The sequence below is a fragment of the Nocardia sp. NPDC050413 genome (genome assembly GCF_040655475.1).
GTDB classification, from domain to species: domain Bacteria; phylum Actinomycetota; class Actinomycetes; order Mycobacteriales; family Mycobacteriaceae; genus Nocardia; species Nocardia coubleae.
On the sequence record NZ_JBFAJZ010000020.1, the window covers coordinates 1 to 47767 of the forward strand.

Here is a 47767-nt window from a genome sequence, read left to right on the forward strand (position 1 = left end):
ATGTGGCGGTCGGTGACGATCGAGGGGGAGATGATCGCGGCGATCGCCTCCTTGGGGATCTTCACCCCCGACTCGATGGTCATGTGGACCTCGACGAAGGTGCCCTTGGGCACGATCTTTCCGACCTTACCCACCGCGATACCGAGGACCATCACATCGTTGCCCTCGAAGATTCCCGCGATGTTCTCGAAATCCGCGGTGGTCTCGGTCGAGCCACCGACTGCCTGGTCGACGCCAGGTAGCGAACAGCTTGCGATCCTCGTCACCGCCGCTGCGGTGACGAGGAATCGAAACCATCTGTTGCGCAGCAGATTCACGATGCGGTCCTGCCGCCGTACACCCAGGCCATGACGGCCTCGATCACCCGGCGCGGCAACAACCGCTGAGCCAGGAACACGACAGGCGCATGGGAGCCAACGGCATAGAGCGGCAACGTCGGCTCGGCCTCGACGGCTTCGAGCACGGTGCGGGCGACGTCGTCTGCCGAGATCCCCTCGGCTTCCTTGGCATCGAGGGCGGCGATCGCCGCGGTGAACCGCGCACGGTAGGGGGAGTCCTCGCCGAGGTACTTCGTGCGGCGCCCGGACAGTCCGGTCGCGATGGAGCCGGGCTCGACGGTGGTGATGTCGATGCCGTACGGCTTCAACTCGTAGCGCGCGGCGGTCGCGAAACCTTTGAGGGCGGCTTTGGTCGCGACATAGGACGATCGGTAGGCGAGCGGGAAGCTCGCGAGCATGGACCCGATATTGACGATCTTGCCGCGACCCCGTCCCCGCATCCCCGGCAGCAGCAGTTGGATCAGTTCGATCGCACCGAAGACGTTGAGCTGGAACAACCTCCACACGGCGTCCGTCGGCAGCTCTTCGAGCGGCCCACATTGACTCTCCCCGGCGTTGTTCACCAGCACGTCGACCGCTGTGCCGTCGAGCGCGTCGACGAAACGGGCAATCGAGCCACGATCGGTGAGATCCAGATCGCGGTAGTCCACCCCCGGCACGGGATCGGCCACGGTGGAACTGTCACGGCTCGTCCCGAGGACGTGGTAGCCGCGCGCGACCAGGGCGGCGGCCACGGCCCGCCCGATTCCGGAGGACGCTCCGGTGACGATCGCTGTCTTCATGCCGACTCCTGTCCGGCCGGACGAGCGCGACCGGAAGACTCACCGGCCTGCGAATGAGGTTGTCTACGAAGTGCTTCGGTCTGCGGGCCGGTTCGGCCACGGTCTGCGGGCGCGGTCGAAAGGGTGGGGCAACTCGGTACGCGGGTATGGAGGGAAGAGACCGAGCGAGAGGCCGCCAGTACGGTTTTGTCGGGACGCACGATCGCGGCGCTCGCTCGTCCACGGCGCAGCCATTCGCCGAGTTCCGACGACGCCGATACCGCCAGTACCGCGGCACCGCGCCGGTCGAGTTCGGTCCGCTGTTCGCGGGAGATCGGGGCGGTCGCGACGAAGAGGAAACGCCCGGCAGCGATGTCGTCGACCCGCCTGCCACCCTCGACCAGGCAGTTCGGGCACAGCGATCCGGCCAGGTCGAGCGGCCGAAACGCGCGTCGCGCCACGAACATCGACCGGGTCAGGCGCGGTGTGGCGCTGTCGGTCAGCTTGGCTTCGAGGCCGGGAACCCGGCCGAGCACGGGCCATACCCACTCGTAGGCCAGGGCGCGGGTCGTCGCGCCGCACGTCATCGCCCATCCGACGGCGACGGCCAGCGCGATCATGGACCTGACGTGCGGTTCACGCTCGGTTCGATAAGAGTCGAGTGCGTCGTCGGGCAGTGCCGCGCCGAGGACGGCGACCATCTTCCAGATCAGATTCTGGGCGTCGCGCAGACCCGCGCCCATGCCCTGTCCGATGAACGGCGGGGTGAGATGCGCCGCGTCGCCGAGTAGGAAGATCCTGCGATCCCGCCACCGGTCGACCACCTGGGCGCGAAAGGTGTACCCGGCGGACCGGATCAGCGCCAGGTGGGGATCGCTCACCTCGCGTAGCCAGGGGGACAGGAGCGGCTCGATGGCGTCGAGTGTGGCGAACTGGTCCGCGGACTCGTCGTCACGCAGGCGGAACTCCCAGCGGTACCGGGAGGCACCGATGCGCATGTACGTCGCGGCCCGTTCCCGGTCGCACACCTGGTGCACGCCATCCCACTGCCCGAGGTCGGCGTCGGTGGCGATGTCGACCACCAGCCACCGCTGTTCCAGACCGAGATCGCGCATACGTGCACCGATCGACGCGCGCACGACACTGTTGGCGCCATCGCAACCGAGCACGAGATCCGCTGTGGCAGTGCGTGGTTCACCGGCTTCTGCAGCGAGGTATCGCACGCGAGCGTGCTCGGGCGTGTTCGCCACGTCCAGCACCTCACACCCGCCGCGCATCCGGACGCCCGCCGTCGATGCCAGCCGCGACCGCAGCAGGACTTCGAGATCCGGCTGGTCGAACATGTTGGCCGGCGGGAATCCGTGTGGCATCCGGGCGGGATCGCGGTCGAACTCGGCGAGCGTGGCGATGGCGGAGTCGACCAGCCGAAGGCCGCGGCCGGGCCGGGAGATCCCCGCGAACGCGTCGCCGAGACCGAGGTCGGCGAGAATGCGGTACACCTCGTCGTCGAGGTGCACCGCACGCGGCTGCGGATACACCTTCTCCCAGCGATCGAGGACCAGGCACTCGATGCCGTAGCGCGCCAACAGCAATGCGGCGGTCATGCCGGTCGGACCCGCACCGACGATCACCACTGGGTAGTGCTCGATCCGGCCTTGCTCAGTGCCCATGACGCACCCTGGTGCGCTGAACGCCGAGGTCGAGCGCGCCGTCCGGTGTCGAGACGGTCAGCTCGAGCACATCGCCGTCGTGCAGGTAGTCCGGGTTCGATGCCTGCTTGGCGAAAAAGATCTTCCACTTGAGCGCGGGCGGGATCAGCGAACCGAGAATCTCGATGGGTTTGGCGGGGGCCTTCAAGGCGGTTCCGCCCGGGGTGCCGGTGAGCAACAGGTCGCCCGGATCCATGCGCTGGAAACCGGTCAGGGCGCGCAGGGTTTCGAGGGGGCCGTAGATCATGTCGGCCACCGTGCTGTGCTGGCGCACCCGGCCATTGACGCGCAACGTCAGGCACAGATCGTGGAATCTGTCGAACTCGCCTGCTTCGAGCAGCAGCAACACCGGGCCGACCGGCGTGAAGGTGGGATAGGACTTACCCTCGTAGAACTGGGTTTTGGGCAGTTGGAGGTCGCGGGCGGAGACATCGTCGGTGATGACCAAACCGGCGATGAAGCCCCCGATATTCGACGTGTCGAGTATGGTGCCGACCGGCAGCGGCGCGCCGATGACGAGCCCGATCTCGATCTCGTAGTCCAGTAACCGCACGTGCGGCGGTTTGACGATGTCGTCCTCCGGACCGCTGATGGATCCGGACGATTTGCGGAAAAATGTCAGCGGAACCGTCTGCGGGTTCATCCCCGAATCCCGCACGTGCGACACGTAGTTGGTCATCTGCGCGACCACCCGGCACGGCGCGGTCACCGGGGAGACCAGCGCCAGGGTCTCCACCGGCGTGGTGTCGGTGCCGCGGCGCGCCGCTTCGATCGCGCCGCGGTCGGCCAGCAGTTCGCCCGTGGTCACGGCTTCGGTGTCGATTCGGGCAGCGCCGTCTGGGGTCAGCACCCACCATGCGTCGAGGGTGCGCACCACGGAAATGCTCATGAGCCGGCTACTTTCAGAAGGCCCCGCAAGCGCTGGGCGTCGAATTCGTTGTCTCGGTGGAGCGAAGAGAAGAGGGAACGCAGTTCCCGCAGCGAGTTGCGGCTCGGTGCGATACCGAGGAAGTCCTTGGTCGCCGGTGGGCCCCACTGCGCGAGCCCCGATGCCGTCATCGGTGCCCAGCCGGGTTCCAGTGAGCTGTCGAACAGGTCGCCGTCGGTGAAGTGCTCGACGAGGAAACCGTCGGGATCGCGCCAGTAGTCGAAGATCTGACTGCCCTGGATATGCCGTCCGATTCCCCAGGACCGCCGATAGCCGCGTGCGGTCAGGAACTCGCCACCGGCCGCGAGCGCGTCGAGGTCGCACACCTGATACGCCGAATGCACGTAACGATCCGAGGGACCGAGCGTCATGGCGAGGGTGTGATGGTCGGTCGGCGTGTTCCCGCGGTCGCAGCGAATAAAGGCCATCACCGGCCCGCGTGCGCGCTGCCCGTCGAAATACAGGAAATCGCTCACGATCAGGCCGAGATGCTCCAGATACCAGTTCAGGTTCTCGAGGAACCGGGCGCGCGAGACCACGACATGGCCGAGCCGCTCGACCCGGGCAGGCGCCCGCGGCGGTCGCTGCGTCGCATTGATCCGCGCGGTGGACGCACCGACGTTGAGTGGGTGCGCGGGCTGCCCCGGTAGCTCCGGCAACTGATGCGTGCCCGCCACGACCCGGATTGTCCCGCCACCCGGGTCGGGCAAGGTGACGCCCATTCCGCCGAGGCTCTCGGGTAGCCGTCGCACGTGATGACCGGTGGCCTCGGCGAGCCTGAGCAGGTCGGACTCCTCGGCGGCCTGGAACGCCGCACCCGCGAAGTGGGAGCGCACTGCCTTGCGGACGATCACGCACGGCGTGCCTGCCTGCGTGCCGCGCAGGTGTATCTCCGCTGAGCTGCGGTAGGCCACGGAGAACCCGAACGCCAGCGCGAACGCTTCGGCTTTCAGCAGGTCGGGCTTGCCGAACTCGAGCCAGGCGAGGTCGGCGACCTTGACGATCGGGTTTCCGGCGCGGCCGGAGTGCTCGCCCGGCAGCGAGCCCTGATCGACATGCAAGCCGCGATGTGTGTCGCTGTGGCCTACCGACATTTCGCCTCCTCCTCAGCACTCGCTGTTTCTGATGATATCGTCAACTATGACTATTCGTTCAGTCAATGGTTCTGAGGAATTCGTCAGATTTGATGGTGGATAAGATCGCGGCAGGCCGAACCACTGCCGGAAGGTGACCAACGACGATGCCCACCGCAGCGAACCGGCTCGAACGCCGCAAAGCTCGCACCCGCTCGGCGCTGATCGCGGCCGGGCAACGCTTTATCGCCGAGGGCAGGCTGAACGCGCCCATCCTCGAGATCACGCAGGCCGCGGACGTGGGAATGGGCTCGTTCTACAACCACTTCGCCAGCCGGGAAGAACTGTTCGTCGCGGCGGTCGACAGCGCGTTGGAGTCGCTGGGTGACTACCTCGACGCGCTGACGGCCGACCTGGCCGATCCGGCGGAGATATTCGCGAAGTCTTTCCGTATCGTCGGGCGACTGTTTCGGTTGCAGCCCGACCTCAGCCGGATCCTGATCAACTCCGCCGCCTCACTGATCGAGTCCGACCACGGCCTCGCGCCGCGCGCCGAGCGAGACATCGCCGCCGCGACACGCGCGGGACGTTTCGTTGTCGAGGACACCGACCTGGCGATGGCACTGGTGACCGGATCGCTACTCGGCCTCGGGCGCCTGCTGCTCCGACAGCCCGACCGCGACTGTGCCGTGACGGTGGACGACATGACCGTCGGAATCCTTGTCGCACTTGGCCTCTCGCGTGGCGATGCCGAGGAGTTGTGCAGTATGCCGGTGTCGTTGGACGCCGTGCCCGAGACGGACGGTGATGGCTGACCGGATGGTACGACCTCCATGCTGCCTTGTGTGGGCCCGGTGTGGTCACACGGGGACACGCGCGGTGGCGGGGAACGGCTGGTGCGCTGTGCCACGATGACCCGCATGGAGCTGCTCGCTTCCGCCGGTGCCCACGGGCCGACGCCGATCGTGTCGCTGTTCTGGATCGCGCTGGTCGCGGTGATCGCACCGGTGGTGTCGCGCCTGCTGCGCGGATATCTGCCCGATGTGGTCATCCTGCTGGTCGCGGGTGCGGTACTCGGCCCGTACGTGCTCGGGTGGGCCGACACCGGGGGCGGCGTCGACCTCGTCAGCGAGCTCGGGCTGGGAATGCTGTTCCTGCTCGCGGGCTACGAGCTCGACCCGGCCCTGCTGCGAGGGAAATCGGGGCGAACGGCCTGGCTGGTCTGGCTCGTGTGCCTGGTCTTCGCGTTCGGGATCGTCACGCTGGCCACCGACCGGTCGACGGGCACCCGCATCGCCGTGGCCATCGCGCTCACCTCCACCGCGCTCGGCACGCTTCTGCCGATTCTGAAACAGGCCGGAATCGCCGACTCGCCACTCGGTCGCGCGGTGATGACGCACGGCGCGGTGGGTGAACTCGGGCCCATCGTCGCGATGTCGGTACTGCTGAGCAGTCGCGACTCCATGTCGGCGCTCGTCACCGTGCTGATGTTCGTGATCGCGGCAATGCTCGTCGGGCTGATCCCGGTGCGCGTGCTCGACCGGATGCCCGACCTCGGATCGGCGCTCGGCCGGCTCGACGGCGGCACCTCGCAGCTCCCGGTGCGCGGAGTCGTGCTGCTACTCCTCGTCCTGATGGTGATCGCCGAGGAATTCGACCTCGACGTGGTGCTCGGCGCCTTCGCCGCGGGCATGATCCTGCGCAGACTCATCGCCGCGGGCCACCCCGATGTGGACGCCTCGCTCGAGGCCATCGGTTACGGCCTGCTGATCCCGGTGTTCTTCGTGGTCTCCGGGATGGGTATCGACGTGTCCGCCGTCGCGGGCAATCCGGCGCTGTGGGTGTGGTTCGTGCTCACCATCGCGATCGCGCGCGGTCTGCCGGTGTGGCTGAGCGAGCGTTTCGTGCCGCACGGGCTGAACCTTCCCGCCGGTCGCGAGCGGGTGCAGTTGGCCCTCTACGCGGCCACCGGTCTGCCGATCATCGTCGCGGTGACGCAGGTCGCGACCCGCACCGGCCTGCTGAGTAGCGAGGTAGCCTCGATACTGGTGGCCGCGGGCGCCACGACGGTATTGGTGTTCCCGCTGGTCGCGCGACTGATCGGGGCACGTGACGCCGAGTCCGTCACACCCGCGCATGAATGAGCTTGCATACTCGTGCATAATCATCACATGGTGGAAACGTCCGGAGGACCCGTATTACGGGTGGCGGTTGCCGGTGCCAGTGGGTACGCCGGTGGCGAGGTGTTGCGTCTGCTGCTCGGCCATCCCGAATACCGAGCCGGGCGCCTCGAGATCGGGGCGCTGACCGCCGGATCCAACGCGGGCACCGCCCTCGGCGCACTGCAGCCGCAGCTGCTGCCGCTGGCCGACCGCGTCCTGCAGGAAACCACCCCGGAGACCCTGGCCGGACACGACATCGTGTTCCTCGGCCTGCCGCACGGCCAGTCCGGCGCGATCGCCCAGGCACTGCCCGAGTCGACCGTCGTCATCGACTGCGGCGCCGACTTCCGGCTCACCGACCCCGCCGCCTGGGAGAAGTACTACGGCAGCGCCCATGCGGGCAGTTGGCCCTACGGTCTGCCCGAACTGCCCGGCGCGCGCGCCCGGCTCACCGGTGCCCGCCGCATCGCGGTGCCCGGCTGCTATCCGACGGTGTCCAGTGTCGCGCTCGCCCCGGCCGTCGCGGCGGGCATCATCGAGCCCACCGTGAACGTCGTCGCGGTGAGCGGCGCCTCGGGTGCGGGCCGCAAACTCGACATCGGCCTGCTCGGTTCCGAGGTCATGGGCAGCGTGCGCGCCTACAGCGTGGCGGGTGCGCACCGGCACACCCCGGAGATCGCGCAGAACCTGAAAGCCGCAGGCGGCGTGGATGTTTCGGTGTCCTTCACGCCCGTGCTCGCGCCGATGCCGCGCGGCATCCTAGCCACCTGCACCGCACCGGTGAAGGTGGACGCCGCCGAGGCCCGAGCGGTCTACGAAAAGGCTTACGCCGACGAACCTTTCGTGCACCTGCTGCCCGAAGGCATGCTGCCGCAGACCGGTTCGGTGCTCGGCTCCAACGCCATCACCCTGCAGGTCGCCGTCGACGCCGACGCGGGCCTGCTCGTGGTGATCGGCGCGATCGACAATCTGACCAAGGGCACCGCGGGCGCCGCGGTGCAATCTATGAATCTGGCCGTCGGTTTCGACGAGACCGCAGGACTTTCCACCGTAGGAGTGGCACCGTGACAACCCCTGATCCGCACGCGCCGGACCACGGCAAACTCATCCACACCCAGGGCGTCACGGCCCCGCTCGGCTTCCGCGCGGCGGGCATCGCGGCCGGCATCAAGGCCAGCGGCAAGCCCGACCTCGCGCTGGTGCTCAACGAGGGCCCCGAATACGCGGCGGCGGGCGTGTTCACCCGCAACCAGGTGAAGGCCGCCCCCGTGCTGTGGTCGCAGCAGGTGCTGAAGTCCGGTCACGTGCGCGCGGTCATCCTCAACTCCGGTGGCGCAAACGCCTGTACCGGCCACGGCGGTTTCCAGGACACCCACCGAACCGCCGAGGAACTCGCCGCGGCACTGAGCAATTGGGGCACCGAGACCGGCGCGGGCGAGATCGCGGTCTGTTCCACCGGCCTGATCGGTGACCGGCTGCCGATGGACAAACTCGTCCCCGCGATCACCGAGATCGTGCACGAGATGGGTGGCGGTCTCACCGGCGGCTCCGACGCGGCCCACGCCATCATGACCACCGACACGGTGCCCAAGGAATCGGCCTTCCACCACGAGGACAAGTGGAACGTCGGCGGCATGGCCAAGGGCGCGGGCATGCTCGCCCCCTCGCTGGCCACCATGCTCGTCGTGCTCACCACCGACGCGGTGGCCACCCCCGAACAGCTCGACGAGGCACTGCGCAAGGCCACAAAATACACCTTCGACCGGCTCGACGTCGACGGCTCCTGCTCCACCAACGACACCGTGCTGCTGCTGGCCAACGGCGCCAGCGGCGTCACCCCGTCCCAGGACGACCTCGACGCCGCCGTGTTCACCGTGTGCGACGACCTGGCCGCTCAGCTCATGGCCGACGCCGAGGGCGTCACCAAGCGGGTGCGGGTCACCGTCACCGGCGCGGCCACCGAGGACGAGGCGCTCACCGTCGCCCGTGCCGTCGCCCGCGACAACCTGGTCAAGACCGCGCTGTTCGGCTCCGACCCGAACTGGGGCCGGGTACTCGCCGCCGTCGGCATCGCCCCGGTGACCCTCGACCCGCATCGGATCGCGGTGTCGTTCAACGGGAATCCGGTCTGTGTCGACAGCGTCGGCGCTCCGGGCGCGCGTGAGGTCGACCTGTCCGGTGCCGATATCGACGTGCTGATCGAGCTCAATGTCGGTGAGGGCACCGCCATGGTGCGCACCACCGACCTCTCGCACGGCTACGTCGAAGAGAATTCGGCGTACAGCTCATGAACGCCGGTGTGCTGCACAGCCTTTCGGCCCTCGACAAGGCGCATGTCCTCGCCGACGCGCTGCCGTGGCTGCAGAAGTTCCGCGACAAGATCGTCGTCGTGAAGTACGGCGGCAACGCCATGATCGACGACGACCTCAAGTCCGCCTTCGCCGCCGACATGGCGTTCCTGCGCACCGTCGGCGTGCACCCCGTTGTCGTGCACGGTGGCGGCCCGCAGATCAATGCCATGCTGAAAAAGCTGGGCATGGAAGGCGAATTCCGTGGTGGTTTCCGCGTCACCACCCCCGAGGTGATGGACGTGGTGCGGATGGTGCTGTTCGGTCAGGTCGGGCGCGAGCTGGTCGGGCTGATCAACGCGCACGGGCCGTACGCGGTCGGCATCTCCGGTGAGGACGCGCACCTGTTCACCGCCACCCGGCGCACCGTCGCCGTCGACGGGGTGGCCACCGATATCGGCCTGGTCGGCGATGTCACCGAGGTCAACCCCGGCGCCGTGCTCGACCTGATCGACGCGGGCCGCATCCCGGTGGTCTCCACCATCGCCCCCGACGCCGACGGCGTGGTGCACAACATCAACGCCGACACCGCCGCGGCCGCGCTGGCCGAGGGCATCGGCGCCGAGAAGCTCGTCGTCCTCACCGATGTCGAAGGCCTCTACACCGACTGGCCCGACCGATCCTCGCTCACCAGCCGGATCGACGCCGTCGCCCTCGCCGAGTTGCTGCCGAGCCTGGACGCGGGCATGGTGCCGAAGATGGAAGCCTGCCTGCGCGCGGTGCGAGGCGGGGTGCCCAGTGCCCACGTGATCGACGGGCGCGTCCCGCATTCGGTACTACTTGAACTGTTCACCGGAGAAGGAATCGGAACCATGGTGACCCCGGGGGAGGCCGAAGATGAGTGAAGTGGCGAAACTGCAGCAGCGGTGGTCGGCCGCGATGATGAACAACTACGGCACCCCGAAGGTGGCGCTGGTGCGTGGCGCCGGGGCCGTGGTCTATGACGCCGACGGCAAGCGCTACGTCGATTTCCTCGGTGGTATCGCGGTCAACAGCCTCGGCCACGGGCATCCCGCCATCCTCGAGGCGGTCACCCAGCAGCTCGGCACCCTCGGCCACGTGTCGAACCTGTACGCCAGCGAACCCGTGATCGAACTGGCCGAGAAGCTGCTCGCCCACTTCGGTGACGGCGAGGGCAAGGCGTTCTTCTGCAACTCCGGCACCGAGGCCAACGAGGCCGCGTTCAAGATCGCGCGGCTCACCGGACGGTCCAAGATCGTCGCCGCCGAGGAGGCGTTCCACGGGCGGACCATGGGCGCGCTCGCGCTCACCGGTCAGCCGTCGAAGCGGGCGCCGTTCGAGCCGATGCCGCCCGGTGTGGTGCACGTGCCCTACGGTGACGCCGCCGCCCTGGAAGCCGTCGTCGACTCCGACACCGCCGCGGTGTTCCTCGAGCCGATGATGGGGGAGAGCGGTGTGGTCGTCCCGCCGTTCGACTACCTCGCCAAGGCGCGCGAAATCACCTCGCGGGCAGGGGCTTTGCTGATCCTGGACGAGGTGCAGACCGGAATCGGCCGGACCGGAACGTTTTTCGCGCATCAGGCGGCCGGGGTCGTGCCCGACGCGATCACCCTCGCCAAGGGGCTGGGTGGTGGCCTCCCCATCGGCGCCGTGCTGGCACAGGGGCGGGCGGCCGAACTGCTCACCCCGGGTCTGCACGGCACCACTTTCGGCGGCAATCCGGTCTGCGCCGCGGCGGCGCTGGCCGTGCTGCGCACCATCGACTCCGAGGACCTGCTGAGCCATGTGGAATGGGTCGGCAAGAAGCTCAGCGACGGCATCGCCCTGCTCGAGCACCCCGAGATCGACCATGTGCGTGGTGCTGGCCTGCTGATCGGCATCGTGCTGCGCAACGACATCTCCGCCCACGTGGACGAACGGGCCCGCGAGGCCGGGTATCTGCTGAATCCCGCCAAGCCCGACGTGATCCGGTTGGCACCGCCCCTGGTGCTCACCGAAACCCAGGCCGACAATTTCGTCGCCGATCTGCCCGAGATCCTCGACAAGGCCGCCGCCGATGCCAAGGGAGCGACCAAGTGACCCTGCGCCATTTCCTGCGCGACGACGACGTGAGCCAGGCCGAACAGGCCGAAATCCTCGCTCTCGCCGCGGAACTCAAGAAGAACCCCTTCGCGCACCGCCCGCTGGAGGGCCCGCGCGGAGTCGGAGTGATCTTCGAGAAGAACTCCACCCGCACGCGGTTCTCCTTCGAACTCGGCATCGCCCAGCTCGGTGGGCACGCCGTGGTCGTCGACGGTCGCGACACCCAGCTCGGCCGTGAGGAAACCCTCGGCGACACCGGCAGCGTGCTCTCGCGTTACGTCGATGCCATCGTGTGGCGCACCTTCGAGCAGTCGCGGCTGGACGAAATGACCGCCACCGCAACGGTTCCCGTGGTGAACGCGCTGTCCAACGAGTTCCACCCGTGCCAGGTCCTCGCCGACCTGCAGACGATCGCCGAGCGCAAGGGTTCGCTGGCCGGACTGAACCTCACCTTCTTCGGCGACGGCGCCAACAATATGGCGCACTCGCTGCTGCTCGGTGGTGTCACGGCGGGCATGAACGTGACCGTCGCCGCGCCCGCCGGTTTCGAGCCGCTGCCCTGGATCATGGAGGCCGCCGCCAAGCGTGCCGCCGAAACCGGTGCGACAGTGGCGGTTACGGGTGATCCCGTCGCCGGTGCCACCGGCGCCGACGTGCTCGTCACCGACACCTGGACCTCCATGGGTCAGGAGAACGACGGGCTCGATCGCGTCGGGCCGTTCCGCCCGTTCCAGCTCAACACCGAACTACTGGCCGCCGCCCACCCGGAAGCGATTGTGCTGCACTGCCTTCCGGCCCACCGTGGCGAGGAGATCACCGACGAAGTGCTCGACGGTTCGCACAGTGTCGTCTGGGACGAAGCCGAGAACCGGCTGCACGCTCAGAAGGCGCTGCTGGTGTGGCTGCTCGCGAAAGCCGCCGCGTGAGACCGCGATCCGGGGCCGACGCGGAGGACAGGCGATGAGCGCACCCGAGAAGGGCACACCCGCCATCGCCCGCACCCGCGCCGGCCGGCAATCACGCATCGTCGAGCTGCTCTCGGCGCATTCGGTGCGCAGCCAGACCGAACTGGCCGCGCTGCTGGCCGCCGAGGGCATCGAGACCACCCAGGCCACCCTGTCGCGTGACCTGGACGAACTCGGCGCGGTGAAGCTGCGAGCCGCCGACGGCGGCGCCGGGGTCTACATCGTCCCCGAGGACGGCAGCCCCGTCCGCGGCGTCACCGGCGGCACCGGCCGCCTGTCGAAACTGCTGGCCGACCTGCTGGTCTCCACCGATTCGAGCGGTAACCTCGCCGTCCTGCGCACCCCTCCCGGCGCCGCCCACTTCCTGGCCAGCGCCCTCGACCGAGCCGCCCTGCCCTACATCGTCGGCACCATCGCAGGCGACGACACCATCGCCGTCATCGCCCGCGAACCCCTCACCGGCGCCGAACTCGCCGCCAAGATCGAAAGCCTGGCCTGACCGTCGCCGTTCGCTTACCCCGACTTTTACCGAACAATGCGGCACTAAGGTTAGGTAGCGAACCGCGTTACTTAACCCTAGCTACATATCGTTAGGTAAGATCGGCTGATGGGTAACGCTCCGTCCGGTAGCTGGCCTGCCGTCGAGTACGAGACGTATCCGTGGACGGTGCGCGACCCGTACGTGTCACGATCCCAGCTGCGGCGGCACGCGGGCGACTACTCGGCCGCGGTGCTCACCGACATCGCCGAACAGTCGGTGGAATTGCCGGTCTCTCTGCTCACCGAGGCAGAAGAGGCCGCGCAGGAACTGGCGCGGTTCGACGCGCACCTTTCCGCCCGCCTGGGGGCCGACTGCGAGCTCGGCCCCATGAGTTCAGTCCTGCTGCGGACGGAGAGTTCCGCATCGTCACAGATCGAGAACCTCACGGTGGGGGCCAGGCAGCTCGCCCTTGCTGTGCTCGGCGAGCACAGCAATCGCAACGCACGCATCGTGACCGCCAATGTGCACGCGATGGAGGCGGCGATAAGCCTGGGCAGGGACATCGATGCCGCCTCGATCCTGGCCATGCACCGGGCACTACTCGGCGAGTCCGATCCTGCACATGCCGGACGATGGCGTGACGAACAGGTATGGATCGGTGGCAGCAATATTGGTCCGCACGTAGCGGATTTCGTTCCGCCACATCATGATCGGGTACCGGCGGCGATTGCCGACCTGATCCGCTTCACCCGTCGCGACGACTTACCCGCCCTGGTTCATCTCGCGCTCGCTCATGCGCAGTTCGAGACGATCCACCCGTTCACCGACGGCAACGGGAGAACGGGCCGCGCACTGGTGCACGCGATGTTGAGCGCCCGGCAGCTCACCGGACACATCACCGTACCGATCTCGGCGGGGTTGCTGGTGAATACGGGTAGCTATTTCGATGCGCTGACCGGATATCGCTCAGGGGATCCCGAGCCGATCGTCCGCCGATTCGTGGAGGCGACGTTCTACGCGGTCGGTGCCGGACGCCGATTGGTCGAAGACCTTCGCGCTGTGCGCACCGGTTACCGGGAACAGACGACCGCTCGCGCGGATTCCGTCGTATGGAAGGTGATCGACAGTCTCATCGCGCAGCCGGTGGTGAACAGCGCTTACGTTGCCGAAACCTTCGGCATCAGCGCGGTCGCGGCGCAGCGGGCGATCGACCGACTCGTCCAGTCCGGCGTGCTGCGCGAGGTGTCGCAGCGTGCCAGAAACCGAGTCTGGCAGGCCGACGCAATTCTTACGGCCCTCGATGATTTCGCTGCGGGGGTCCGTCGCGTCCGGGGGTGAACAAGGCGCTGCGGTTCAACTCCGCGACAACCGCTGCCAGGTCCAGCTGACGCGAATGTCGAGCGGCGAATCGGGTGTGACCATCCGAGGGTCGGTGTTCAGCCCGTTCGGTGGTCCGGATTGTGCTTCGACGGAGAGGGATTCCTCCGGCAGTGTCCACACGACCACATCGGTGACGGGGCTGGTGATCGTGAACTCGAGGAAGCCGGGCCAGGTGAGGCGGGCGTGGACGCCGTCGGGCATGGCGAAGCAGTCGTCCCACGGTGGGGGAGTGGGGGGGATGTGGCGGCCGGTCGGGAGGTAGTCGGGGCCGCGTTCGTACTGCCAGGCCGGGTGGAAGTCGAGTTCGAGTGGGCCGGTGGCGGGGGCGACCTCGCGCAGGAACCACGGGTGCCAGCCGCCCTGGGCGGGGAACGGGTCGTGGTCGGTGGTGATGCGCATCGCCAGGGTGAGGCCCGACTCGGTGAGGGTGAAGGTCTGGACGACCGTGCCCGCGAACGGCCAGGGCGCTGTCAACCGGCAACGCAGTATCGCCTCGTTCGCGGTCCTGGAAACGACTTCCCACGCCCGGTCGCGGACGGTGCCGTGAATGCTGTTCGGCGGGTTGTCGATCGGCAGCTGGTAGCTGCGATCACCCACGGTGAGCTTGCCGTAGCCGAGCCTGCCTGCCCATGGCGCCATCACGAAACATCCGGTGCCGGGGTCCTGGCGGAGCAGTTCCGTGCCCGCCACGGTGAGGCTGTGGATGGCACCCCCGTCGTCGGGGGCGATGGTGACTGTCGCGGTACCGGCGCTGAGTCGCACGTCGTCGCTCATGCCGGGGAGACTATCGGCGCGGGCCCGTCATCCGGCGCAGCCCGCGCCGATCGACATCAGTTGAACGGGTAGTCGCCGCCACCCGCGCCACCGTTGTGGCCCGGTGTGGCGACATCGATGATGTCCTGCACCAGTTCGACCACGGCGCGACCGACATCGAGCACACCGTTGCCGAGCGTCGAGAATTCCTGCGCGATGTAATGAAGCATCTTGTTCGTCCTCACTTCTGGCGGGCCGAATAGTGCTGTCCCAGAGTGCCGTACACCACGTACGGCGCACTACCCTGCGAGGGTGCTTCCCGATCTCGCGTCGTTCAAACCGTGGGCCGACCCCGGCCGCGCCGTACCGCGGGCAGGCGTTCAGACCTGCCTGGCGCGCACGGCGGCTCGCCGACTTCGCTGAGGAGTTGCGCGAGCTGAACGCGCGCTGCCCGCGCGAGCCGGTACGACCGCGTTCAGGACGCGAGGAAATTCAGGACGGCGAGGATCAGGGGCGAGCTGAGGTCGAACAGCACGCGGCCCACGTGCAGGCCGACCGCCGCGCCGGGCTCGTAGTTCTCCATGAGGAATTGCAGGATGGCGTCTTCCATGGTGTCCTCCGGTGCCGAGGGTCAGGCGAAGAAATCCTGGAGAATGGGGGTGCTCAGGTCGAACAGGGTCTTGCCGACGGTCAGGGCGAAATTCCCGACGCCGATGACGACGAGCCCGATGAGGTCGTAGTTGGCCTGAGCGAAATCACGTAATTGCTGCATGTTTACTCCTCGACCCCGACTGGATGAGTAGCTACTGTGACCAGCGTCTCACAGATGGTGTCGGCCGTCGAGGAGTCGCACCCCGGTGATGAATGAGCTTGCATCATCGTGCATAATCATTTGCAGCAACGGCGCGAGCCGTCCACAGACACCAGTTCAAGGAGCGCAACAGACATGTCCGATCGCGTCGTACTCGCCTACTCCGGTGGGCTTGACACCTCCGTCGCCATCAGCTGGATCGCGAAGGAGACCGGTTCCGAGGTCGTGGCCGTGGCCATCGACCTGGGCCAGGGCGGCGAGGACATGAACGTGGTGCGCCAACGAGCCCTGGACTGCGGCGCCGTGGAGGCCATCGTGGTCGACGCGCGCGACGAGTTCGCCGACGAGTACTGCCTGCCCACCATCCAGGCCAACGCCATGTACATGGGCCAGTACCCGCTGGTCTCGGCTATCAGCCGGCCGCTGATCGTCAAGCACCTCGTCGAGGCCGCCAAGTTCCACAACGCCACCACGGTGTCGCACGGCTGCACCGGCAAGGGCAACGACCAGGTCCGCTTCGAGGTCGGCATCGGCGCCCTCGCCCCCGACCTGGAGGTCATCGCCCCGGTCCGCGACTACGCCTGGACCCGTGAGAAGGCCATCGCCTTCGCCGAGGAGAACAAGCTCCCGATCAACGTCACCAAGAAGTCGCCGTTCTCCATCGACCAGAACGTGTGGGGCCGCGCGGTCGAGACCGGGTTCCTCGAGGACCTGTGGAACGCGCCGACCAAGGACGTCTACGACTACACCGCCGACCCGACGGTGAACTTCGAGGCGCCCGACGAGGTCATCATCACCTTCGACAAGGGTGTGCCGGTCGCCATCGACGGCAAGCCCGTCACCGTGCTGCAGGCCATCGAGGAGATGAACACCCGCGCCGGTCGCCAGGGCGTCGGCCGCCTCGACATGGTCGAGGACCGGCTCGTCGGCATCAAGAGCCGCGAGATCTACGAGGCGCCGGGCGCCATCGCGCTGATCACCGCGCACCAGGCGCTGGAGAACGTCACCGTCGAGCGTGAGCTGGGCCGGTACAAGCGTCAGGTCGAGCAGCGCTGGGCCGAGCTGGCCTACGACGGCCTGTGGTACTCCCCGCTCAAGCGGGCCCTCGACGCGTTCGTCCAGGACACCCAGCAGAACGTCTCCGGCGACATCAGGATGGTGCTGCACGGTGGTTCCGCCGTGGTCAACGGCCGCCGCTCCGAGCAGTCGCTCTACGACTTCAACCTGGCCACCTACGACGAGGGCGACACCTTCGACCAGTCCCTGGCCAAGGGCTTCGTCCAGATCCACGGCCTGTCCTCCAAGGTCGCGGCACGGCGAGACCTCAACCAGAAGTAGTTCAAGGCTCCGACTGATTTCGCGCGAACATGGGTAACTCACCGGGTACGCCCAGAACCGCTGTGGTCCATGACGTGAGCCCGGTGTAGAACCCAGCGACCTCCCCGCGACCGGCAAAAGTCGCGGGGAGGCGGACAGGAGACGGCAGACGATGACCGACGGCGGCAGCACGAACACCGGTGCCCTCTGGGGTGGGCGCTTCGCGTCCGGGCCCGCCGAGGCGATGGCGGCGCTGAGCAAGTCGACGCACTTCGACTGGGCGCTGGCTCCCTACGACATCCGCGCCTCCCAGGCGCATGCCCGGGTGCTGCACAAGGCGGGGCTGCTGTCCGACGAGGATCTGTCCGGCATGCTGGCCGGGCTGGACGCGCTGGCCGCCGACGTGGCCTCCGGGGCGTTCGGTCCCGCCGACTCCGACGAGGACGTGCACGGCGCGCTCGAGCGGGGACTGATCGAGCGGGTCGGCACCGAGCTCGGTGGCAGGTTGCGGGCGGGCCGGTCGCGGAACGACCAGGTGGCCACCCTGTTCCGCATGTGGCTGCGTGACGGTGTGCGCCGCGTGGCCGCCGGTGTGCTCGATGTGGTCGACGCGCTCGTCGCCCAGGCCGCGGCGCACCCGGACGCGGTGATGCCGGGCAAGACCCATCTGCAGGCCGCCCAGCCCGTGCTACTGGCCCACCACCTGCTCGCCCACGCGCATCCGCTGCTGCGCGACCTGGAACGCCTGCGCGACTTCGACAAGCGCGCCGCGATCTCACCCTACGGTTCGGGCGCGCTCGCCGGTTCCTCGCTCGGTCTCGATCCCGAGCAGATCGCCGCGGAACTGAATTTCACTGCCTCGGCGGCCAATTCGATCGACGCCACCTCTTCGCGTGACTTCGCCGCGGAGGCCGCGTTCGTCCTTGCCATGATCGGTGTCGATCTGAGTCGGATGGCCGAGGAGATCATCCTCTGGAGCACACCGGAATTCGGCTACGTGACCCTCGCCGACGCCTGGTCCACCGGCTCGTCGATCATGCCGCAGAAGAAGAATCCCGACGTCTCGGAACTCACCCGTGGCAAGGCGGGCCGTTTGATCGGCAACCTGACCGGCCTGCTCGCCACCTTGAAAGCCCAACCGCTGGCGTACAACCGGGATTTGCAGGAGGACAAGGAACCCCTGTTCGACTCGGTCGCCCAGCTCGAACTCCTCCTGCCCGCCATCGCCGGCCTCGTCGGCACCCTCACCTTCCACACCGACCGCATGGCCGAACTTGCCCCCGCCGGTTTCACGCTCGCCACCGACATCGCGGAATGGATGGTGCGCCAGGGTGTTCCGTTCCGGGTCGCCCACGAAGCGGCCGGTGCGTGCGTGCGCGCCGCCGAGGCACGTGGTGTCGGCCTCGACGAGCTCACCGACGAGGAATTCGCCGCCATCGACCCCTCGCTGACCGCCGGTGTGCGCGAAGTCCTCACCGTCCCCGGCTCGATCGCCTCCCGCAACGCCCGCGGCGGCACCGCGGGCGTCCGCGTCGCCGAGCAACTCGACGAGGTCCGCGAGAACGCCGACGAAGCCCGCGCCTGGCTGAACTGAACAACCCGCCGCGCCCCGCTAGTCTGCCGCCATGACCCTGCTCTTGCTGGCACTGGCCATCGCCTCCGAGGTGACCGCGACCGTTTCGCTGAAGCTGTCGGAAGGATTCACCAAACCGGTGCCGTCGGTGGTGGTCGTGCTCGGATACGGTGCGGCCTTCTACTTCCTGTCCCAGGTGCTGAAACGGGGGATGGGTATCGGCGTCGCGTACGGGATCTGGTCTGCCGTCGGGGTGGCCGCCATCGCCCTGATCGGTGTGTTGTTCCTGGGTGAGCGGCTGTCATTGGTGCAGGTCGGTGGAATCGGCTTGGTCATTCTCGGCGTGCTGGCACTGGAACTCGGTGGCGCGCACTGACTTCGGACGGCGCCGACGTGAATCCCGCTCGGCTCACAACTCGGCGCGGACCCGGAAGCCCGCGTCGCGCAAAGCGTCCAGCACATCGTCGCGGTGCGCGGGTCCGCGCATCTCCACGGTGAGTGACACCTCCACCTCGTCGACCGCGAGCCACGTCCCGGTTCGGGAGTGGACCACATCGACCACACTGGCCCCGGCCCGGCCGACCACTCCCAGCAGCGCCGACAACGCACCCGGCCGGTCCGAGATCGTCACCCGCATCGCCAGATAGCGTCCGGCCGCGCTCAGGCCGTGGTTTATCACCCGGGTGAGCAGCAGCGGGTCGATGTTGCCGCCCGACAGAATCACTACGATCGGACCGGGCAGGTCACGCAGTTCGGTCCCGAGCAACGCCGCGACCCCCGCCGCACCCGCCGGTTCGACAATGAGTTTGGCCCGTTCCAGGCACAGCAGCAATGCCTTGGACAGCGCTTCCTCGTCGACGGTGACGATTCGCGACACCAGTTTCGACACATGACCGAACGGCACCGCACCCGGCATCCCCACCGCGATACCGTCGGCCATAGTCGACATCCGCGACGCCCGCATCGGCGTGCCCGCCCGCAGCGAATCCGGCCACGCCGCCGCCTCGGCCGCCTGCACGCCGACCACTCCGACCTGCGGCGCACAATGATTCATCGCGATCGCCACCCCCGCGAGCAACCCACCGCCGCCGGTCGGCACCACCACGGTCCGCACATCCGGCACCTGCTCGAGAATCTCGAGCGCGACACTCGCTTGCCCGGCGACGATGTCGGGATGATCGAACGGATGAATCAGTGTCGCCCCGGTGCGCTCGGCGAATTCCTTTGCCGCGACCAATGATTCATCGATCGTCTCACCGACCTGATGCACTTCTGCCCCGTAGGCCCGGGTGGCGACGAGTTTGGGCAACGACGCCCCGATCGGCATGAACACCGTCGAGGTGATCCCCAGCTCCGCTGCCGACCACGCCACCCCCTGCGCGTGATTGCCCGCGCTCGCCGCCACCACTCCGCGAGCCCTTTCCGCAGGCGACAGATTCGCGATCCGGTTGTACGCGCCCCGCGGCTTGAACGACCCGGTCCGCTGCAGGTTCTCGCACTTCAACCACACCGGCACCCCCGCCCGCTCCGACAGCACCCGCGACCCGACCACCGGCGTCCGCCGCACCACCGCCCCCACCACCCGCGCCGCGGCCTCCACCTGCCCGAACTCAACGCTCTCCATCGCCCCATCGTGCCAGCCGCCGCCTCCCCATGGACCTGGACGCGCGATCACCACGCGCTGGTGGCGTCCGCTACTCGGCCGATGCCGCCACCAGAGCGTGGTGATCGAATGACCAGCTCAGGCGCGGAGGGCGGCCTTGGCGATGTTGTGGGCGATGGTGCCGAGGCGGGTGAGGCGGGCGTCGCCGAGGGGCGTGAGTTTGCCGCCGAGGCGGTTGGTGACGAAGGCGAGGGAGAGGCCGGTTTCGGGGTCGGCGAAAGCGCCGGAGCCGCCGAGGCCGAAGTGGCCGAAGGCCGAGATCGGTTCGGCACGCGAAGGTTTCATGGGGACGCCGTGGTAGCCCATCGCCCACGGGATGCGGAAGGCGAGCACATAGTCGGGGGTGAACACCTGACGGGTGGCGGCCCGGCGGATCGTGTCGGGGGACAGGATGCGGGTGCCGCCGAGTTCGCCGCCGTTGGCGAGGGCACCGTAGACGCGGGCCAGGGCGCGGGCCGAGAAGACGCCGTTGACGCCGGGCATCACCGCGTCGTGCACGCGCGGGTCGACGATGAGGTCGGCGAAACCGCGCGGGGTGGTTTCGGCCGCCGCCGCGAATCGGGTGCGGGTGAGCAGGTCGGAGCCGCGCTCCCAATCCATGCCCGCCGCGGTGAGGCGTGGGAAGGTGGTGGCGATGCGATGGCGTTCCCCGGCGGGCACGCGGAACCAGAGTTCCTCGGCGTCGAGAGGTTCGGCGAGTTCGGTGCGGACGACGTCGACGAATTCGCGCCCGGTGACGCGCTGGACCAGCTCGGCGGCCAGGTGCCCATAGCTGATCCCGTGGTAACCACTGGTGACGAGATGACGAGGGTCCGGGGTGGCGGCGGCGAGCGCGGCCGTGACCGCCTTGTCGTCGAGGAAGGTGTCGATCGGCCCGGAGATCAGGCCGCGCAACCGGTGCAGCCCAGCTCGGTGGGTGAGCACGTCGCGAACCGTGATGCGGCCCTTGCCCGCTGCCGCGAACTCGGGCCAGTACTCGGCGACCGGTGTGTCGTAGTCGAGCTCACCACGCTCGGCGAGCTGGTGAATCACCGTGGAGGCCACGCCTTTTCCGGTGGAGAAGGCCAGCGCCACCGAGTCCGCCGTCCACGGCACACCCGGGCGTGCGTACCCGGCCCACACATCGACCACCGGTTCGCCGTGCAGGTAGACGCACAGCGCGCCACCCCCGTGCGAAGGCTTGCGGAACAACTGGTCGAACACGGTGACCAGACGGACGAAACGGCGATCCACCGACTGCGTTGTCGAAACTCCCATCACCCGAGCATGCCAAATCACCCATGGGACCGGTCGGTACGGTGATCTTTTCCTGACCGTCACATCCGGCAGCGTGGGCGCAATACTCGGGTCATAGCGTGCACGCATGTCCTCGAGACGACGATCGGCGCTGCTCGCGAGGCTTGTGGTGGACGGACCGGGCAGGCCACAGGTGATCCTGGGCGAACTGCGTCGCGTAATCCTCGACGGTGCCGTCCCGCCGTGCACCGTGATCCCGCTGCGCGAGGTGGCCGTACTGTTCGGAGTGAGTCACATCCCGGTGCGCGAGGCGCTGAAAACCCTGATCGGGGAGGGGCTGGTCACCCACCGGCCGCAGCGTGGGTACCAGGTAGCGCAGCTGACGGCGCGTGAACTGCGGGAGATGTACATCGTGCGCGACACCCTGGAATCGGCGTCGCTCGCCGCGGCCGCGCTGTCGGCGGACGACGCCGAACGCGCCGAACTGCTCGCCGTGAACGACCTGCTCGAGCGGGCGATCCTCGACGACGACCCGGCGGCGTATCAGCGCCAATCGCGCTGTTTTCATGTGGCGCTGACCCGCCCGTCGCGCATGTTCCGCCTGTTGCAGATGCTCGAATCCGCCTGGAACGTCACCGAACCCGTGCAATCGATGGTGCACGTCGATCGTGCCGACCGCGAGCTCCTGCACACCGACCACCTCGCGATGCTCGACGCCTTCCTCGCCCGTGATGTGGCCCGTCTGCTCACCGCCGCCGAGGAGCATCATCGGCGACTCGAATCGGTGATCGCGACCCTTCCCACCGACACCGGTCTGCTCGCGCCGGAGGATATATCTTCGGCGCAATAGCGGCGAAATTCGCGGGAAACCGCAGGGCAACTGCTGAAACCTACGGTCATCGCAGCAGCTGAACCCTTCGGATGGGAACGACCATGACCGATACCATCACCGTCGCCACCGGTGCGCCCGCCACCGCTCCGCCCGCCTACGATCCACGATTGACCAACGAGGACCTCGCACCGCTGCGCAAGCAGACATGGGGCACCTACAACATCTTCGCGTTCTGGATGTCGGACGTGCACAGCGTCGGCGGATATGTCACCGCGGGAAGCCTTTTCGCGCTCGGTCTGGCGAGTTGGCAGGTTCTCGTCGCCCTGCTGATCGGCATCGTCATCGTCTACTTCTTCTGCAATCTGGTCGCCAAACCGAGCCAGGTGACCGGTGTTCCGTACCCGGTGATCTGCCGGAGTGCGTTCGGTGTGCTCGGTGCCAATATCCCGGCGATCATTCGCGGACTGATCGCGGTGGCCTGGTACGGAATTCAAACCTTCCTTGCCTCGGCCGCACTGGATGTCGTTCTGGTGAAACTCTTTCCGGGTCTGGCGCCGTACGCTGTCACCGCCGACTACGGTTTCCTCGGTTTGTCGGCGCTGGGCTGGGGCAGCTATCTGCTGCTGTGGGTGGTGCAGGCGTGCGTGTTCTGGCGCGGCATGGAATCCATCCGCAAGTTCATCGACTTCTGCGGTCCCGCCGTGTATGTCGTGATGTTCGTGCTCTGCGGTTACCTGATCGCGCGCGCCGGGTGGAGCGCCATCGACCTGAACCTGGGCGAGGTGACCTACACCGGCTGGGCATCGGTGCCGGTGATGCTCGGCGCGATCGCGCTCGTGGTGTCCTACTTCTCGGGTCCGATGCTCAACTTCGGCGACTTCTCCCGCTACGGCAAGAGCTTCCCGGCCGTGAAGACCGGCAACCTGCTCGGCCTGCCGGTGAACTTCCTGCTGTTCTCCCTGCTCGTCGTGATCACCGCCTCGCTGACGGTGCCCGTCTACGGCGAGCTCATCACCGATCCGGTCGCGACCGTCGCCCGCATCGACACCACGTTCGCGATCGTGCTCGGCGCGCTCACCTTCACCATCGCCACCATCGGGATCAATATCGTCGCCAACTTCATCTCGCCCGCGTTCGACTTCTCCAATGTGAGCCCGCAACGGATCAGCTGGCGCGCGGGCGGCATGATCGCCGCGGTCGGTTCGATCCTGATCACGCCGTGGAATCTCTACAACAATCCCGAGGTGATCCACTACACGCTCGAGGTGCTCGGCGCCTTCATCGGACCGCTGTTCGGCGTGCTGATCTGCGACTACTACCTGGTGCGCAAGCAGAAGGTGATCGTCGACGACCTCTTCACCATGTCGGAGCAAGGCAGCTACTACTACCGCAAGGGCTACCACCCCGCCGCGATCGTCGCCACGGCGGTCGGCGCAGGCGTCGCGGTGTTCCCGGTGCTGGCCAATGGTTTGCCCGGCATGCATACCGCGGCTCAGTACAGCTGGTTTATCGGCTGCGGCCTCGGTTTCGCCACCTACTACCTGCTCACCGCCGCCAAGCGCAGGACCCGACCGGAGGTTCTCGCCTGATGCGAATCCGGGTCGTCAATCCGAACACCACCCGGGCGATGACCGACACGATCGAGCAGTGCGCCCGGGCCGTCGTCGGCGCGGGCACCGTGCTCGACGCGGTCACCTCCGCGACCGGACCGGTCTCGATCGAAAGCCACTACGACGAGGCGATGAGCGTTCCCGGACTGCTGGCCGCCATCCGGGAAGGCGAGGCCGACGGTATCGACGGCTACGTCATCGCCTGCTTCGGTGATCCGGGCCTGGACGCCGCGCGCGAGCTCGCGACCGGACCGGTGATCGGTATCGCGGAGGCGGCGATGCGAACAGCGAGCCACCTGGGCCGGGGCTTCAGCGTCGTGACCACCCTCCAGCGCACCACAGGCCGCGCGATGGATCTGGCGGAACACTATGGGCTGCGACGCTTCTGCTACGGCGTGCACGCGTGCGAACTGCCCGTGCTCGCGCTGGACACCGACCCGGACGCGCGCAAGGTCGTCACCGAAGCGTGCCGGGCGGCGGTGCTGGCCGACGGTTCCGACGCCGTCGTGCTTGGCTGTGCCGGAATGGCGGATCTGTGCGCGCACATCCGTGCGGAGATCGGGGTTCCGGTGATCGACGGTGTCGCGGCGGCTACGTCGACCGTGCAATCTCTGCTCACCCTCGGACTGCGCAAGTCGGGGAGAGGAGAGTTCGCGACACCGCCGGCGAAGCCCTATACCGGGCTGCTGGAATCGTTCGGGTCGGAATAGGTCAGGCGTCGGCCAGCTCGCCGGTCAGGGCGTCGAGCACCGCCTCGAGGTTGTCGACGTCGACGACCAGGCGGGTGAAGTCGGGTCCGTTCAGGTCGATGCGGACCGCGTTTCCACCGAAGGTGGTGTCCCAGAACTCTTTCCGGCCCTTGCCCCGGTAGACGCCCGCGGCGATCACGCCGGGGATGAAGGTGCCGGGCGCGCGGACCCACGGCGGGCGAAGATCCACCTCGGCAGTGGTGATCTCGGTGATGGCGGCACGGTCGATCACGACCTGCTGGCGCAGCGCGAGCAGCCGATGCCCACCGAGTACATGGACCGTCACCGTGTCGTTGTCGACCTCGAGCTCGACCATCGCTACCTCACTCACCATCTGCGGAAACGTTCCCTGTCGAGAGTGCTCCCGTGGCCTGGCTTGCGACTGTGGCGAGCCTGTGAGTTAGCCAAGGAAGTCAGCGGCATAGTCAAATGTAGATATACGCATCTATCCGGAGTTGCGTTAGGAGTGCAGCTCGCCTGGTCGGGAAAAGATGGCAAGGAGGGGACGGGTGTGCCCGGTGGTCGATGGCGACTACCGGGCACTCCGAGGCAGATCGGTCAGAGGTTCAGCAGGCGACCTTGTCCGCCACGATCAGCAGATACTGGAAGCTCCCCTCCCGGTACGCCGTGAGGAAGGGCTGTTCCACCCCGGTCGCGAGCTCCGAGTGCGTCCGCAGATCCCAGTACGGAATCGTGTCCGGTGTCAGGTCGATGACCGTGGTCGGCACCAGGCCGTTTTCCGACAGCGCACGGAAGTACTCGCTGCGGGGATGGATCATGCAGCCGTAGTGGGCATCGATCCAGCTCACCGATGCGGACCGGCCGCCGATGACATCGTTGGAGCAGCCGGTGATGCACACATAGCGCCCGCCCGGTTCCAGCACGCGGGAGAACTCCGCGAACAGCGGGAACAGATCGACGTACATGGTCGTCTCATTGGTCCACACGGCCCGGACCGACTCGTCGTCGAAACCGGTGTCGAGCATATTGCGGAAGTGGAAACGCACCCGGTCGGAGACACCGCGTTCGACGGCCTGGTCGTTGGCGAACCCGACCTGGTACTCGGAGATGCTCACGCCGTCGACCGAACAGCCGAAGCGTTCGGCGGCCATGAAGCTGGTTCCGCCGCGGCCCGACCCGCCGTCGAGGAGGCGGTCAGCGGGGGTGATGGCGCCGAGGTTGTCGAGCAGGAGGTCGGCCTGGGCGGTCTCGAGGCGGTGCAGTTCGCGCACGATGCGCTCCTGCCGGGTGTCCTCGGGGCCCTCGATCACCGACCAGTCGGGTTCACCGATGCCGTAGTGGTGGTGGTAGAGGCCGTCCACCTCGCCGAGCTTCGTGTTGACCCGGTCGTCGTTGGGATTGTTGTTCCAGTAGGCAGCGACCGAACGCTGGTAGGTGGTGCGCAGGACGGAGCTGTCGGTGTGGGCGTTCGCGATGGTCATCGGTCGTCCTCTCGTGGTGCGGTGTCGTGGTACCGGCGGCTGTCGGCGTGCCAGGCGCGGTTGCCGCCCATCCAGGCCCACAGGCCCGTCAGGAATCGGCGCAATTGCGGTGAACCCGCGGCGGCCAGGGGTGCGGCCTCGCGTTCGAAGCGGTGCATGAGTTCGTCGTGGATCTCGGCGGTGCGCAGCACGGCATCGGCCCGGCTGCACCCCTCCTCGGCGGCGAGGACGGTCGGCAGGTTGAACTCCCGCCCGCCCGAAAGGTCTTCGCGCGCCATCGAATACAGATCGTTGACCATCTGTGCGGCCAGTGCCGCGGTGGTGACGACCCGCCGGACGGCCGGGTCGGTGTACTCGGGTGCGCCGAGTTCGTAGCGGCCGACCGCGTCGATCGGCGCCATACACGGCAGGAAACTGTGCGGTTGCCGGTTGGTCAGGTACTCCCACACCGGTGGCATCCGCCCCGCCGCCCGCCAGCCCGCCTCGGCACCGAGGGCGATGAACCAGCCCGCGATCTCGGTCCGGAGCCTGGCCAGCTGGGCGTCGCTCGCGTACCCCGCCAGGTGCGCGAACGAGGTGCGGAACGCGCGGAGGATCGGGTCGGCCTGCATGGCCTGTTCGAGCCGTGGCGCGTAGCGCATGGGCAGGTGCGCCGGGTCCATGGCGGCGGCGGCGAGTTCGAGCCGTGGCCCGAGTTCGGCGGCGGCGCTGGACGGGGTGCCGTCGGGTGCGGTGTCGCCAGGGGCGTCCTCCTCGCAGTAGTAGTCGTCGACCGACCATTCGGCGACGGCGCAGCGCGCCGCGGCGAGTAGCAGATCGGGGTCGTCGCAGTCGGGGTGGGCCAGCATGATGAGCCTGCCGAAATCGGCCTTGCCGAGTTCGTCGAGGCGACCTTCGTACAGGCCGATCTCGGCGGCCCAGGCGAGCAGGCCGACATTGACGGCTTCGGCCAGGGCGGGGTCGTCACGTTCCGGTGGGGGACAGTAGAGCGCCGGGATGTCTTGTCTGCCACCACTTTCGGGCTGCTCGGTGGTGCGGTGCGCGAGGAGCGACACCTGCAGGCCCGACGTGCCGAGCCCGGTCGGACCGCGCAGCCGGTGCGCGGTGGGCGGGCTCACCGCATCGGACGTGCCGTTCCGCGCCGCCGAGGTGGGTGCCGCGAGCCGGGGGACGCGGCCGATGAGCGCCGCGCCGGGATTCGAATGGAGCGCGAAGGGCCGGGCGACCGGCGCCGCACCCGCGAACACGTCGGCCGGGGCGGTCGCGCCGTGTAACAGGGCGACGACCGTCGCGGCGAGGTCGCCGGCCGCCGGGGGAGCGGCGGCTCTGCTGAGCAGGGACATAACCCGACCGTTCAGTCGGCCCGGCGCGCGACGAGGACGTCGTCGAGCACACCGAGTGCGTCGGGCACCAGCACCGCCGCCGAGTAGTAGCAGCTCACCAGGTACGACATGATCGACTGGTCGTCGATCTGCTTGAACCGCACGTTCAGGCTCGGCTCGTACTCGTCGGGAATGCCGGTCTGGTGCAGGCCGACCACGCCCTGGTCCTTCTCGCCGATACGCATCGCCATGATCGAGGTGGTCTGGGTTTCGCTGATCGGGATCTTGCCGCACGGCAGAATCGGCACACCGCGCCAGCCGGGCACCCGGTGACCCTGGAATTCCACCGGGTCGGGGTACAGGCCGCGGCGCGAACATTCACGACCGAACGCCGCGATCGCCTTCGGGTGGGCGAGAAAGAATTTCGTTCCGCGGCGCATGCTGAGCAATTCGTCCATGTCGTCGGGGGACGGTGCGCCGGATTCGGTGGTGATGCGCTGTTTGAGATCGCAATTGTGCAGCAGGCCGAAGTCGGGATTGTTCACCAGATCGTGTTCGCGACGCTCGTAGAGCGCCTCGACGGTGAGTCGCAGCTGCTGGTCGACCTGGTTCATCGGGTCGTTGAACAGGTCGGCGACCCTGGTGTGGATCCGCAGCACGCTCTGGGCCAGGCTCAGCTCGTACTCGCGCGGACTGGCGTCGTAGTCGACGAAGGTGCCCTCGAGCAACGGTTCCCCGGAGTGGCCCGAGGCGATCTCGATATCGGCCTCGCCCTTGGAATTCTGGTTCCGGCTCGACGCGGTCGACGTATCCGCCCGGATCCGGGCCAGGCCGGGGGTCGACTCGAGGAACTGCTCGAATTCCTGCCTCGGCAGGCAGAGGACGGTGGTCTTGGTGACCGTTTTCACGGTGTCCGGCCAGATCGCCGACGGGTCGGTGAGCATCTCCTCGCCGTAATAGTCACCGCCGTACAGGAGACCGAGTTTGGTGGCCTCCCCGTATTCACCCGAACCGATCCTGGCCAATTTCCCATGGACGACGAGAATGACCTGATCCATCGGATTCCCGAATTCCGCGAGCACGGTTCCGGGGTCGAGATCGTATTGCACGAAACTGTCCGCGAGGGGACGCAACAGGTCGTCGTCGTCGATGTCGCGCAGCGGCGGCAGTTCGCGCAATTCCTGCGGGATCACCCTGGCCCGGGCGCCGTCGACGACGAATTCGACCTCCCCGTTGCCGACGGTATGGGTGAGCCGTCGGTTGACCCGGTAGATACCGCCCGCCACCTGCACCCATGGCAGTGCGCGCGAGAGCCAGCGCGAGCTGATGCCCTGCATCTGCGGCTCGGATTTGGTGGTGTGGGTGAGCTTCTGTGCTGCGGTGGTGGACAGGCTCTTGCGTACGGAATTGTCTGTGGGCAGCGGCATTTCGATGGTCATAGCATCCTCACCTCGAGTGGATTCGGGTACGGCCGATCGACCTGTCGCCGAACGACGACAGGTTGGGACGTTGGTGAAGCGAATGCGAATGGTCCTGCGCGGGTGACCCCGGCGTGTGAAACGTGTTGCACGAAAAGTGATGTGCGGCAGAGCGTTCCGGACGACAACGATGTTAGGTGCCCGAAGCCCTACTCGCGCACGTTCGCGAAAAATCGGGTCCTGACCGGGAGATCCCTTGTGCGATAGGCGATTGCGGACACGGCGGTGTCCGTGAACGGTCGTCCGAACGCCTGGACTTCCGGCTCCGTGACACGCTCGTTTCGGACCGCGGCCGCGCCGGTGGCGAAGGGCCCGCCGACCGGCGTGGTGTGACATGAAACGCCGCAACATGCGGCCTGTCACAGCCGACACATAATGGAGGTCCGGTGTGGTTAGCTCATATGAGCACATCGGGATGTGTGAGGTGCATCACAGTCGGTAGGGTCAGGTGGGAACGGTGAATATCAGTCCAAAAGGTGTGGTCGGGTCGGTGCAGCGATTGCTGGCTACCGCGCAGAACGGGCTGGAGGTGATCCGCTTCGGCGGACTGGCGCATGACGTCGAGTCCTCGCCCTTCGAGGTCGTCGAACGCAGGCGCATGTACCGCCTGCGGCACTACTTCGCCGACGACACGACACCCGGTCGTCCGGTGGCGCTGCTGGTTCCGCCGCTCATGGTGAACGCCGACATCTGGGACGTGAACGCGGCGGGCGGTGCCGTAGGGATTCTGAACGCGGGCGGAATCGACTGCTGGGTCATCGATTTCGGTTCCCCCGCCACCGAGGAAGGCGGCTGGGAACGGGACCTGGCCGATCATGTGCTTGCCGTGAACTCCGCCATCGACACCGTGTGCGAGGCCACCGGTGCGCAGGTGCACCTGATGGGCTACTCCCAGGGCGGCATGTTCGCCTACCAGACCACCGCCTACCGCTACGGCAAGGGCGTCGCCTCCATCGTCACCTTCGGCAGCCCCGTCGACATCGTGGCGGGCATGCCGTTCGGGCTGCCCTACGGCCTGGTGTCCGAGGTGGCCGACTTCCTGGCCGACCACGTGATGCACCGGCTGCCGATCACCGAATCGATGGTGCGCTTCGGCTTCCAGATGCTCGACCCGGTGAAGACCGCGAAGTCGCGCATCGACTTCCTGCTGCAGCTGCACGACCGTGAGGCGCTGCTGCCCAAGGAGCGTCAGCGCCGCTTCCTCAACAGCGACGGCTGGGTCGGATACGCGGGACCCGCCGTCGCCGACCTGCTCAAGCAGTTCGTCGCGCACAACCGGATGATGCTCGGCGGCTTCGTGATTCGCGATCACCCCGTCTCGCTCGCCGAGCTGAAGTGCCCCATCCTCGCCTTCGTCGGCGAGGTAGACGACATCGGCCAGCCCGCCGCCGTGCGCGGCATCGTGCGCGCCGCGCCGCACGCCGAGGTGTACGAGGCCAGCCTCGTCGCGGGTCATTTCGGTCTGGTCGCCGGTTCGACCGCCACCAACCACACCTGGCCGATGGTGCGCGACTGGATCGCCTGGATGGACGGTCACGGCCCGCTGCCCGAGACCATCGTCCCGATGCAGGAGCACGTGCCGGGCAACGCACCGCGCACGGCGGCCACCCGCATGGTGCACACCGCCGCCAGCCTCGCCGAGGCGGGCGCCGGGGTCGGCAAGGCGCTGGAAGGCGTCGCGGGCAGCACGATTCGCGGTTCCATCGAGATGGCGGGCGAGGCGGCCCGCGCACTGCCGCGCCTGACCCGCCTGGGCATGATCCAGCCGCACACCCGCATCTCCCTCGGCAAACTGCTCAGCGAACACGCCAGGCGCGCGCCGCAGAAGGACCTGGTCCTGTTCGACGACCGCGTACACACCAATGCGGCCGTCGAGCAGCGGGTCGACAATGTGGTGCGCGGCCTGATCTCGGTCGGTATCCGGCCCGCCATGCGGGTGGGCATCGTGATGGAGACCCGCCCGAGCGCGCTGGCCTCGGTGGCCGCCCTCTCGCGCCTCGGTGCCGTCGCCGTGCTGCTCGCCCCCGGCGCCGAACTCGATCGGGCCATCGAACTCACCGGCGTGAAGACGCTCGTCACCGACCCGGAGAACCTGCGCGCCGCCGCGGCGACCAATGCCCGGGTCCTGGTGCTCGGCGGCGGGGACACGCGCAAGCTGGCCGTGCCGACGAGCGACCGGGTGATCGACCTCGAACAGATCGACCCCGACACGGTTCGCGTGCCCGCGTGGTACCGGCCCAACCCCGGCTTGGCCCGCGAACTGGCCTTCGTGCTCGTCCTCGGCACCGGTGATCGGCTCGAGGCGAAGTACATCACCAACCACCGCTGGGCCCTGTCCGCCTTCGGCACCGCCAGCGCCGCGGACCTCGACCGCCGCGACACCGTGTACTGCCTTGCGCCACTGCATCATTCGTCCGGCCTGCTGGTGAGTCTCGGTGGCGCGATCGCAGGCGGCAGCCGGATCGCGCTGGCCAGGCCGGTGGACATGGACCCGGGCCGGTTCGCCGAGGAGGTGCACCGCTACGGCGTCACCGTCGTCACCTACACCTGGACCATGCTGCGCGATCTGCTCGACGCGCAGGTCTTCCCGGCCGGGTACAACCATCCGATCCGGTTGTTCATCGGCTCCGGTATGCCCAAGGGGCTGTGGCGAAGGACCACCGAGCAATTCGCGCCTGCGCGGGTACTCGAGTTCTACGCCTCCATCGACGGTGACGTGGTGCTCGCCAATGTCACCGGCGCCAAGATCGGCGCCAAGGGCAGGCCGGTTCCCGGCACCGCCACGGTGGAACTGGTGGCCTACGACCCGGTCAGCGAGCAGATCCTCGTCGGCGACGACGGTTTCGCCCGGCGCTGCGCCGACAACGAGCCCGGCCTGCTGCTCGGCAAGGCCGTCGACGGCGGCGACATCTCCGACGGCGGACTGCGCGGGGTGTTCCGCGCGGGCGACGCCTGGTGGCCGACGGAAAATCTGTTCCGCCGCGACGGCGACGGCGACTACTGGCTCGTCGACCGCCGCGACACGGTGATCCGCACCGCCCGTGGTCCGGTGTTCACCCAGCCGATCGTCGACGTGCTCAACGACATCACCCCGGTCGACCTCGAGGTGGCCTTCGCTCTGCCGACCCCGTCGGGAACCCTTGCCGCGGCCGCGCTGAGCGTGCGCGACGGGTTCCGGATCGAAGCGGGCGATGTCACCGAGGCGATGCGTGCGCTCGACCGCAGTCAGCGGCCCGACCTGGTCTACGTGGTCGAGGAGATCCCGCGCAGCGCGAGCTTCCGGCCGTCGGCGTCGGCGGTCCAGGCGGCCGGATACCCGAAGGCCGGGCCGGGTACCTGGATCTACAACCGGGAGACCGACACCTACGAGGTGCTCACCGACGCGGGCGCGGCGGCACTGTTCGGCGGCAGCTGACACATCGACGACGAAGGCCGCCCGGCGAAACCGGGCGGCCTTCGTCGTATCCGAAACCTAGACGCGGTACTCCGTGACCGCATCGACGACGCGACCGAGCTGCGCCTCGCTGAGCATCGGCCACAACGGCAACCGCACGATGGTGGCCGAGAACTCCGCCGACCGCGTGCACGGCACCGGGGTGCGCCCGTACTTGAGCCCCGCCGGGCTCGAATCGAGCGGAATGTAGTGGAACGGGGCGACGATCCCGCGCTCGGCGAGGTGCGCGATGATCCCGTCGCGGCTGTCCTCGGTCGGCATCCGCAGGTAGAACAGGTGCGCGGTGTGGCCACGGTCGGCGGGCACCGTCATCGGGCGCACGTCGTTGGCGGCGGCCCAGTCGGGCAGCACGGCCGCGTAGGTGTCCCACACCCGGTGGCGGGCCGCCTGGATGGTGTCGAACTCGGCCAGCTGTGCGTCGAGGACCGCGGCGTTGAGTTCGCTGGGCAGGTAGCTGGAACCGATGTCCTGCCAGGAGTACTTGTCGACCTGCCCGCGCAGGAAACGGGCCCGGTCGGTGCCTTTCTCGCGCATGATCTCGGCGCGACCCATCAGGATCTCGTCCGACAGCAGCAGCGCGCCGCCCTCACCGCAGTGCACGTTCTTGGTGTCGTGGAAACTCTGGGTGCCCACCGTGCCGATGGTGCCGAGTTGCCTGCCGCGCCAGGTTCCGCCGAGGCCGTGCGCGTTGTCTTCGATGATCGCCACACCGTGCTGCGCGGCCAGTGCCAGCAGCGGTTCCATGTCGGCGGCGACACCGCCGTAGTGCATCACCACGATCGCCTTGGTTCGGTCGGTGATCGCCTCGGCGGCCGCGGCGGGGTCGATATTGCCGGTCGCGTCGTCGATGTCGACGAACACACAGGTCGACCCGCGCAGCGCCATCGCGGTGGCGGCCGAGGTGAACGCGAAACTCGGCACGATCACTTCGTCGTCGGGGCCGAGTTCGAGCAGCAGCGCACCGAGTTCGAGCGCGTGCGTGCAGGAGGTGGTGAGCAGCGCGTGTTCGGCGCCGGTGATGGCCTTGATCTTGGCCGTTGCCGACCTGGTGAACTGGCCGTCGCCGTGGCTGTGATCGGAATCCAGGACGGCCGACAGGTTGGCGCGCTCGGCGGCGGCACGGAACGGCCTGCTGAAGATGATGCGGTCGTTCACTCGCGGAGGTCCTTGTCCGTCACGGCTGCCGGCACCGCGACGTCGACTCGATGGTTGGAGACCGGCGCGTGCATCGTATCCGGGCGCGGTGTCGGGGTCTGCACGGTCAGGTACAGCGGCTTACCGACCAGGATGTGCAGGGCCACACCGAGATACTCCGCGATCAGGCCGAGCGAGAACAGGGTGGCGCCCGAGCACAGCAGCAGTACGACGATGATCGACGCCCAGCCCTCGGGGTCGTGATTGTCCTGGGTGAGCGCCTGCACCACGATGAACGCGGCCATCGCGACACCGGCGAGCGCCAGGCTCACACCGAGCATGCTGACCAGCCGCAGGCCACGAGTTCCGCTGCACAACACCATCTTCCAGAACAGCGAGAAGAGTCGACGGTAGTTGTAGCCGGACTCGTCGCGGCCCTCGGCCCGCAACACCACCGGCACCGAGACCGTATTGCCGACCACCCAGGTGAGCGCCACATCCAGGTACACGCCGTTGGCGGCGACCTCGGCGAGCTGACGGCCGATATCGCCACGGATCAGCCGGAAGCTCTCGAACCGCGTGGAATCGGGGAAGGCGAACACCGTGGCCAGCACGATCTTCGCGCCGCGCGAGGTGAGGTTGCGCAGGAAGCCGTGCGGGCGGGTGTTGGACGGCTTGGAGTAGACGAGATCCGCGCGCGAGGCCAGTGCCGCGTCGAGGAAGTCGGCGATGAAGGCCGGGTCGTGCTGGCCGTCCTCGTCCATCGTGACGATCCAGTCGCCGCGCGCGGCCGCCATGCCCGCGATGGTCGCCGCGTCCTGACCGAAGTTGCGGCTCAACCACACCGCGCGCACCTGCGGGTAGGAGCCTTCCAGTTCCTGCAGCACCACATCGGAGCGATCCGGCCCGTTGTCGTGGACGAGGATGATCTCCTCCACCGCGAACCGCGCACCCGACGGGGTCGTGCTCGGCCCGGTGAGCCCGTCCAGCTCGGCGACCAGCGCGGCGATCGTGTCCTCACCCCGGTAGACGGGGACGACCACCGACACCGAATGCACCGGATGCGAACCGTTGCGCTCGACGGCGCCCGCGCGTGGCACAGCGCCGGACCGGGACGAATGTGCGGTGGGAAGCGGCATGGGTCGACTTTCGGTGTCTTGGCAGGCGAGGGGTGTGGGCACTCTAACACCGCACGGTGACGGGTCGGCGGCGCCGGATCGGGCTGTGCGAGGCGCTGTCACGCGGGGATGCCTGTAGGGTCTGGTGCTCGTGGTGGAAAGTAGAAACCCGTCCCGACGTTCCGTCTACATCTGGGGCTTGATCACCGCCCTCGGCGTGATCGCGGGCTATGGCGCGGTGCTACTCGCCAACGTCCGGCACTTCTACACCGACGACACCGAATCGCAGTACGTGCCGCTGTGGGTGATGCTCGGCAACCGGCTGCGCGACGGCGACCTGCCGGTGATGGTTCCCGAGCACTGGATGGCGGGCAATTACGCCATCGAGGAAGCGGGCCTGCTGAATCCGCCGCAGCTGCTGATCGATCTGATCGCGCCCTCGGTGGACAACCTCGTGCTCTACGCGACCGTGGTGAAGCTGATCTTCGCGATCATCCTTGGGCTCGGTGTCTACCGGATCTGCTTGGTCTACGGCTCGCGCGTGCAGTGGGCGGCGCTGGCCGGTGTGTCGATCCCGTTCACGGGCTGGCTGCTGTTCTTCGACGAGGCCAGCTGGATGACGGCGTTCACCGGCACCGCGTGGATGGTGCACGCGTGGGCGTCCGGTGTGCGCTACGCGCGCGGAAACGGCGGCCCGATCCCCGTTTTCGTGTATCTGTACCTGGCGATCTCGGTGCAGTACATCTTCCCGGCGGTCGAGGCCGGGCTGATGATCGGCGCGGTCGCCGTCGGCGAACTCGTCTACCAGCGGACCTGGCGACCGACGCTGCGGCTGCTGTTCGTCTCCGGCCTCGCCGCCCTGGCCGGGCTGGCCACCTACCTGCCGAGCATGCTGTCGGCGAAGGTCACCTGGCGCGGCACCGCCCAGATCAACAACGACCAGTTCCTCACCGTCCCGTGGTCGGAATCGCTGAACGCGAGTCTGCCCTCCACGCTGCCCGCGTTCACCTCGTGGTGGGGTTACGTGCAGCCGATGCCGGTGGTCTACATCGCCTGGTTCCTCGTCCCGGCACTGGCATTCGTGGACTGGAACCGGGCGCGCGGTGCGTGGCGTGAACTCACCGGCATCGCCGTGTTCGCGATCGCCGCACTGATGTGGACCGCGGGTCCCGGCACCATCGGCCCGCTGCGCTGGCCCGCTCGGGTGCTGCCGATGGTCGCGCTCGGTCTGCTGCTGCTGGTCTGTGTGCTGCTCGGCCGGTTCGCGACCTTCAAGGACTGGCGGGCGCGAGGCATCGCGGCGGCCGTGCTGATCGGACTGCTGTGGGTGCGGTCGTTCTCGGCCGACCCGCACAACTGGATCGCCCACGTGATCGCCGCGCTCGCGATCGCGGCGCTCGGCGCGGCCGTGGTGTGGCTGGCGGTGCAGAAGAGCACAACCGCCGCGGTCGCCCTCGCGATCATCGCGGTGTTCCCCATCGCCTACATCCAGGTCGAACGCGCCCAGCCGACACCCATGAGCTGGAACCTGCCGAGCGACCGGGCTGCCGCCCGTGCCGCGTTCCCCGAATTCGCGGGCACCACCTTGCAACTCGGTGACCGTGCCCTGATCCCGCCGGGGGAGCGCACCCTCGACGGCGCCTACGGTTCGCTGGTGTTCGGCAACTACGCCAAGGACATCGAACGCACCTACGTCAGCGGCTACACCCCGAACGGGCACTACTGGTTCGGCGACATGCTCTGCATGCGCTGGGACACCAGCGTCTGCCCCGACGCCTACCGGCGCGCGTTCGCCGTCGAACCGTCGACCGGCAAGACCGTGGTCGACCTGATGAACGTCGACCGGGTGGTCCTGCACCGCGCCCTCTACCCGGACGCCGCCACCCAACCGGCCCCGACGGGCTGGAAGTGGGTCGACTACCCCGGCCACGAGAAGTACATCGCGGTGCTCGAACGCGAGGACGGGCTGATCTCCACCCGCAACGGCCGCATCTCGGCCGTCGAGAACGCGACCGCTGTCTCCACCTCCGAGAGCGACACCACCAGCAAGGTGCGGGTGAGTTCCGAGAACGGCGGCCGCGTGGTGTTCGCGCGGCTCGGCTGGCCGGGCTACCGGGTGAGCCTCGACGGCAAGGACATCCCGTTCAAGGTGGTCGCCAAGAGCTTCGTCGCCGTCGACATCCCCGCCGGAACCACGGACGCCGAACTCGAACTGACCTGGCGTCCGCCGGGCTGGAAGATCGGCGGCGCCGCGATCGGCCTCGGCCTGCTCGGGCTCGCGTTCTTCCAGTGGCTGTACGTGCGCGGCCGCAAGCCCGAACAGGAAGCGCCCGCCGCCGAATCCATCCCCGACGGCGACGCCGAACTCGCGGACGCGCTGCGATGACCACCGAGGCGGCCCCCGCCGACGGCGTGCTCGCCACGCCGGGCCCGCTGCTGCGGATCGTCAAGCGTCAGGAACTGGCGTTCGCGATCGTCGGCGGGTTCAACACGCTGCTCGGCATGGTGCTCGTCGTGTGCTGGTTGCAGGTACTCGGCGACGACCGTCCCAGCCTGTCGATGGTCGCGACATACGCGGTGAGCACCGTGGTGGCCTTCGTTCTGCACCGCACGCTGGTGTTCCGGGTCAGCGGCAGGATCCTGCGCGATTTCGTCGCCTTCTGCGGCGTGAACGCGGGTGCTCTGGTGCTGAACATGGTGCTCGTGGAACTCGGGGTGAATGTGTTCGGGCTACCCGCCGAACCCGTGTCGGTGGCGTCGATGGGTCTGGTGGCGGTGCTCAGCTTCTTCGGACACCGCTACATCTCGTTCCGGCGGGCGCGGTAGGTTAGGCACATGGCGCACGAATCCACCATCGACGCAACCCTGCTCGGCCTGCTGGCCTGCCCCCAGGACAAGGGCCCGCTGCAGCTGGTGCGCACCGAAGCCGGTGCCAGCGTGCTCTACAACCCCCGCCTGCGTCGCGCCTACCCGGTCGACAACGGCATCCCGGTGCTGCTGATCGACGAGGCCCGCGACGTCACCGACGCCGAACACGAATTCTTCCTCGCCGAATCCTGAGCCGGTTCAGTAAGGCTGAGCGGCATCGATCGCGCCCGTCAGGTACCGCTGCATACTCGGCCCGACCGCCTCGACGACCGCGTCGAGCGGCATCGAGGCAAGCGGCTCCACACAGATCACTTTGCGCGCGATCAAGACACCCATCATCTGAGCCGCCGCAAGTGACACCCGAGCGTGACCGTCGTCGTCCGGTCGCGCGATGCGGGCCCGCACCCGTTCCAGCACCACCTTCAGCAGGAATGTGCGGGTCATGTCGGCATCGCCGGTGAGCATGCTGCGCACCATGGCGACGATGCCCGGCCCGGCGGGTGAGTCCCATATCCCGACCACCGCGCGCACGATCGCCGCACCGAGATCGTCCAGCGGCACCGAATCCACAACGGCGAGAGTGGCTTCCGGGTCGACCGGGAATTCGACGACGGCCGCGAACAGCTGCTGCTTGGTGCCGAAGTAGTGGTGCACGAGGGCGGGGTCGACCTGCGCGGCGGCGGCGACCGCGCGGATCGAGGTCTTGTCGAACCCGGCCTCCGCGAAGCGCGCGCGGGCGGCGTCGAGGATCGCCGCCCGGGTGTCGACATTGCCCGGCCGTCGCCCCGACCGTGTGCCAGGCGATCTCTTCGCGCTCATCCCAGGACTCCTCCACCGACCGACGTGCGGACCCGCTCCGCGCCGTGCTCCGCTACGGCGTGCGTCTGCGCAGCGTCGCCGCGCCAAGACACAGTGCCACAACCGCGAACCCGGCAACGACGGCGATATCGCGCCACATCGTCGCGGTGGGTTCGGCATTGGTCGACACCTCTTGGAGCGCGTCGACCGCGTAACTCAACGGCAGCACATCGCTGATCGCCTCGAGCCAGCCGGGCAGCCGATCGCGCGGAACGAGCAAGCCGCACAGGAAGATCTGCGGCGCGACGATCACCGGCATGAACTGCACCGCCTGGAATTCGGTGCGGGCGAAAGCGCTGGCGAGCAGGCCGAGCGCCACCCCGCACACGGCGTCGACCACGGCGATCACCATCACCCACCCCGGACTACCGGCCGCCTCGAGATCGAGCAGCCAGAACGCCACAACACAGGCCACGGCGGCTTGCGCGGCGGCTGCGAGCGAGAACGCGGTGCCGTATCCGGCGAGCAGATCCAGTTTGCGCAGGGGAGTGGTGAGCAGCCGTTCCAGGGTGCCCGAGGTACGTTCGCGCTGCATGGCGATGGCGGTGATCAGGAACATCACGATGAACGGCAGGATGCCGAGCATGGTGATGCCCACCCGGTCGAACAAGGTCAGCGGAGCGTGTGGCGCCTGTGGTGTGTCCTGATAGATGAAGTACAGCAGCGTCATCAGCAGGGCGGGGACGACGAGAATCATGGCGACGGTGCGGTGATCGTTGCGCAGCTGCCGCAGGATCCGGCCGGTGGTCGCGGTGTAAGGAGCGCTCATGCCCGCGTTCCCTCCGTGATCAGGGTGAGGAACGCCGTTTCGAGATTCTGTTCGCCGGTGCGTTCCCGGAGTTCGGCGGGGCTGAGCTGGGCGACGAGCTCGCCGTCGCGCATCAGCAGCAGCCGGTCGCAGTGTTCGGCCTCGTCCATCACATGACTCGAGACGAGCAGGGTCGTTCCCGCCGAGGCCAATTCGCGGAATCGTTGCCACAGTTCCACCCGTAGCACCGGATCGAGACCGACGGTCGGTTCGTCGAGAACCAGCAGCTCGGGCCTGCCGACCAGCGCGCACGCCAGCGAGGCGCGGGTCTTCTGCCCGCCGGAGAGCTGGTCGCCCAGCTGGTCGGCGTGATCGGTCAAACCGACTGCGGCGAGGGCGGATTCGGTGTCGTCGCGGTCGCGCCCGTAGAGCGCCGCGTAGTACGCGACATTGTCGCGGACGCTGATATCGGCGTAGATGCTCGGCGCCTGGGTGACGTACCCGACCCGGCGTCGCAACCCGCTGCTACCCGCGGCTTCGCCAAGGACGGTGACCGTGCCCGAATCCACCAGCTGGGTGCCGACGATGCTGCGCATCAGGGTGGTCTTGCCGCATCCGGACGGCCCTAGCAGCCCGGTGATGGTTCCCGGCTCGATCTGGAGATCCAGTCCGTGGAGCACGGTGCGTTTCCCACGGCGGACGGTCAGTCCTACCACTTCCACGGCGGGTGATGATGCGGTGCGCGACATGGTCGCCTCAATTCATCAAGTGTTGAATTCACTACCTGATGAATTTAACTCCGCACCGGCGGCACGGCAAGGGTCAGTGCTCGTGACCCGGGAGTGTCGCGGCGGCCTGACCGGGCTCGACGACCACGAACTGGCCCATCATTCCCTGGTCCTCGTGCCACAGCAGGTGGCAGTGGTACATGTACGGCGTGTCCGGATCGGCGGGTCCGTCGAAACGCAGCACCAGCCGCGCCGTCGTGTTCGGCGGCAGGAACACGGTGTCCTTGGCGCCGGTCAGTTCGGGCGGTGGCGGGCCGCCGCTGTACTCGGTGATCCGGAATTGCACATCGTGAACGTGGAAGTTGTGGGGCTGACCGTCGACATTGGCCACCACCCACGTCTCGGTGGCGCCCCGGGTGACGACGGTGTCGATCCGGTCCATGGCCATCGCGTTCCCGTTGATCGCCATACCGGCCAGCTCGAACCGCCGTTCGGTCACCGAGTCTTCGGGGTTCGGAAGGGATTGCGCGGCAAGGTATTCCGGTAGGCTCTTCGAGGGCCTGAGGGTCTCGGCCGCCCGCAACTCGAGCACGTCGAAACTGTCGTCACCACCGGAGAATCGGTTTCCCCAGAAGTCCATGCCCACATCCAGCCGACCACTGCGCAACACGGTGCGCTCACCCGGCCGCATCCGAACCACGATCTCGGCGCGTTCGCCAGGCGAGAGCCGCACCCGATCGAGAGTCACCGGCCGTTCGAGTAGCCCACCGTCGGTGCCGACCAGCGCGAACGGGCGGGTGTCGTCGAAGGCGAAGGTGTAGACCCGCGCGGTCGAGGCGTTGAGCAGTCGCAACCGGACGAGCTCGTCGCCCACCTCGCGATACGGGTCGAGGGTGCCGTTGACCATCGTCCGATCACCGAGGAAACCGGAATTGCGGAAGATCTTGTGCGCGCCGTCGAGCCGGTTGTCGCGCAGCCGCACGTCCTGCACGATCACCGGCAGGTCGTCGACGCCGTAGGTGCTCGGCAGGGCGGGTGCGGGTCCGTCGTCGACGAGGAACATGCCCGCGAGTCCGCGCCGCACGTGGTCTTCGGTTTCACCGTGCGGGTGTGGGTGGTACCAGAGTGTCGAAGCGGGTTGTGCCACTGTCCATTCCGGCGTCCAGATGTCGCCCGGTTCGACCATCTGATGCGGTCCACCGTCCATCTCGGCGGGCAGGTGCATTCCGTGCCAGTGCACGGTCGACGCCTCGGGCAACTCGTTGCGCACCCGCACCCGGACCTTCTCGCCCCGGTTCGCGCGCAAGGTCGGCCCGAGATAGCTGCCGTTGAAGCCCCAGGTCTCGGTGGCTTTACCGGCCTCGAATTCGGTTGTCCCCGTGCGCATATCGAGGGAGAAGACCCTGGTTCCGTCCACATCGATGCTGCTGTCGGCCAGGGGCGGAATGCTCAGCGGTCGCGTGAACTCTGTTGTGCCGACAGTCGATACGTCGGCAGACGACCACGTCCACGTCACCACGCTCGCGATCACTGTGACGAAAGCGATCGCGAGTGCGCAGATGCCGAGGACGAGCCGGCGGAGAGTTCGCATGCCACGACGCTAGGTCTGCCCGACCCGTCGTCACATCAGGAGCGTCACCCATTCGGACCCTGACCTTCCGCCGGTGTGATGCGGGTCACTTCGACGGCTTGTCACGTTCGACGCTCCTGTTTTGTCCCATGCACAACCTCACCGAGAAGGAGCAGGACATGACCACCACCACGCACCGCATCGTCGTCCTCGGCGCCGGCTACACCGGCTTGCTCGCGGCCGTACGCCTGGCCCGCCGCACCAGGAAGACCAACGTGCACATCACCCTGGTCAATCCATCGGCCCGGTTCACCGAACGGCTCCGGATGCACCAGATCGCGGCCGGTCAGGAGCTGGCGCACCACGATATCCCGACGATCCTCGACGGCACCGGAATCCGCTTCGTCCAGGGGTTCGCCACCGCCATCGATCCGGACGCCCGCCGCGTGTACATCGACGGCTTCGGCGACATCACCTACGACGACATGATCTACGCCCTCGGCAGCAGCACCGACACCTCCGTGGTCCCCGGCGTCGCCGACCACGCCTGGACACTGAACGATCCCCGGCGCGCGCACGACTTCGCGCGCCGCGTGGCCGCCTGCCGCACCGTCATCGTGTGCGGCGGTGGCCTCACCGGGATCGAGGCAGCCACCGAGATCGCCGAAAGCCACCCGGACGTGCGCGTCACCCTCGTCGGCTCCGGCGAACTCGGCGCCATGATGGGCACCAAAGCCCGCGCCTACCTGAACACGGTGCTCGACCGGCTCGGCATCGTGCGGGAGATCGGTCAGCGGGTGACCGAGGTGACCGCCGATTCCGTCGTCCTCGCCGACGGCAGGTGGATCGCCACCGATCTGACCCTGTGGACCAGCGGCGTGCGCGTATCGCCCCTGGCCGTCGAGTCCGGGATCGAGACGGACGAACGCGGACTGATCGTCGTCGGACCCACCCTGAAATCGTTGTCGCACCCCACGATTCGCGCCATCGGTGACGCGGCCGCGATCCGTCAACCGTGGGGCCGGATCCACGGCACCTGCCAGAGCGGCCTGCCCTCGGCCACCTACGCCGCCGATGCGATCGCCGCCGAGCTGTGCGGAAAGACGGTGCGCCCCTTCCGCTTCGGCTACTTCCACCAGCCCGTCAGCCTCGGACGCCGCGCCGCCGTCATCCAGTTCACCCGCGCCGACGACACACCCGGCCGGTTCTACCTCACCGGCTGGGCCGCCCGTACCTACAAGGAAATGGTCAGCAGCACCCCCGTACCGGCGATCAAGGTGACCAAGCGGATGCCCGTCGACGTGCAACTGTCCAAGGGCGGCGCGGCGACCCGCGATCTCGTCCGTCATGGTTGAGCACATGCAGGAGCACGACCCGTTCGTCGACCATCGCAGGCTGCTGTTCGCCACCGCCTACCGCATGCTCGGTACCGTCACCGACGCCGAGGACGTCCTGCAGGACGCCTGGCTGAAGTGGCACCAGACCGACCGGTCGGCGGTGGCCAACCCCCGCGCCTACCTGGTCCGCACCGTCACCAATCTCGCACTCAACCGGCTCACCAGCGCCCGCGCCGTCCGCGAGAAGTACGTCGGCCCGTGGCTGCCCGAGCCGGTGCTCACCACACCCGATATCGCCGAGGACACCGCATTGGCCGACACCGTCTCCACCGCCATGCTCGTCGTACTGGAAACGCTGACCCCGGTGGAACGAGCGGTCTTCCTGCTGCGCGAGGTGTTCGGCTACTCCCACGCCGAGATCGCCGAAACACTCGACCGCTCCGAGGCGGGCATCCGCCAGATCGCGCACCGCGCGAAGAGCCACGTCCAATCACGACGCCCCCGCTTCGATGCCGACAAGGCCGCTCGCGCCCGCGTCACCGAACAGTTCATGGCCGCCTGCTCCGGCGGCGATCTCAACGCCTTGATGAACCTGCTCGCTCCCGATGTGACCTGCTGGTCCGACGGCGGCGGCATCGTCACGGCCGCCCGCCGCCCACTGCACGGTCCCGATCATGTCGCGCGCTGGATCCTCGGCGTGCTCGCCAAACCGTCGTCGACCGGCGCCGAACTCGCCGCCACCGACATCAACGGTGAACTCGGCGCGCTGATCACCTTCGCGGGCGCGCCGGGTGCCGCTTTCACCTTCGACCTGGTCGACGGCCGGATCCAGAACCTGCGCTTCCAGGTCAACCCGACCAAACTGGCCGGCTTGAACCAGGGGCGCGACCTGCTCGGCTGACGGGGTGTGGCGCCCGCGCGGATCGTCGCGGGTGAGAATGGGCGTCGTGTCTGCTCAGGAACTCGCTGTCGACCCGGCCGCCGCGGCGTGCCGGGTACTCGGATCGGTGTTGAGGTCGGGGCCGGTGGCGATGCGCATCGTGGAAGTCGAGGCCTACGGGAGCGATGCGACCGGGCCGTGGCCGGATCCGGCGGCGCACTCGTGGCCGGGACCGACCGCGCGCAACGCGGTGATGTTCGGCCCCGCCGGGCGGCTCTACGTGTACCGCTCGTACGGAATTCACCTGTGCGTCAACGTGACCGCGGGCTTCGACGGTGTCGCGTGCGCGGTGCTCGTCCGGGCCGGGGAAGTGGTCGAGGGGGCCGAGATCGCCCGTGAACGCAGGCCCGCCGCTCGCACCGATGCCGACCTCGCGCGGGGACCGGGCAATGTGGGCAGTGCGCTGGGAATCAGCCTGTCCGACTACGGAACCGAGCTGTTCGACCCGTTCTCGCAGGTGCGGCTCGAGCTGAAGCCCCCGGTGCCGCTCGACGAGATCGCCTCGGGTCCGCGCGTGGGGGTGAGCCTGGCCGCCGAGGTGCCGTGGCGGTTCTGGTTGCCCGGCTCGTCGGCCGTCTCGACCTACCGGCGCAGTCCGCGTGCTACCAAACCCGCGATCTAGCAGGGATTTCGAAATTCTTCGCCGACAGCGATGAGTTCTGCGGCGACGGTCCGTCCTATCAGTTGAACGCGCTACCCACCGAGCGCGACCGACCAGAAGGACGAGAAGATGACCACCGCCACGCTTTCCGCGAACTCCACCTCCGCCGCCACCTACCGCCCCGGCAAGATCCGCAACCGCGTCCTGTGGACCCTGCAGATCGTGCTCGGCCTGTTCTTCGTCATCGCCTCGGGCGGCCCCAAGCTCGTCATCCCGAACACTCTGATGGAGAACGGCGCCGCGAACTTCACCATCCCCTTCGGCCTGTTGATCTTCATCGGCGTGGTCGAGGTGGCTGGCGGTATCGGCCTGATGGTGCCGCGACTCAGCGGTCTCGCTGCCGTCGGCCTCTCCGTGCTCACCGTGCTCGCCGCCGCCACCCAGGCATTCATCGCCGACCTGCCCGGAATGGCGATCTTCCCGCTGGTGCTCGCCGCGATCTTCGCCTGGATCGCCTACGAACGCCGCGCCACCATCACCGCGCTCACCCGATGAGCCACAACCGAACACGCTGACGATCACCGGACACCGAGTCCGGTGATCTCGGCGTGTTCGGGGCAGTCCCGCGACCGAACGGTGGGTTCGGTCGCGGGAGACAAAGTGTCGGCGCGGATCTCGTCTGCGAAGCCACTGTGGCGCGCGCCACGCAGGTGCGACGATCAGGGACCGGTTCGAGATCGCACCCCAGGAGCGCCCGTGTTCAGTTTTTCCAGCACCGACGGCACCGAGATCCATGTGCGCAGCTGGCTGCCGTCGGACACCGAACCGCAGGGCATCGTGCAGATCGCCCACGGCATGGGCGAACACTCCGAGCGCTACGGCCATCTCGCCGAGCGGTTGTCCGCTCTCGGCTTCGCCGTCTACGCCGACGACCACCGAGGCCACGGCCTCAGCATGGGCGAGGTACCGGGCGAGCTGGGCCCCGACGGCTGGAACCTGCTCGTCGCCGACCTGGTGGCGCTCACCGAGATCCTGCGTGAACGTCATCCCGGCCTGCCGGTGACCCTCTTCGGGCACAGTCTCGGATCCTTCGCCGTGCAGCAGTACATCCTCGATCACGCCGACCTCGTCGACGACGTTGTGCTCTGCGGGTCGACCGCCGTCGACGGGCTGTTCGCCGAGATCGCCGCGGCCGGCGGTGACCTGACCGCCTTCTTCAACGCCCGATTCCAGCCGACCCGCACCGACGCCGACTGGATCAGCCGCGACGAAACCCAGGTCGACGCCTACATCGCCGACCCATGGTGTGGCTTCGCCATCGACCCGACGAACCTCGGCGAGCTGGCCACCGTCGCCACCGAGCGGCTGGCGAAGCCGGTCGTTCGTCCCGATCTGCCCGTCTATGTGATGGTCGGTGACCAGGACCCGCTCAACGCGGGACTGCGACTGAGCGATCTGCTGGTCCAGCGCTACCGCGACGCGGGCCTGACCGACCTCACCTACCGGGTCTACCCCGGTGCCAGGCACGAGGTCCTCAACGAAGTCGACCGCGACGAGGTCGAAGCCGAGCTGGCCGCCTGGATCACCCGCGCCCGGACCTGAGGACATAACCGGGGTGCGCCCGGCCGACGCGATGCGCAAAGATAGATCCTCGTGACCGGCGACATCTTCGACGAACTGACCTGGCGCGGCCTGATCGCGCAGTCCACCGACCTCGACGAGTTGCGCGCAGCCGCGGCCGCGCAACCGTTGACGCTGTATGCCGGCTTCGACCCCACCGCTGCCAGCCTGCACGCGGGCCACCTCGTCCCGCTGCTCGCGCTCAAGCGTTTCCAGCGCGCGGGTCACCGCCCGATCGTGCTCGCCGGCGGCGCGACCGGCCTCATCGGCGACCCTCGCGACGTGGGCGAGCGCACCATGAACTCGACGGACACGGTCGCCGAATGGGCTCAGCGCATTCGTGGCCAGCTCGAGCGGTTCGTCGACCTCGACGATTCGCCGACCGGCGCGGTGATCGTCAACAACATGGACTGGACCGGACCGCTCACGGCCGTCGACTTCCTACGGGATATCGGTAAGCACTTCTCCGTGAACGTCATGCTCGCCCGTGACACCGTCAAACGGCGTCTCGAAGGCGAAGGCATCTCCTACACCGAGTTCAGCTACATGCTGCTGCAGGCCAACGACTACCTGCAGCTGCGCCGTGAACACGGCTGCACACTGCAGGTCGGTGGCTCGGATCAGTGGGGCAACATCATCGCCGGCGTCGAACTCAACCGGCGCGTCGACGGGGCGCACGTGCACGCGCTCACCGTCCCCCTGGTGACCTCGGCCGACGGCAAGAAGTTCGGCAAGTCCACCGGCGGCGGCAGCCTCTGGCTCGACCCGGAACTCACCAGCCCCTACGCCTGGTACCAGTACTTCGTGAACACCGCCGATGCCGATGTGGTCCGGTACCTGCGCTGGTTCACCTTCCTGAGCCGCGAAGAACTCGACGAGCTGGAACAGGCCACCGCCGAACGGCCCTTCGCACGCGAGGCCCAGAAGCGGCTGGCCGCCGAGATGACGACCCTGGTGCACGGCGAAGCCGAGACCCGGGCGGTGGAACTGGCGAGCCAGGCCCTGTTCGGTCGTGGTGATCTGCGCGAACTGCCCGTGTCGACGCTCGGCGCGGCCCTGCGCGAGACCGCGATCGACGGCAAGGTCGCCGAGGTCGCGCCCGGACAGCCCGACACCATCGTCGACCTGCTCGTGGCGTCGGGCCTGTGCGAGAGCCGGGGAGCGGCACGGCGCGCGGTGAACGAAGGCGGTGCCTCGGTGAACAACGAGCGCATATCCGACATCGACTGGACCCCGTCGGACACCGACTACCTGCACGGTCAGTGGCTGGTGCTGCGTCGCGGAAAGAAGAACATGGCGGGTGTGCGTCGGATAGCCTGATCCGTAGGCGGAGGCCTGAATCACATTCGTGTGATTCAGGCCGGTTCCGCGGCGTCCATCGAGGCGCTGACCTGCGGGGATCCGGTGGTGTCCAGGCGATTTGACGTTGCGTTATCCGGCGCGTAACTTATTGGAAGTCAGAGCGACACGGACACAAGAGCCGGAGAGCGCCTGACAGGCCAAGATCAAGTGACCAGGGTAACGATTGACATCGCCTGGGAGCGAGGTTAGGCTGGAACAGTTGCCCAGCGGAAGATCTGAAGAGATTCAAGGATCTGCTGGTGCGTGTGTTCTTTGAGAACTCAATAGTGTGTCGATGAATGTCAGTGCCAATATTTTATTGGTTCCAGCCTTCGCGTACCCCCCGGTCGTGGGAGGTTGGACATTTTGAACAACAGCAACTTTTTGCTGGTGTTCGCTTTGCTAGATTTTTCGGACTCTAGTTAGATATTTCTGATTCACCCCTTTGGGGTGTTTCGTGAGTCTTCAACGGAGAG

At 67.8% G+C, this 47767-nt stretch carries 46 protein-coding genes; 25 read left to right on the forward strand and 21 right to left on the reverse strand.

The genetic code is table 11. The features are described from left to right. From AB0I19_RS27945 to AB0I19_RS27965, 5 genes are all read right to left on the reverse strand, one after another. A partial coding sequence (locus AB0I19_RS27945) for an MlaD family protein (RefSeq protein WP_357152790.1) occupies positions 1-266 on the reverse strand: 266 nt, incomplete at its 3' end. 47 nt (positions 267-313) lie between these two features. Then, positions 314-1120 (reverse strand): SDR family NAD(P)-dependent oxidoreductase, encoded by an 807-nt coding sequence (locus tag AB0I19_RS27950; RefSeq protein ID WP_357152793.1) that lies wholly within the window; start codon positions 1118-1120, stop codon positions 314-316. Then, entirely contained in the window at positions 1117-2769 is a 1653-nt protein-coding gene (locus tag AB0I19_RS27955; protein WP_357152796.1) for a bifunctional 3-(3-hydroxy-phenyl)propionate/3-hydroxycinnamic acid hydroxylase, read from the reverse strand. Before AB0I19_RS27955 ends, AB0I19_RS27950 begins: the two co-directional genes overlap by 4 nt. Next, a complete protein-coding gene (locus AB0I19_RS27960) occupies positions 2759-3697 on the reverse strand; it encodes a fumarylacetoacetate hydrolase family protein (protein ID WP_357152799.1) in 939 nt (312 codons plus the stop codon). The genes AB0I19_RS27955 and AB0I19_RS27960 overlap by 11 nt, the downstream gene beginning before the upstream one ends. After that, complete coding sequence (locus AB0I19_RS27965; protein WP_357152802.1) at positions 3694-4830, reverse strand: VOC family protein; 1137 nt, start codon at positions 4828-4830, stop codon at positions 3694-3696. The genes AB0I19_RS27960 and AB0I19_RS27965 overlap by 4 nt, the downstream gene beginning before the upstream one ends. Before the next feature lie 146 nt (positions 4831-4976). On the opposite strand from AB0I19_RS27965, the gene AB0I19_RS27970 reads away from it, so the two are divergent. From AB0I19_RS27970 to AB0I19_RS28010, 9 genes are all read left to right on the forward strand, one after another. Further along, positions 4977-5624 (forward strand): TetR/AcrR family transcriptional regulator, encoded by a 648-nt coding sequence (locus AB0I19_RS27970; protein ID WP_357152805.1) that lies wholly within the window; start codon positions 4977-4979, stop codon positions 5622-5624. 105 nt (positions 5625-5729) lie between these two features. Continuing rightward, positions 5730-6953, forward strand: coding sequence for a cation:proton antiporter (locus AB0I19_RS27975; RefSeq protein ID WP_357152807.1), 1224 nt, complete (start codon positions 5730-5732; stop codon positions 6951-6953). A gap of 27 nt (positions 6954-6980) precedes the next feature. After that, a complete protein-coding gene (gene argC / locus AB0I19_RS27980) occupies positions 6981-8039 on the forward strand; it encodes an N-acetyl-gamma-glutamyl-phosphate reductase (protein WP_357152809.1) in 1059 nt (352 codons plus the stop codon). Continuing rightward, positions 8036-9262, forward strand: coding sequence for a bifunctional glutamate N-acetyltransferase/amino-acid acetyltransferase ArgJ (gene argJ, locus AB0I19_RS27985; RefSeq protein WP_067644442.1), 1227 nt, complete (start codon positions 8036-8038; stop codon positions 9260-9262). The genes argC and argJ overlap by 4 nt, the downstream gene beginning before the upstream one ends. Next, positions 9259-10164: an acetylglutamate kinase gene (gene argB, locus AB0I19_RS27990; protein WP_357152811.1), complete on the forward strand. Its 906-nt coding sequence runs from the start codon at positions 9259-9261 to the stop codon at positions 10162-10164. Before argJ ends, argB begins: the two co-directional genes overlap by 4 nt. Then, the gene (locus AB0I19_RS27995; RefSeq protein ID WP_357152813.1) at positions 10157-11359 is read left to right on the forward strand and encodes an acetylornithine transaminase; all 1203 of its coding nucleotides are present in this window, start codon (positions 10157-10159) and stop codon (positions 11357-11359) included. Before argB ends, AB0I19_RS27995 begins: the two co-directional genes overlap by 8 nt. Then, positions 11356-12288 carry an ornithine carbamoyltransferase gene (gene argF / locus AB0I19_RS28000; protein ID WP_357152815.1) on the forward strand — a complete coding sequence of 311 codons (933 nt, stop codon included), beginning with the start codon at positions 11356-11358 and terminating at the stop codon, positions 12286-12288. The genes AB0I19_RS27995 and argF overlap by 4 nt, the downstream gene beginning before the upstream one ends. 34 nt (positions 12289-12322) lie before the next feature. Continuing rightward, positions 12323-12826, forward strand: a complete 504-nt coding sequence (locus AB0I19_RS28005) for an arginine repressor (protein WP_067499094.1) — start codon at positions 12323-12325, stop codon at positions 12824-12826. A 108-nt stretch (positions 12827-12934) separates the two neighbouring features. Next, positions 12935-14146 (forward strand): Fic family protein, encoded by a 1212-nt coding sequence (locus AB0I19_RS28010; protein WP_357152817.1) that lies wholly within the window; start codon positions 12935-12937, stop codon positions 14144-14146. A gap of 15 nt (positions 14147-14161) precedes the next feature. On the opposite strand, the gene AB0I19_RS28015 is transcribed toward AB0I19_RS28010, so the two are convergent. From AB0I19_RS28015 to AB0I19_RS28030, 4 genes are all read right to left on the reverse strand, one after another. Further along, entirely contained in the window at positions 14162-14962 is an 801-nt protein-coding gene (locus tag AB0I19_RS28015) for an aldose 1-epimerase (protein WP_357152819.1), read from the reverse strand. Positions 14963-15018: 56 nt separating this feature from the next. After that, positions 15019-15171 (reverse strand): hypothetical protein, encoded by a 153-nt coding sequence (locus tag AB0I19_RS28020; protein ID WP_157102182.1) that lies wholly within the window; start codon positions 15169-15171, stop codon positions 15019-15021. A gap of 245 nt (positions 15172-15416) precedes the next feature. Continuing rightward, positions 15417-15551, reverse strand: a complete 135-nt coding sequence (locus AB0I19_RS28025; RefSeq protein ID WP_255284058.1) for a hypothetical protein — start codon at positions 15549-15551, stop codon at positions 15417-15419. Positions 15552-15572: 21 nt separating this feature from the next. Then, positions 15573-15713 carry a hypothetical protein gene (locus tag AB0I19_RS28030; RefSeq protein WP_166655845.1) on the reverse strand — a complete coding sequence of 47 codons (141 nt, stop codon included), beginning with the start codon at positions 15711-15713 and terminating at the stop codon, positions 15573-15575. A gap of 174 nt (positions 15714-15887) precedes the next feature. Here AB0I19_RS28030 and AB0I19_RS28035 point away from each other — a divergent pair, with 174 nt between their 5' ends. The 3 genes from AB0I19_RS28035 (at position 15888) to AB0I19_RS28045 (ending at position 19018) form a co-directional block, all read left to right on the forward strand. Continuing rightward, positions 15888-17090, forward strand: a complete 1203-nt coding sequence (locus AB0I19_RS28035; protein WP_357152822.1) for an argininosuccinate synthase — start codon at positions 15888-15890, stop codon at positions 17088-17090. A gap of 151 nt (positions 17091-17241) precedes the next feature. After that, complete coding sequence (gene argH, locus AB0I19_RS28040; protein ID WP_067644424.1) at positions 17242-18663, forward strand: argininosuccinate lyase; 1422 nt, start codon at positions 17242-17244, stop codon at positions 18661-18663. 31 nt (positions 18664-18694) lie between these two features. Beyond that, entirely contained in the window at positions 18695-19018 is a 324-nt protein-coding gene (locus AB0I19_RS28045; protein WP_067499105.1) for a multidrug efflux SMR transporter, read from the forward strand. 33 nt (positions 19019-19051) lie between these two features. Here the strand turns inward: AB0I19_RS28045 and ilvA are convergent, their stop codons facing one another. Both ilvA and AB0I19_RS28055 read right to left on the reverse strand, forming a co-directional pair. Then, positions 19052-20266, reverse strand: a complete 1215-nt coding sequence (gene ilvA / locus AB0I19_RS28050) for a threonine ammonia-lyase (protein WP_357152824.1) — start codon at positions 20264-20266, stop codon at positions 19052-19054. Positions 20267-20383: 117 nt separating this feature from the next. Beyond that, positions 20384-21562 carry a serine hydrolase domain-containing protein gene (locus AB0I19_RS28055; RefSeq protein WP_357152827.1) on the reverse strand — a complete coding sequence of 393 codons (1179 nt, stop codon included), beginning with the start codon at positions 21560-21562 and terminating at the stop codon, positions 20384-20386. Positions 21563-21668: 106 nt separating this feature from the next. Between AB0I19_RS28055 and AB0I19_RS28060 the strand changes: the two genes are divergently transcribed. From AB0I19_RS28060 to AB0I19_RS28070, 3 genes are all read left to right on the forward strand, one after another. Next, positions 21669-22391, forward strand: a complete 723-nt coding sequence (locus AB0I19_RS28060; protein WP_357152829.1) for a GntR family transcriptional regulator — start codon at positions 21669-21671, stop codon at positions 22389-22391. 83 nt (positions 22392-22474) lie between these two features. After that, a complete protein-coding gene (locus AB0I19_RS28065; protein WP_357152831.1) occupies positions 22475-23962 on the forward strand; it encodes an NCS1 family nucleobase:cation symporter-1 in 1488 nt (495 codons plus the stop codon). Beyond that, entirely contained in the window at positions 23962-24693 is a 732-nt protein-coding gene (locus AB0I19_RS28070; protein ID WP_357152833.1) for an aspartate/glutamate racemase family protein, read from the forward strand. The genes AB0I19_RS28065 and AB0I19_RS28070 overlap by 1 nt, the downstream gene beginning before the upstream one ends. Position 24694: 1 nt before the next feature. Here the strand turns inward: AB0I19_RS28070 and AB0I19_RS28075 are convergent, their stop codons facing one another. From AB0I19_RS28075 to AB0I19_RS28090, 4 genes are all read right to left on the reverse strand, one after another. Then, positions 24695-25066: a hypothetical protein gene (locus AB0I19_RS28075; protein WP_357152836.1), complete on the reverse strand. Its 372-nt coding sequence runs from the start codon at positions 25064-25066 to the stop codon at positions 24695-24697. Between the two features lie 232 nt (positions 25067-25298). After that, positions 25299-26174, reverse strand: a complete 876-nt coding sequence (locus AB0I19_RS28080; RefSeq protein WP_357152839.1) for a geranyl diphosphate 2-C-methyltransferase — start codon at positions 26172-26174, stop codon at positions 25299-25301. Beyond that, complete coding sequence (locus AB0I19_RS28085; protein ID WP_357152842.1) at positions 26171-27517, reverse strand: family 2 encapsulin nanocompartment cargo protein terpene cyclase; 1347 nt, start codon at positions 27515-27517, stop codon at positions 26171-26173. The genes AB0I19_RS28080 and AB0I19_RS28085 overlap by 4 nt, the downstream gene beginning before the upstream one ends. Positions 27518-27528: 11 nt before the next feature. Further along, complete coding sequence (locus AB0I19_RS28090; protein WP_357152844.1) at positions 27529-28935, reverse strand: family 2B encapsulin nanocompartment shell protein; 1407 nt, start codon at positions 28933-28935, stop codon at positions 27529-27531. 496 nt (positions 28936-29431) lie between these two features. On the opposite strand from AB0I19_RS28090, the gene AB0I19_RS28095 reads away from it, so the two are divergent. Further along, positions 29432-32389, forward strand: a complete 2958-nt coding sequence (locus AB0I19_RS28095) for an AMP-binding protein (protein ID WP_357152847.1) — start codon at positions 29432-29434, stop codon at positions 32387-32389. A gap of 57 nt (positions 32390-32446) precedes the next feature. On the opposite strand, the gene rffA is transcribed toward AB0I19_RS28095, so the two are convergent. Further along, positions 32447-33583, reverse strand: coding sequence for a dTDP-4-amino-4,6-dideoxygalactose transaminase (gene rffA, locus AB0I19_RS28100; protein ID WP_357152850.1), 1137 nt, complete (start codon positions 33581-33583; stop codon positions 32447-32449). Beyond that, entirely contained in the window at positions 33580-34620 is a 1041-nt protein-coding gene (locus AB0I19_RS28105) for a glycosyltransferase (protein WP_243750153.1), read from the reverse strand. Before AB0I19_RS28105 ends, rffA begins: the two co-directional genes overlap by 4 nt. 214 nt (positions 34621-34834) lie before the next feature. Here AB0I19_RS28105 and AB0I19_RS28110 point away from each other — a divergent pair, with 214 nt between their 5' ends. The 3 genes from AB0I19_RS28110 to AB0I19_RS28120 are packed head-to-tail and all read left to right on the forward strand — an operon-like array spanning position 34835 to position 37740. Continuing rightward, on the forward strand, positions 34835-37066 hold the full coding sequence (locus AB0I19_RS28110) for a hypothetical protein (RefSeq protein WP_357152880.1): 2232 nt from the start codon (positions 34835-34837) through the stop codon (positions 37064-37066). Then, positions 37063-37506 carry a GtrA family protein gene (locus AB0I19_RS28115; protein WP_357152853.1) on the forward strand — a complete coding sequence of 148 codons (444 nt, stop codon included), beginning with the start codon at positions 37063-37065 and terminating at the stop codon, positions 37504-37506. The genes AB0I19_RS28110 and AB0I19_RS28115 overlap by 4 nt, the downstream gene beginning before the upstream one ends. Before the next feature lie 9 nt (positions 37507-37515). Then, positions 37516-37740: a Trm112 family protein gene (locus AB0I19_RS28120; RefSeq protein ID WP_067499129.1), complete on the forward strand. Its 225-nt coding sequence runs from the start codon at positions 37516-37518 to the stop codon at positions 37738-37740. Between the two features lie 6 nt (positions 37741-37746). Here the strand turns inward: AB0I19_RS28120 and AB0I19_RS28125 are convergent, their stop codons facing one another. The 4 genes from AB0I19_RS28125 to AB0I19_RS28140 all read right to left on the reverse strand — a co-directional run bounded on the left by AB0I19_RS28125 (position 37747) and on the right by AB0I19_RS28140 (position 41473). Next, positions 37747-38367, reverse strand: a complete 621-nt coding sequence (locus AB0I19_RS28125; RefSeq protein WP_357152856.1) for a TetR family transcriptional regulator — start codon at positions 38365-38367, stop codon at positions 37747-37749. Between the two features lie 52 nt (positions 38368-38419). After that, positions 38420-39175, reverse strand: coding sequence for an ABC transporter permease (locus AB0I19_RS28130; RefSeq protein ID WP_357152859.1), 756 nt, complete (start codon positions 39173-39175; stop codon positions 38420-38422). Continuing rightward, complete coding sequence (locus AB0I19_RS28135) at positions 39172-39903, reverse strand: ABC transporter ATP-binding protein (protein WP_357152861.1); 732 nt, start codon at positions 39901-39903, stop codon at positions 39172-39174. Before AB0I19_RS28135 ends, AB0I19_RS28130 begins: the two co-directional genes overlap by 4 nt. Before the next feature lie 73 nt (positions 39904-39976). After that, entirely contained in the window at positions 39977-41473 is a 1497-nt protein-coding gene (locus AB0I19_RS28140; RefSeq protein ID WP_357152863.1) for a multicopper oxidase domain-containing protein, read from the reverse strand. Positions 41474-41631: 158 nt separating this feature from the next. Here AB0I19_RS28140 and AB0I19_RS28145 point away from each other — a divergent pair, with 158 nt between their 5' ends. The 6 genes from AB0I19_RS28145 (at position 41632) to tyrS (ending at position 47270) form a co-directional block, all read left to right on the forward strand. Beyond that, complete coding sequence (locus AB0I19_RS28145) at positions 41632-42807, forward strand: FAD-dependent oxidoreductase (RefSeq protein WP_357152865.1); 1176 nt, start codon at positions 41632-41634, stop codon at positions 42805-42807. Between the two features lie 4 nt (positions 42808-42811). Then, on the forward strand, positions 42812-43690 hold the full coding sequence (locus tag AB0I19_RS28150; protein ID WP_357152868.1) for an RNA polymerase sigma-70 factor: 879 nt from the start codon (positions 42812-42814) through the stop codon (positions 43688-43690). 37 nt (positions 43691-43727) lie between these two features. Continuing rightward, a complete protein-coding gene (locus tag AB0I19_RS28155) occupies positions 43728-44351 on the forward strand; it encodes a DNA-3-methyladenine glycosylase (RefSeq protein WP_357152870.1) in 624 nt (207 codons plus the stop codon). A gap of 108 nt (positions 44352-44459) precedes the next feature. Beyond that, complete coding sequence (locus AB0I19_RS28160; protein WP_067644376.1) at positions 44460-44885, forward strand: DoxX family protein; 426 nt, start codon at positions 44460-44462, stop codon at positions 44883-44885. 201 nt (positions 44886-45086) lie between these two features. Continuing rightward, positions 45087-45932: an alpha/beta hydrolase gene (locus tag AB0I19_RS28165; protein ID WP_357152874.1), complete on the forward strand. Its 846-nt coding sequence runs from the start codon at positions 45087-45089 to the stop codon at positions 45930-45932. Positions 45933-45983: 51 nt separating this feature from the next. Beyond that, a complete protein-coding gene (gene tyrS / locus AB0I19_RS28170; protein ID WP_357152876.1) occupies positions 45984-47270 on the forward strand; it encodes a tyrosine--tRNA ligase in 1287 nt (428 codons plus the stop codon). Positions 47271-47767: the final 497 nt, after the last annotated feature.

Bases quoted from the DNA above. Each gene is read 5' to 3' on its own strand.
- AB0I19_RS27975 (WP_357152807.1), top strand. From the start codon at position 5,730: ATGGAGCTGCTCGCTTCCGCCGGTGCCCACGGGCCGACGCCGATCGTG.
- argC (WP_357152809.1), top strand. From the start codon at position 6,981: ATGGTGGAAACGTCCGGAGGACCCGTATTACGGGTGGCGGTTGCCGGT.
- AB0I19_RS28035 (WP_357152822.1), top strand. From the start codon at position 15,888: ATGTCCGATCGCGTCGTACTCGCCTACTCCGGTGGGCTTGACACCTCC.
- AB0I19_RS28090 (WP_357152844.1), bottom strand. From the start codon at position 28,935: ATGACCATCGAAATGCCGCTGCCCACAGACAATTCCGTACGCAAGAGC.
- AB0I19_RS28020 (WP_157102182.1), bottom strand. From the start codon at position 15,171: ATGCTTCATTACATCGCGCAGGAATTCTCGACGCTCGGCAACGGTGTG.
- AB0I19_RS28085 (WP_357152842.1), bottom strand. From the start codon at position 27,517: ATGTCCCTGCTCAGCAGAGCCGCCGCTCCCCCGGCGGCCGGCGACCTC.
- AB0I19_RS28060 (WP_357152829.1), top strand. From the start codon at position 21,669: ATGTCCTCGAGACGACGATCGGCGCTGCTCGCGAGGCTTGTGGTGGAC.
- AB0I19_RS28055 (WP_357152827.1), bottom strand. From the start codon at position 21,562: ATGGGAGTTTCGACAACGCAGTCGGTGGATCGCCGTTTCGTCCGTCTG.
- AB0I19_RS28155 (WP_357152870.1), top strand. From the start codon at position 43,728: ATGGGCGTCGTGTCTGCTCAGGAACTCGCTGTCGACCCGGCCGCCGCG.
- AB0I19_RS28005 (WP_067499094.1), top strand. From the start codon at position 12,323: ATGAGCGCACCCGAGAAGGGCACACCCGCCATCGCCCGCACCCGCGCC.
- AB0I19_RS28045 (WP_067499105.1), top strand. From the start codon at position 18,695: ATGACCCTGCTCTTGCTGGCACTGGCCATCGCCTCCGAGGTGACCGCG.
- AB0I19_RS28075 (WP_357152836.1), bottom strand. From the start codon at position 25,066: ATGGTGAGTGAGGTAGCGATGGTCGAGCTCGAGGTCGACAACGACACG.
- AB0I19_RS28160 (WP_067644376.1), top strand. From the start codon at position 44,460: ATGACCACCGCCACGCTTTCCGCGAACTCCACCTCCGCCGCCACCTAC.
- AB0I19_RS28135 (WP_357152861.1), bottom strand. From the start codon at position 39,903: ATGTCGCGCACCGCATCATCACCCGCCGTGGAAGTGGTAGGACTGACC.
- AB0I19_RS28120 (WP_067499129.1), top strand. From the start codon at position 37,516: ATGGCGCACGAATCCACCATCGACGCAACCCTGCTCGGCCTGCTGGCC.
- AB0I19_RS28140 (WP_357152863.1), bottom strand. From the start codon at position 41,473: ATGCGAACTCTCCGCCGGCTCGTCCTCGGCATCTGCGCACTCGCGATC.
- AB0I19_RS28070 (WP_357152833.1), top strand. From the start codon at position 23,962: ATGCGAATCCGGGTCGTCAATCCGAACACCACCCGGGCGATGACCGAC.
- AB0I19_RS27960 (WP_357152799.1), bottom strand. From the start codon at position 3,697: ATGAGCATTTCCGTGGTGCGCACCCTCGACGCATGGTGGGTGCTGACC.
- argH (WP_067644424.1), top strand. From the start codon at position 17,242: ATGACCGACGGCGGCAGCACGAACACCGGTGCCCTCTGGGGTGGGCGC.
- AB0I19_RS27995 (WP_357152813.1), top strand. From the start codon at position 10,157: ATGAGTGAAGTGGCGAAACTGCAGCAGCGGTGGTCGGCCGCGATGATG.
- AB0I19_RS28130 (WP_357152859.1), bottom strand. From the start codon at position 39,175: ATGAGCGCTCCTTACACCGCGACCACCGGCCGGATCCTGCGGCAGCTG.
- AB0I19_RS28015 (WP_357152819.1), bottom strand. From the start codon at position 14,962: ATGAGCGACGACGTGCGACTCAGCGCCGGTACCGCGACAGTCACCATC.
- AB0I19_RS27970 (WP_357152805.1), top strand. From the start codon at position 4,977: ATGCCCACCGCAGCGAACCGGCTCGAACGCCGCAAAGCTCGCACCCGC.
- AB0I19_RS27955 (WP_357152796.1), bottom strand. From the start codon at position 2,769: ATGGGCACTGAGCAAGGCCGGATCGAGCACTACCCAGTGGTGATCGTC.
- AB0I19_RS28080 (WP_357152839.1), bottom strand. From the start codon at position 26,174: ATGACCATCGCGAACGCCCACACCGACAGCTCCGTCCTGCGCACCACC.
- AB0I19_RS28145 (WP_357152865.1), top strand. From the start codon at position 41,632: ATGACCACCACCACGCACCGCATCGTCGTCCTCGGCGCCGGCTACACC.
- AB0I19_RS28025 (WP_255284058.1), bottom strand. From the start codon at position 15,551: ATGGAAGACGCCATCCTGCAATTCCTCATGGAGAACTACGAGCCCGGC.
- AB0I19_RS27965 (WP_357152802.1), bottom strand. From the start codon at position 4,830: ATGTCGGTAGGCCACAGCGACACACATCGCGGCTTGCATGTCGATCAG.
- AB0I19_RS28030 (WP_166655845.1), bottom strand. From the start codon at position 15,713: ATGCAGCAATTACGTGATTTCGCTCAGGCCAACTACGACCTCATCGGG.
- argB (WP_357152811.1), top strand. From the start codon at position 9,259: ATGAACGCCGGTGTGCTGCACAGCCTTTCGGCCCTCGACAAGGCGCAT.
- AB0I19_RS28150 (WP_357152868.1), top strand. From the start codon at position 42,812: ATGCAGGAGCACGACCCGTTCGTCGACCATCGCAGGCTGCTGTTCGCC.
- AB0I19_RS28125 (WP_357152856.1), bottom strand. From the start codon at position 38,367: ATGAGCGCGAAGAGATCGCCTGGCACACGGTCGGGGCGACGGCCGGGC.
- AB0I19_RS27950 (WP_357152793.1), bottom strand. From the start codon at position 1,120: ATGAAGACAGCGATCGTCACCGGAGCGTCCTCCGGAATCGGGCGGGCC.
- AB0I19_RS28010 (WP_357152817.1), top strand. From the start codon at position 12,935: ATGGGTAACGCTCCGTCCGGTAGCTGGCCTGCCGTCGAGTACGAGACG.
- AB0I19_RS28115 (WP_357152853.1), top strand. From the start codon at position 37,063: ATGACCACCGAGGCGGCCCCCGCCGACGGCGTGCTCGCCACGCCGGGC.
- AB0I19_RS28065 (WP_357152831.1), top strand. From the start codon at position 22,475: ATGACCGATACCATCACCGTCGCCACCGGTGCGCCCGCCACCGCTCCG.
- ilvA (WP_357152824.1), bottom strand. From the start codon at position 20,266: ATGGAGAGCGTTGAGTTCGGGCAGGTGGAGGCCGCGGCGCGGGTGGTG.